This window comes from Solibacillus sp. iso_87 (assembly GCF_056173085.1).
Window position 1 is genome coordinate 247501 of the sequence record NZ_CM149656.1, and the last position, 57671, is coordinate 305171.

Below are 57671 nucleotides of genomic sequence, written 5' to 3' on the forward strand. Positions count from 1 at the left end.
GAGAATGCCGGTATGAGTAGCGAAACATGGGTGAGAATCCCATGCACCGTATGACTAAGGTTTCCTGAGGAAGGCTCGTCCGCTCAGGGTTAGTCGGGACCTAAGCCGAGGCCGATAGGCGTAGGCGATGGACAACAGGTTGATATTCCTGTACCACCTCCTCACCGTTTGAGAAATGGGGGGACGCAGTAGGATAGGGTAAGCACGCCGTTGGTTGCGCGTGTTCAAGCAGTAAGGCGTGTATGTAGGCAAATCCGCATACTTTAACGTTGAGCTGTGATGACGAGCTCGTATGAGCGAAGTTCCTGATTTCACACTGCCAAGAAAAGCCTCTATCGAGGTGAGAGGTGCCCGTACCGCAAACCGACACAGGTAGTCGAGGAGAGAATCCTAAGGTGTGCGAGAGAACTCTCGTTAAGGAACTCGGCAAAATGACCCCGTAACTTCGGGAGAAGGGGTGCTTCTTTGGGTGCATAGCCTAGAGAAGCCGCAGTGAATAGGCCCAGGCGACTGTTTAGCAAAAACACAGGTCTCTGCAAAACCGTAAGGTGACGTATAGGGGCTGACGCCTGCCCGGTGCTGGAAGGTTAAGAGGAGCGGTTAGCGCAAGCGAAGCTGTGAATTGAAGCCCCAGTAAACGGCGGCCGTAACTATAACGGTCCTAAGGTAGCGAAATTCCTTGTCGGGTAAGTTCCGACCCGCACGAAAGGCGTAACGATCTGGGCACTGTCTCAACGAGAGACTCGGTGAAATTATAGTACCTGTGAAGATGCAGGTTACCCGCGACAGGACGGAAAGACCCCGTGGAGCTTTACTGTAGCCTGATATTGAATTTTGGTACAACTTGTACAGGATAGGTAGGAGCCAGAGATCTCGGAGCGCCAGCTTCGAAGGAGGCGTCGGTGGGATACTACCCTGGTTGTATTGAACTTCTAACCCATGCCCCTTAGCGGGGTAGGAGACAGTGTCAGGCGGACAGTTTGACTGGGGCGGTCGCCTCCTAAAAGGTAACGGAGGCGCCCAAAGGTTCCCTCAGAATGGTTGGAAATCATTCGTAGAGTGTAAAGGCATAAGGGAGCTTGACTGCGAGACCTACAAGTCGAGCAGGGTCGAAAGACGGGCTTAGTGATCCGGTGGTTCCGCATGGAAGGGCCATCGCTCAACGGATAAAAGCTACCCCGGGGATAACAGGCTTATCTCCCCCAAGAGTCCACATCGACGGGGAGGTTTGGCACCTCGATGTCGGCTCATCGCATCCTGGGGCTGTAGTCGGTCCCAAGGGTTGGGCTGTTCGCCCATTAAAGCGGTACGCGAGCTGGGTTCAGAACGTCGTGAGACAGTTCGGTCCCTATCCGTCGTGGGCGTAGGAAATTTGAGAGGAGCTGTCCTTAGTACGAGAGGACCGGGATGGACATACCGCTGGTGTACCAGTTGTCTTGCCAAAGGCATCGCTGGGTAGCTATGTATGGACGGGATAAGTGCTGAAAGCATCTAAGCATGAAGCCCCCCTCAAGATGAGATTTCCCATTACGCAAGTAAGTAAGACCCCTGAAAGACGATCAGGTAGATAGGTTCGAGGTGGAAGTGCGGTGACGCATGCAGCTGACGAATACTAATCGGTCGAGGACTTAACCACATTTTATTGCGCAATTCAATGAAACGTTTATCCAGTTTTGAAAGAATGAAAATTCTTTTACATAGGCTTGTTTAAAGCCCAATATAGTGAAGTGATGATGGCAAAGAGGTCACACCCGTTCCCATACCGAACACGGAAGTTAAGCTCTTTAGCGCCGATGGTAGTTGGGGGCTTCCCCCTGTGAGAGTAGGACGTCGCTTCGCTAGAATATTGGAGGATTAGCTCAGCTGGGAGAGCACCTGCCTTACAAGCAGGGGGTCGGCGGTTCGAGCCCGTCATCCTCCACCATTTCTAAGTGCCGGTGTAGCTCAGTTGGTAGAGCAACTGACTTGTAATCAGTAGGTCGAGGGTTCGACTCCTTTCGCCGGCACCATTTAGAGAGCCATTAGCTCAGTTGGTAGAGCATCTGACTTTTAATCAGAGGGTCGAAGGTTCGAGTCCTTCATGGCTCACCAGTTTTATAAAATTATACATACTGTCAGATATAAAAGATCTTAAGCATTTTGCGGAAGTAGTTCAGTGGTAGAACACCACCTTGCCAAGGTGGGGGTCGCGAGTTCGAACCTCGTCTTCCGCTCCAAAATGCCGGGGTGGCGGAACTGGCAGACGCACAGGACTTAAAATCCTGCGGTGAGTGATCACCGTGCCGGTTCGATTCCGGCCCTCGGCACCATTTTATAATTCTAATCTCTAATAATGCGCGCCCGTAGCTCAATTGGATAGAGCGTCTGACTACGGATCAGAAGGTTGTGGGTTCGACTCCTGCCGGGCGCGCCATAATATATTTTTTACTGACATATTCGGAATGTAGCTCAGCTTGGTAGAGCACTTGGTTTGGGACCAAGGGGTCGTAGGTTCGAATCCTGTCATTCCGACCATTAGTTATGGGGCCTTAGCTCAGCTGGGAGAGCGCCTGCCTTGCACGCAGGAGGTCAGCGGTTCGATCCCGCTAGGCTCCACCATTTATATTTTATTCCCTTTGGAGGTATACCCAAGTCTGGCTGAAGGGATCGGTCTTGAAAACCGACAGGCGGGTAACACCGCGCGGGGGTTCGAATCCCTCTACCTCCTCCATTTTTAATATTTTTTCCTTAGATGTTGGTCCCGTGGTGTAGCGGTTAACATGCCTGCCTGTCACGCAGGAGATCGCCGGTTCGATCCCGGTCGGGACCGCCATTTTTTTATGGGTTTGTAGCTCAGTTGGTAGAGCATTAGATTGAAGCTCTAAGTGTCGGCGGTTCGATTCCGTCCAAACCCACCATATTATGGGCCTATAGCTCAGCTGGTTAGAGCGCACGCCTGATAAGCGTGAGGTCGATGGTTCGAGTCCATTTAGGCCCACCATAGTATTATTCCGAAGTAGCTCAGTTGGTAGAGCATCCGGCTGTTAACCGGCAGGTCGCAGGTTCGAGTCCTGCCTTCGGAGCCATTGGCCCGTTGGTCAAGTGGTTAAGACACCGCCCTTTCACGGCGGTAACACGGGTTCGAATCCCGTACGGGTCATATACACTTGAAAGAAAACACATTGCAAATTTTGCAATGTGTTTTTTGTTTTCTGTAAAAACTTAAGTTTCCACACTTATATAAAGTATATTTTCTTCTAAATCCAAGATAAGGAAAGCATCAGCTCAAAGTATTTGTGCTCCTACTAACAAGTAAAAGAGGACGATTGCCAAAATGTTTGTTATCTAATAGTCCTTCCAATTTACTGATGCAACTACAAATGACAGATCATATCACAGTTACAAATTTACTCACCAATAAAAAACATCCTACTGACAATCGCCTTCGGCATGGACGATTGATCAATGTAGGATGCTTTTTTTGATATAGTGTATTTTGTTTAATAATTCTATATAAAAAGGGATAGTTGGACACATGTTCAAAGTTCAATTGTTGTACTAATTTGTATTGTTCTATAAAAATAGGAGTAGCATTTTTATAGAACCCAAATTAACGGAATGCTGCTTTAAATTCTCCAGTCACTTCTTGGTAACCATTATTTGACTCATATGCTTGCTCGATTTCTAATTCAAAACGATCCATAATCGGAATATCGTTTACAGAGAATAAGTAGGAATCTTTAGAAGCAAAGTGCTCATACCAAGCCCAGTTTGGAACGACGAAGTAATCACCTTTCTTCCAATCGAAGCGTGTACCATTTATAACCGTATAGCCTTCACCTCTATGCACTTGATAAACAGTAGAGTGTGTGTGGCGTAAAGCTTTTGTGTGCATGCCAGCTGGTAAGTGCTGCATACGTGTACCTAACGTAGGGTTGGCTGCTTTACCTGTAGAAGGATTAATGTATTCAACAGCAAAGCCATGGTGCGGATCCGGATCAAATGACATTAAGCCTTTGATTCCTTCAACAGTACGATCCCATTTGTAGTTGGCAAGTGGTGCTACTGTATACTTGTCATCACCGACAGGGCGTACCATTCCTCCGCGATAACGCTTTTCCGTGAAGTTATCCGGAATATTCGGCTCTTGTAAACCTCCTTCATAAGGATCGAAGAAAGTACCGCCGATCCCGTATAAAGTCGGGATATCAAGCGCATCTGTCCACAACATCGGCTCATCGCCAACATGCTCATGACCGTGCCATAACCCTTTAGGTGTAATTAAGAAGTCGCCTTCCTCCATGAAAATACGCTCACCTTGTACAATTGTGTATGCGCCTTGTCCCTCAGAAATAAAGCGCAATGCTGATTGAGAGTGACGGTGAGAAGGGGCTTTTTCACCCGGCAGCAACATTTGGACCGCTACATAAATCGTTTGCGTAGTAGATGCCCAACCCCATGGCTGACGATATGTTAATCCTGGGTTTTGGAAATAGATTGCACGACGTTCTCCACCACGGTCCGGTGTAAAAATTTGTGCTGCTTCGCCCATTTTCTTTTTAATTAATTCATCACTCCAAAGGTAAGCTTGTGCTTGTGGCTTTGGTGTATGATTCATAATTTCCGGAATGGCTTCCCAAAGTGGACCTAAATGATATTGTTCAATATCTTTCGTAAAATCTTTTACTGTGTCACTTTTCATAAACTCTTTTACTTCTTCTGATACTCCTGCCATACTTCTTCACTCCTTTAATAGTAATTGTTTGCAAAAAGAAAACCGTTTACCGTACTGAAATGTTATACACCTACAGGAACGTTTGCAGCAGCCACTTTATTTTCCAATGCGCCGACTTTATCAATTTCGATACGGACAACATCGCCGTCTTTTAAGAAAGTCGGAGGGTTCATAGCAACACCAACCCCACCTGGAGTACCTGTTAAAATCACATCGCCTGGCTCAAGTGTCATTAAATTGGATAGGAAAGCAACCAGCTTCTGTACTGAGAATACTAAATTAGCCGTATTCGTTTGCTGACGTACTTCGCCATTCACTGTCAATACAACCGATAATCCTGATGGATCCGGCAATTCATCAGATGTTAATAAGTAAGGTCCCATTGGTGCAGAACCATCTACTGTTTTACCTTGCAACCATTGTAATGTACGACGTTGGATATCACGGTAAGTAACATCGTTCGTAATTGTATAGCCAGCTACATAATCCAATGCATCTTCTTCTGAAACATTACGAGCCTGTTTACCAATTACAAATGTAAACTCCGCTTCATAATCAAGCTGTTCAGAAATCGGATAGAATGGAATATCATCATCCGGACCTAAAAGTGTGTTGGCAAATTTAGCAAAAATAACGGGATGTGTTGGCAATTCACGGCCCATTTCCAAAATATGTTCACGGTAGTTGTGACCTACGCAAATGATCTTTCCTGGATTCAATACTGGAGCACCAACATGTACTTCACTACGCTCAAAAACTGCTTTCGTATTAGAAGCGTTTGGATTTTCTAAAATGAACTCGACAGCTTGTTGTGCCAATTCAATAGATTTTTTCCCGCCTTGATAAATACCATCTGTAGTTGCCGGCACGTAAGCATGGGCAATTTCCTTATAGCGGTATTCACCTTCTGCTTGCAATTTCGTTTCATAAGCGTGGTTTAAATCGATTACTTGTTCATCCACAATCGCACCGGCACGTGTAATACCGTTGATTGTATAGTTAACTAATTTCATAATGATCCTCCTTTTATCGAAATAGAATACTAAGTTCTCTATTTAAAGAAAATATAAAGTATTTTAGGTAGTAAAGTCAATATTTTTCAGAAAAATCTTTCAAATAAATTAATTAATACCTATTAATTATCAATTAGTTATCAGTAAATTTAGAAATTTTGTTGACAAATGTTTCTCTTTTACGTTACATTTTCATTATAGCAAACAAAGTTCTCTATTTATATAATTGGAGGTAATAAGATGACGAATATTAGTGATGTAATTGTAGTAGGTGGGGGAATTGGTGGTTTAGCGACAGCGCTTTCAATAGTACAACGCACAGATAAAACGGTAGCAGTATTAGAACAAGCACCTGCATTCGGAGAAATAGGAGCAGGTATCCAATTAGCACCTAATGCACTGCATGTATTGGATCAATTAGGTGTTAAAGAAGAGATATTGAATGTAGCGGTCGTGCCGAAGCGCTTAGTGCTTAAAGATATTTATACGGCAAAGGAATTAGCTGTACTTGATTTGACTGACGGTTTCCAGGAACGTTTCAAACAGCCGTACGTTGTATTGCACCGCTCGGACCTACACCGTGTTTTATATGAAGCATGTCTGAAAAATAACCGTATTTCATTTAAAAACGATGAGCAAATCCAAACAGTATCACAAACGCCTGGTCAAGTAACGATTACAAACCAACGTGGTGAGTCCTATACAGCAGAAGCAGCAATCGGGGCAGATGGTATTAAATCAAATGTACGTAAGCTATTTTCTCAAGATGAAATGATCTGTTCAGAGTATGTAGCATACCGTGGGACATTGCCGATTGAAGAAATTACTGCTGAAGGCGATATTGCAATGGATGATGTTATTATGTGGATTGGACAGAACTTACATTTAGTACAATATCCTGTTCGTCGTGGTGAGTTATATAATCAAGTCGTTGTGTTCAAAACATATGACTATAAACCGGAAGGCGATTGGGGTACTCCGGAAGAAATGCAACAACGCTTTGAAGGTGCACATCCGGATGTAGAGCGTGCGTTAAAATATATTTCGACTCAATTCCGTTGGCCGATGTTCCACCGTCTTCCAATTGAAAACTGGACAGATGAAAATGTAACACTATTAGGAGACGCTGCTCATCCAATGCTTCAATATTTAGCACAAGGCGGTGCACAGGCACTTGAAGATGCTTATGTATTAGGGGAAGCTTTGGAAAATGAAGCAACATACAATGAAGCATTTCTACGCTACCAGAAAGAGCGCCAACCTCGTTCAGCAATGGTACAAAATTCAGCACGTCGCTGGGGTGAAATTATTCATGCCGATACAGCTGACGATCTTGACCGTGCGCTTGTGTTATTGCGCAATCATTTATTCGGCAGTCACAAGGAAACAAACTATGATGTAGCAGGCTTTTTATATAACTACTTCAACACACGCAAAAGTGAAGTTAAGTGCTGAATAACGGAAAATTAAAAAGAGAAAGGGGATTAGTTCCCTTTCTCTTTAAAGCCATATACAGTCGACATTTCTTTACTCATTTCAATAATTTGCTGCAACATTTCAGATGAAGTGTCTGTAGGGACGTCTTCTTCAAAGCCAACAACCGTAATTGCGCCGACAAGCTCATTTTTGTAATTGAGTATCGGTAAACCGATTGAGGAAACATGACGGACAAGCGGCTCATGTGCAAACGAAAACCCGTTTTTGCGAATTCCTTTCAGCTCGCGTTGAAAAGCCGCAACATCAAAGTTGGCAAGTTCATTTTGCTGAGCTTCAATCCAGTTCGTAATTTCCAAGGAATTAGCATAGGCCGCAAAGATTTTTCCTGTAGAAGAATTAATCGGTAGTTTCGTACCGACTTGCGCACCGATACTTAAGCCAAAATTCGTATTCCAAATATTTGTGATAACGGGGGAATCATTTACCCAAAGCGACAGCAATGTCGTCATATTTGTGAGATTGCTAAGTTCTTTAAAATAGGGTGTAAGGCGTTCGATAAAATCGTCGTTTTGCATGGCAGCATTCCCGTATTCCAAAAATTTATAGCCGAGTGAATAGCTACCGGTCTTTTGATCACGATAAAGCAAATCTAATTGGATAAGTGTATTTAAATATTTATAGAGATTACTTTTAGAAATGCCGGTTTGTTCCTGAATATCGGAAAAACGAAGTGGGTGGTCGCTTTGTGCAACGACATCGATAATTTGAATACCTAATGCTAATGATCCGATTGTAGTACTGCTTGACATAGTATTCTATTCACCTTTCTTAAAAAGTCATTCAAAATAAGGAGATTATATCATGAAAACTAATGTTATGGAAAAGAAGTTTGAAAGTTTCGAGAAAAGCATCAATAGTATGGTTGATCTAATAAGTATAACAGAGACGGAAGTGCTGTATAAAAAACCATCCGAAGAAAAATGGTCGGTTATGCAAATCGCTGCACATATCATTGAAGCAATCGAGTTTTGGGTAGCCGACTTAGAGGCACTCCTAGTCGTACCAGGAGCAAAATGGGGACGTAACCATGAACATGTCCGTCGTTTAGCTGCGGTAGATGAAAATTATGTAGCGACTGTTTCAAAGGAAAAAGCGATTGAAAGGCTGAATTCGCTCATTCCTTTAGTTAACGAAAGCTTTGCAAAAGTGCAACAGGAGGATTTAGAGAAAACAGCCCCTAGCTACAATCTGAATTTTGATGGCAAGCCGTTATCATTTCTAATCAGTCATCTAGTTGTATTGCATGCTGAAAGTCATGTAGGGCAGATGCAACGTCATTTAGAATTGATACAGCCGCAAAAGGTAGAGTAAGAATCGGAAGTATCCACTTTTTGATGTGCGTATAGTAAGGTATTATAAAGATACAATAGAGAGGGCTGTCTGGAATGGATTTCGGGGCATGCCCTTTCTGCGTACAAAACAGTGGGAGCAGGTGGAAAAGTGGATGCGATGATAAAAACAGGTAATAAAACAGTCTACCCGATTATTTTCCCTTCTGACTATAGTGGATTGGCGAGTATTAACTGTTATGTCTACCAAAATGGAGAAGACTATACATTAATTGATGCAGGTATTAAAAATGAGGAATTTGAGCAGTTTTTCTATCAGCAATTGAAGGAATATAATATTGAAATTAACCAAATTACCCGTATTATTTTAACGCATTTTCATAATGATCATATCGGGGTAGTAAATAAAATTACGAGTGAATACCCGGTTCCAGTCTATGCCAGTGAAATCGCCATTCCCCGTTTGAAGTGTGAAGATGATTACTTACAGCAGAAGCTTACCTTTTACTATGGGTTGTATGAGCAATACGGTGTACCAGAATTTGCCCGTGAAAGAATGGCAAAAATGGAGAATACCCTTCACAATAAAGAACACGTAATGATCTATCCGCGGATTCTAAAACTGGAAGACGGGCAAGAAATCGGTGGGTTACGGGTAGTGTCCGCTCCCGGGCATTCACCGGACTCGATCTGTTTGTTTGATGAGGAGACGGGCTGGTTATTTGCAGGGGACTTTTTACTGGCCACTGGTATGACAAATGCTTTAATCGACCATGACGATTCAGGTAACATAACGAACCCGATTGGCCAATATATAGACTCGATTGAGAAAATGAAAGCTTACCATGTGCACATCGTATTTGCCGGGCATAAAGAAATTTTTGAAAACTTGAATGAAGTGATGGAGAAAAGCTTAAGTAAAATAGAATACAAGCTGCAAAAGATTGTATCCAAAGTTAGTGAAGGACATCATACGGCTAAACAATTAGGAGAAGCAATCTACGGTGCCCGTTTTGCGAAGTATTTTACATTTATAATTTCTGAAATTATCGGATTAACGCTCCTGGCAGAACAGCGCGGTTTGATTGTGCATGAGTTGCGGGACGGGGAGTGGTATTTTACGGTTACAAGTTTGATTGAAAAATAAATGAAAACAGCTGCCTGGGGAGGCAGCTGTTTTTGTTATAGATTATTATTTCCATCTCACATAAAGTGTTGTCGGAGTTGTTGGCTGATTCCATTTTGCGAAAGCTTTTGTATACTTGCTCGTTGTATACAGATTGTTCAGCGGTTTTGTATTTATACCAAATTGATAATAAGCAGACGCTTTACTAATATTAGCGGACTTGATGATTGTTGTTTTCTTTCCTTTTAATGTAATAGTTTTGAGCGGGTTCATAAGCAATGAACTGAACTCTAGTTACTGTACATTTGCAGGAACTGTCAGCTTTGTCAGCGTATTATTGAAAAAGGCGCCACTGCTGATTGTTGTTACTTTAGAAGGGATCGTAATCGAACTTAGAGCATTGTTCGCAAACGCAGCTTCTTTCAATACTTTTATATTTTTAGTTCCTGCCACCTTATTAGACAAGAACCTTTTTATTACTCTAAAGTGAGCGTTCCACTATATGTTGTTCCTTGATCACGGCCAGTTTCACAGTAAAATTCGGTTGTTTTAATTGTCTTATTAGTAAGCCTTTCGAACTCAATAACACACCGGTCACCGTCCGCTGTTTTAGTTAACCGTGCTTTTGTATCGGATGTAAATGTCGCTGTCCCTTCAATCGTGCCGGATGCCCAACCGTCATACGTATAATAGGTTAATTGGAAACCGGTTTTCTTACTATTAGAGATTGTTAATACACGACCCTTTGAATCAAGATCACCTTTCCCGTAAGTATGAAAATACGTATACTCGCCGTTCCAAGTTTTATTTGGCTTCTTGTCGGGTGCAGGGGACCAGTTTGCACCTGCGCGCAATGAGCGATCAAGCATATTGCGGGCTGAGGAAGCACGTTGATAAAGCGGACTATTACCAGCAAAGCTTTCTTCTGCAATGTCAGAACGATAAAAGAATTTTTTGTTTTGCATGTTATAAAAAAATAGAACGAGCTGTGCACGCGTTAAATTATTTGTTGTACCGAAAAAACGCTGTAAGTTGGTTTGCTCATACTTTGCATTTTGTCCGTTAGAAATATCATGATCCAACAAAAAACGGATTGCGTTACTTAAAGTCGTTTGTCCATCTGCCATATAGGCAATTGCCTGTGCAACAGTTCCACGTTTTACAGCAGCTCCTCGAATGCTGTTATGAAAGTACCCGTTTAAAGGTACTTTATAGGCGGTAAGCGTATTATAGTTTGTATCCGATGGGATTGCTTTCGGTGTAAACTTTTCGAGCTCTTCCGAGACAGGCTCCAAATCAAAATAGCCTACAAAAATTTGAGCAAATTGTTGTTCTGTGACTGGTTGGTTTGGACGGAATGTCCCGTTAGCATAGCCGTTTATAATATTGTAATCATATGCCCATTTAATCGCATCGTACGCATAATGGTCTGGTGGAACATCTTTAAACACTTGCTTTGCTGCCACTGAGTTAGCCGGAAAAATAAAAAAAGACATCCCTAAAATAATCGCTAAGTAGAAGCGTTTCATAAAAAAGCCTCCTTTATAATTGGATTAATTTTACTTTAACACGACTTTCTCTGATTTCCACTTACTTTATATTCTAAAATATGGGATGAAGGCCGATATAATAGATACGTATATAAAATGAGATTGGTAGTGATACATATGAATAGGTCAAAGTTAATGCTAGCTGCTGTAGTTGCAATCCCGGTAAATGTTGGCATGATGGGGGAAGTAGAGGCAGAGCAAACCAAAACGTTGGGGGATTCTCTCGTAACATCTGTAGATATTAACAAAGCGATAGAAGGTTTAAATGCAAACTCGACTAGATTAGAACTGGAACAAGTTAAGGAAGCTTATAACAATCTTTCACAAGAACAGCGCCAACAAATTAGCAACTATGGCAAGGTGGAAGTACTTTTGGACGATTTGGAGAAGAAAGAAGCGCAAATCGCCAGTCGTATCGCCGCTGAAAAAGTAACTGAAATGATTCAAACGTTCAACGACGAGTCAACGCCTGCTGAGATTAATGCAGCCCGAAAAGCTTACGATGCATTAAATAGCGAGGCGAAAAAGCTAGTTGATAAGCAAGTAGTTACAAACCTGGAATACTTTGAAAGCCGTTTAGCTGTGCAAAAGGCGCAAGCTGAAAAAGAAGCAAAAGTCGTGATGGATCGCATAAAACGTATCGATAAAACAAAATACACTGAAGCTCAAGTCAAGAGTATTCGACTGGCGTATAATGCATTGAGTGATTTTGCGAAGTCGTTTGTAACAAACCTCAACATACTAATTGATAGCGAGAATTATATTATTTATCAAAATACGGTTGTAAAGCAGGCAAAGCTTGATGCCAACGCTTTTGATATTTTCATGAATGATATTAGCCGCAGTTCGACGACACAGGAAATTGCGAGAGCCCGTTCGATTTACAACAACTTATCGGCGGAAGCGAAAAGACATGTAACATCGTTGGAAAAGCTTTTCCGTCTTGAAACAATGTGGAGAGACCCGCATTATATTGAGCTTGTTTACACGTATTACCCGGATTATATACATGATATAAAGCCAGGTGGAGTAGTTATCGAAAAGCCGACATACGACCCGCTATACATTCCGGATGATTCAGCAAGTACAGTGGCGACAACGATTCCAAAAACGGCGAACTGGTCACAATATGAAACAATGACTTACCAAAATGGACGTTACACAACACAAATTACCGCTTCTCAAGTGAAAAACATCGCAGATCGGAATATGCATTTAAAAGCAGGAGATATAGAAATCATTATTCCTACATCGGAAATACAGACTTCTGCAGCTACTGTTGGTGTATCGGTAAATGTAACGAATAATCAGCTGCATATCCAATTTACAGAAGGAAATCGTGAAAAAACATTTGAGAGTACTGTAGAAGTCCATGTTCCGGTAGCTAAATTAAAAGCGAATACTTCGCAAGTTATTCAACGTGTTCTATCAACCGGTACATCACCGGCATCATTTAAAGTGGATGGCTCAAAATTCATTATCCGCACAGTGACAGGTGGTACTTTTAAAGCATCGAACAGCCGGGTTATTTACACGGATATTCCGAACAATAATCAAGGACGTGCGATTCGAGAGCTGACAAAGCGCGGCATATTATTTAATACGAAAAGCCAACTAGTTCAAAGCTATAAACAAGTAAGCAAAATCGATGCAGCAGTAATGATTGCATCTGCACTTGATGTATCAAGTAACACTAAATCAAAATATTTGGATATAGCAAATACCCAGCAGTTAAAACTAGTTCAAGGTTTATTGGAAGCGGGGATTATGAGCGGGGCCACATCGAGCCGTTTCGCACCTAATGCCACGGTGACAAAGCAAGAAGCAGCTATCATTATCGCCAACATGTACCGCTATTTAAATCAGGATTTGGCGAAGGCGTATAATGAATTAGATTTCAACTATCCCGATATAGCAAACCTGACATTGGAAGCACGTCAAAGCATTGCGATTTTAGAGCTGTTTGGGGTTGTTGATGGGGAAGGTCAGTTTAACCCTGAGAAAACCTTATCGCGAGGCGAGTTTGCCGAACTAATTTACAATGCATTAATAGCAATCGATTACTTATAAAACTCTCAAACCTATGATTTTCTATCCGGAAATCATAGGTTTCTTTAAGAGAAAAGAGAAAAATCAATAAGCTGAAAACGGAAAAATCTGTAGGATCTTCTGACAATTCCTTTACAAATAAGCTATAATTAACAACTACAGCACACATGCACAAAAGGAGTTTTCGCATGGCCTATTTATCGATGATTTTCTTCAAAATTGTTGCACCGATTTTAATTTTGCTTTTTATAGGTGCCATTTTACAGCGCAAGTTTCAGTTTAACCTTAAAGCATTATCCCATCTCATTACATACTGTTTCATGCCGGCAGCGGTGTTTATCAATATTTATGAAACATCCATTGAAATGAGTGTGCTCGGACAAATTACGATTTTTATTATTTTGTTTATCGGTGCGCAAATGCTGTTAAGTCAGCTGCTCGCAAAGCTGTTAAAGCTTGATAAAAAAGAATCGGCTGTTTTTAAAAACAGTGTTGTCCTTATAAACTCCGGTAACTATGGGATTCCGGTTGCACAAATGATTTTCGCGACCCAGCCGATTGGGGTAGCAATACAAGTCATTCTTGTTATTTTTCAAAATATGACGACGTATACATATGGCTTGTATAATTTAATTTCATCAACAAAATCAGGAATAGCAATTGTCCGGGACTTTTTGAAAATGCCAATTGTTCATGCGCTTATTATTGGCGCGGTATTGAATTACTTTCACGTCCCGATTCCGGAAACGTTTAGTATTCCACTTGAACATATTGCAGACGGATTTGTGGCGGTTGCACTTATTACATTAGGGGCACAGCTTTCTACGATCGAAATGCGTTCGATGTTCAATAAAACTATTTTTGTCAGCTGCTTTACACGGTTGATAGTCGGTCCGGCAACAGCACTTCTTATTATTTTTGCATTGGGCCTGGACGGTGTAGTGGCACAGTCGCTATTTATCGCAAGTGCATTCCCGACATCGAGAAACAGTTCCAGCTTGGCGCTTGAGTATGATATCGAATCGGCTACAGCAGCCCAGACAGTACTGTTTTCTACGATTATCAGCTGTTTAACAGTGACGTTCGTTATTTATTTATCGACAATTTTATTTGCATAGAGAAGGGCTGCAGTAAAAGTAATTTAAACTTTTACTGCAGCCCTTTTTCCATAAAAAAACCGCAAGTATCCCCTCAGATACTTGCGGTTGTAAGCGATTATAGTTGGATATCAATAACGCTTTCGTAATCTAGTAAACACTAAATATGAAAAGCTAGTGAATTTTACAATTTGAGCAAGAAGCTAAATTCATAGATCTTAGTACATACTTACCGTATTAGCGTAGGGGTTTGAAAGGTCCATACCATCTAATGAAAGACCCATTGCCTTCGCTACACCTTCACCATATGCTGGATCAGCTAAGTAGCAGTGTAAAATGTGACGACGTTTGATGAATTCTTCAACACCGTTCATTTCAGCAGCAGTTGTTTCGAATAAACGTTGTTGCTGTTCTGGTGTTTGAAGACGGAATAACTTACCCGGTTGCTCGAAGTAGTTGTTGTCATCTTCACGGAAGTCGTAGATGTCAGCTGGACCATCAAGAGCTAATGCAGGATCTTTATATTGTGTTTGACCTTGTAATGCGCCATAGCTATTTGGATAGTAAGTAATAGCTGCTCCACGGTTTCCGTCAGCACGGCCTTGACCATCACGGTGATATACCATGAATGGACATTTTGGTGTGTTTACAGGAATTTGATGGTGGTTAACGCCTAAACGGTAACGAGTTGCATCTTGGTAAGCGAATAAACGAGCTTGTAACATACGGTCTGGTGAAAATGAAATACCAGGTACAACATTTGATGGAGCGAATGCAGCTTGCTCAACATCAGCGAAGTAGTTTTCCGGGTTACGGTTTAATTCGAATTCCCCAACTTCAATTAGTGGGTACTCAGACTTGTACCAAACTTTTGTTAAGTCGAATGGGTTGTCCTTAGAGTTGCGAGCTTGCTCTTCAGTCATCACTTGGATGTACATTTTCCATTTCGGGAAATCACCTTTTTCGATTGACTCGAATAGGTCACGTTGTGAAGATTCACGGTCCTTACCGATAATTTCAGCAGCTTCTGCACCTGTTAAGTTTTCAATACCTTGTTGAGAACGGAAGTGGAATTTCACGTATACGCGTTCGCCAGCTTCGTTGATCATTGAATAAGTATGAGAACCGAATCCGTGCATTTTGCGGTAGCCGTTTGGAATACCACGGTCAGACATTACGATTGTTACTTGGTGTAATGCTTCAGGTAATGAAGTCCAGAAATCCCAGTTTGAGTTACCGTTGTGCATGTTTGTTTTTGGATCACGCTTAACAACGTGGTTTAAATCCGGGAAGTGTAATGGATCACGGAAGAAGAATACAGGTGTGTTGTTACCAACCATATCCCAGTTACCTTCTTCAGTATAGAATTTTAATGCAAAACCGCGAATATCACGCTCTGCATCAGCCGCACCGCGCTCACCTGCTACAGTTGAGAAACGTGCGAACATTTCTGTTTTCTTACCAACTTCAGAGAAAATTTTTGCTTTTGAATATTTTGTGATGTCATGCGTTACAGTAAATGTACCGAATGCACCAGAACCTTTTGCGTGCATGCGACGTTCAGGAATTACTTCACGGTTAAAGTTCGCTAATTTCTCAATTAGGAATACGTCTTGTAATAAGATTGGGCCACGGCGACCAGCTGTTTGCGAATCATCGTTTGATACTACTGGAGCACCAGTAATTGTTGTTAAACGTTCGTTTGTCATGTATAGTTCCTCCTAAATTTTTTTGAAAAACTCTTCTTAAATAATATAACAAATCTAAATCATAATTTCTACTAGATTATAATAATTCTTTTTAAGGAATCTTTATATTAAAGAATTGGTTATTAATAATAAACATTAAAGAAGATTCGGACAATACAGTTTTCTAGTAAATTATACCGTTTATTAACAGAAAAAGGTAAATATTGCTCCGCATTTTTGGTTAATAAGGGCTTTATCTTTGCTAATCGGCAATTTTGGGGTGTTCTCCTATTGTTTCCTATATAATAGAGGCGACTACCATAAGAAAGGACATGGTTATGCAACTTACATTAACTTTTATCATTTTGGCAGTTACGATTATCTTATTTACGACGAATCGATTGCGGGCAGATCTTGTCGCAGTAATGGCATTATTATCATTTGTAATATTAAATATTTTAACACCTACAGAAGCGCTGGCAGGGTTCTCGAATTCTGTAGTCATTATGATAGCAGGGCTATTTGTTGTCGGAGCAGGTATTTTAAGAACGGGACTTGCTGGTATGGCAGGAAACCTTCTATTAAAATGGTCGGGGGATAATGAACTCCGTCTCTTTGTATTACTGCTTGTCATCGTCGCAATTGTCGGGGCGTTTATGAGCAATACAGGTACGGTCGCGTTAATGCTGCCGATAGTTGTGTCGATAGCAATCAGCATTAAAGTAAGCCCGTCCAAGTTTTTAATGCCGCTATCCTACATTGCGAGCATGTCGGGGTTGATGACGTTAATTGCATCTCCGACAAACTTGATCGCTTCCCAAACACTCGTTGATCATGGCTTCGAAAAGCTGGGATTTTTCACAATAACTCCAATCGGAATTATCGCGACGATTACCGTCATTATTTATTTAGTGTTAGTACGCAATGTGCTGTTGCCGAATGAAGAAAATCGTTCGCAGTCAAGTGCGGGGTATAAGCTTTCTCCAAAGAAAATTGCCAAGGAATATGATTTGCATGATAAGCTGTTCCGCGTTGTCGTTGGCGAGCATTCGACAATTTTAGAACAAAAGCTTGCTGATTTGAAGCTTCCGGCAACCTATCATATTTATATTATGAAAATAAAACGTGGTGCCGCGCAGGAAGGGATTAATTTACGGCCGATGACGTACCAGGAGTTGGCGGGTCCGACAAGTGTTATTCATGTCGGCGATGAGCTGTATGTTCAAGGTTTGGCCGATGATGTAGCACGGTTTGCCCATGATTTTGCGTTGACTGTTCAGCCGTTTGAAGATCATGCGAAAGAGCTTGTTACGAAAAAAATCGGTGTAGCGGAAGTATTATTAACACCGCAATCACGTCTTATTAAGGAAACTGTTAGTAAGATCGGATTCCGTGAAAAATACAATTTGAACATTTTAGGAATCAATCGTAAAGGCGATTACTTACTGAAAGACATGGCAGATCAGAAGCTGCGTTTCGGTGATGCGATTTTAGTGCAGGGAACATGGGATGAGATCGAGCTGTTGTCCCGCGAAACGCAAGATGTTGTCGTAGTAGGGCAGCCACGCGAGTTAGCAGGAGCAATTGCAGCAAACGGAAAGGCACCGATTGCCGGTATTATTATGCTGCTGATGATTGGGCTTATGGTGTTTGAAGTATTTGATGCCGTTATTGCTGTATTAATCGGGGCTGTTCTTATGATTATTACAGGCTGTCTGCGTAATATGGATGATGCTTACAGTAAAATGAACTTCGAGAGTATTGTGCTCGTAGCGGCAATGCTTCCGATGGCGACAGCGCTTGAGAAAACAGGGGGGATGACGATTCTGGCAGAAGGCATTATCAGTGTGCTCGGTGATTTCGGTCCATATGGTGTATTAATGGGGATTTATTTATTAACAGTTGTTTTCGGGCAATTTGTTAGTAATACGGCAACAGCGGTACTATTTTCACCGATTGCCATCACTGCAGCACTTGCTATGGATGCGAACCCATATACATTTATGATCGGGGTAGCAACTGCTGCGAGTATGGCGTTTGCGACACCGATTGCATCTCCGACAAACTCCCTTGTATTAACAGCTGGTGGCTATAAATTTATGGATTTCGTCAAAGTCGGTGTTCCGCTACAGGTCATTATGTTTATCATTATGATGATTGCGGTACCATTACTGTTTCCGTTTTAATCGGTATAGAAAAGTTAAATTTTTATAAGAGGTATTTGAATGGATTAGTCATTCAAATACCTCTTTACTTTGCTGCAACAGCATGTACAATTTTATTTTCCTGTACACCTAAATCAATGACACCATCTTCACTTTTAATTTCAAGGCGCATTACAGAGGCACGTGCACTTGTTGATATTCCGGTTATCGGTTACGGGCAGGCAACGATGCATATGGCGTCAATGCTTGGATCAAAAATCGGAATCGTTAATTTCCTGGCTCCGTTAGCTGATCAGCTGCGTTTCAATGCTCAGCAATACGGGCTGGCGCAAAAGCTTGGACCTATCGTACAGGCAAATATCGACTTTTACGATATTATGGAAGGCTATAAAAACCCTCAGCCGATTATCGATAAATTTATTGCAGCTGCTGAAATAGCAATAGCGCAAGGTGCGGATGTCATTATTCCGGGAGAAGGGCCAATGAATATATTGCTGGCAACCCATCATATTCACCATGTCGGCAATGTCCCGATTATCGATTCTTTTGGTACAGGAATTAAAATGTGCGAATCGCTTGTCGATCTGCAGAAGGTAAGCGGAATGACGATGACGCGTGTCGGCTACTACAACGAAAAACCGCCAACGGAGATTGTTGAAAAGTTAAGAGATTATTATAACTTGAAGCAAACAGCAGCCGATATGGATTTCGGGCTATCCGTTCGCGCTACGGCGTCTATATAAAATGCAAATACCTAGGCCATTTCAAAATGTGCCCAGGTATTTTTTGTTTTCCTAAACAGAATTCCCGGCTGTCTTCCTAACCTGCAAACGGTAGCGGTAAGGGGTTAACTGGTAGTATTCCCGAAATACTTTAGTAAAGTAATTGCCGTCCGTGAAGCCGACCATTTCCGAGATTGTTCCTATTCCCAAACTCGTTTCAATTAATAACTTTTCGGCTTGCTGTACGCGATACTGCTGCAAATATTTCCGGAAAGGAATGCCGCGCTTTTTCGAAAATACATTGCTCAAATAATTGGTGCTTATGTTTAGCTCATTCGCCGCATGCTGTAATGTCAGCTCAGCATTATTATAGTCACGTTCAATTATTTCGACAGCCAACTCCGTATAATCGGCAATTTGCTGTTGCTGCAAATTTTTTCTCGCATCGATCAAACGCTGTGTAAATAGAATAAACTCCTGTACAATGGCATATAAAATCGGATGCTCTAAAATAAAATGGAACAGTGCGCGGTATTGCTGTTCGACTTTTGCCTGCTGCTGCAGATGATACTTTATCATAAATCGGCGGATTTGCGCTAAAATACTCGTCAAATGAATACGCACATCATCCTGGTGATAATAAGTAGAACCTTTTGTCAGCGTATATAAAAAAGTTTTAATTGCTTTCAAATCACCGTTTTCAAGGTTCATGATCCAAAGCTGCTGTTCCTCTGGAGTTAAAAGCGGATCAAGCCTCGTCACATGAAGTGTTTGCGAGCTTCTAAAAATATGGGAATACCCTTTATAAAAGCGCTGTGCCAAAGTCTTTTTACATGCTTGATACATTGTCAGCAATGTAGTTTCTTTACCATCATAAACAGCAATATTCAGCGATTCTCCACTGAATTTCTCCCATTCCTGGCTCATGATTCGAAGCTGTCTGAATAGATTGGTAAAAACATCGATTTCAACAATGCAAATCACCCGGTTTTGCAGCGGCAGGGCAATAAGATTCTGAAAAATAGGCAGTTCAATGAGCCACTCATACAGCATAAAATTACGCTCATAATCTGCACACTCAATTAAAAAGAAGGACTTTCCATCTAAAGAGAAATTTCCTGGCTTATTTAAATACAAATCAGAATATAATTGCGTTTCGACTGGAATGGTACTGCTTGAGTTTGTTGCGGGCTTAGTCGAAGGGATTTTCAGCAAAGCAGACTTTAATTGCTCCAATGGTACGGGCTTCACAAAAAGATCGATTGCCTTTAAGCGGATTGCCTTCATAGCCTGCTGAAAAATAGGCTCCGCTGTAATTCCGATAACGGGAATCGCCTTTTTTTGTAAAAACTGCTCTATAGAAGGGGAAACAAGTTCCATTTCAATAAGAAGTACTTCCGGTCGTGTTTCTTCAAAAGCTTCAATTAACTTACTTCCATCTATTACGCCAATTACTTCAATTTCCCGCATAAAATAGTTTTTTAAATACCACTCAATTCCTGCAATTTCTTCAAAATCCCGCTCAACAATTAAGATTTTCAATCGAACACCACCTTTAACAATTGCTATTTCATATATAAATACTACAATTCATTCAAATTAATTTTACTTTATTCAAATATTACTATAATCGATGTTTTTATTCTATTTATTCGGAATTGAAAGAAAATTAAACTGTAAACAACAAAGGAGTGGTGGGATGACAAAGTACCAGGAGGAACAGGAACTGCCGGAAGTGGCACAGTTTGAAGTGAGCATTTTCATTAAAATGGTGTTTTGCAGTTTAATCGGGATTTTTAGTTTTTTTATCACATTTGAATGGAATGGAAAAACATCGATTTTAATCGACCATATCGTAAGTGCATTCACGACATTCACACCAACGTTAGTAAATGGGTATGTGTTGATTCTTTTAGTACTTGGAGCATTTTATCCATTTGTCACGAAAAATTGGAATACCTCAAAAGTAAACATGGTGTTATCAATTTTTAAATTGGGCGGACTGGTTGCCGGGGTAATGCTTATTTTTGGGTTTGGTCCGGCATGGTTGTTTAATCCGGATATCGGGCCATTTTTGTTAGAGAAACTTATTAAGCCGGTAGGACTGGTAATACCGATTGGATCGGTTTTCTTGGCACTGCTTGTTTGCTATGGCCTGCTTGAATTTATAGGGGTACTCATGCAGCCGGTAATGAAACCGATTTTCAAAACGCCTGGCCGTTCAGCAGTCGATGCGGTAGCCTCATTTGTCGGTAGCTATTCGGTCGGCTTAATATTGACGAACCGTGTTTATAAAGAGGGGAAATATACAGCGAGAGAATCAGCCATCATTGCTACAGGCTTTTCCACAGTGTCAGCTACTTTCATGGTAGTCGTTGCGAAAACGCTGGATTTAATGGAATACTGGAACTTATTTTTCTGGGTGACATTAGTTGTGACATTCGTCGTTACAGCAATTACAGCCCGAATTTATCCGTTAAATAAAATTAAAGATGAGTATTATGAAGGTTCAACTCCACAGCCTGAAAAGATTGTAAAAACTGACCGTTTAAACGTTGCTTGGACAGAAGCGGTTGAAGCAACAAAATCAAACCCGTCTTTACCTAGAAATTTATACATTCATTTAAAAGACGGATTTATTATGGCGATGGGGGTCATTCCTTCCATTTTATCTATTGGACTATTAGGAATGGTATTGGCAATTTATACACCGCTATTTGACTGGTTGGCATACATTTTTGCGCCATTTACGTATTTACTGCAAATTCCGGATCCGATGCTGACTGCTAAAGCGTTGTCATTATCAATTGCGGAAATGTTCTTACCGGCAATGATTGTAACAGAAGCAGTTCTTGTAACGAAATTTATCGTAGCTGTCGTTTCAATTTCAGCTATTTTATTCTTCTCAGCTGTCATTCCGGTTATTTTATCGACAGACATCCCGTTATCAATTCGCCAAATGATCATTATTTGGTTTGAGCGAGTTGTCTTAACACTCATTTTCGTTACACCAATAGCATTTATCTTATTCTAACTTCAAATTAAAGGAGAGATTTTTTATGGTATATAAAACAAACATCCGTGCCCCACGTGGTTCTGAGCTTTCATGTAAAGGGTGGACACAGGAAGCGGCAATGCGAATGCTGATGAACAATTTAGATCCGGAAGTAGCGGAAAATCCGGATGAGCTGGTCGTATATGGCGGTATAGGGAAAGCGGCACGTGATTGGGAAAGTTACGAAAAGCTCATTGCAACATTAAAAGAACTGGAAAATGACGAAACGATGATTGTACAATCCGGAAAACCGGTTGCAGTATTTAGAACACATGAAAATGCACCGCGCGTACTGATCGCCAACTCGAATCTAGTGCCTGGATGGGCGAATTGGGACCATTTCTATGAACTGGAAGAGCGCAATTTAATGATGTACGGGCAAATGACGGCAGGCTCGTGGATCTATATCGGGGCACAAGGTATTTTGCAAGGAACGTATTTGAGTTTTGTGGAAGCAGGGAAAAAGAAGTTTGGAACAGCCGACCTTCGTGGTAAGTGGATATTAACTGGTGGTATGGGCGGTATGAGTGGTGCCCAGCCATTAGCCGGAAAAATGGCGGGTGCGGTCATTTTAGTTGTGGAAGTGGACCGTGCACGAATCGAACGCAAAATAAATGAAGGCTACTGTGATTACCTTGTCGAAACAGTAGATGAGGCGATAGAGCTTGTAAATAAGTTAACAGCCGCAAAAGAACCTGCGTCAATCGGCTTAGTAGGAAACTGTGCAGACGTTAACCGCGAGCTGTTAAATCGCGGCATGATTCCGGATTTCGTTACAGACCAGACATCTGCGCACGACCCGATTAACGGCTATATTCCAAACGGGATGACGCTGGAGGAAGCACTTCAATTGCGCAAAACGGATGTGAAAACATATGAGCGCCGTGCGAAGGAAACGATGGCAGAGCATGTACGAACAATGCTTGAGTTCCAGCAGGCAGGTGCGGAAACATTCGACTACGGAAACAATATCCGCGCGTATGCAAAGGAAATGGGTGTGGATAATGCTTTTGACTTCCCTGGGTTTGTACCAGCCTATATCCGCCCGTTGTTCTGTGAAGGAAAAGGGCCATTCCGCTGGGCAGCACTGTCAGGTGACCCGGAGGATATTTACAAAACAGATGCTTTGGCAAAAGAAATGTTTGCTAAAGACACAGCATTAGTAAACTGGATTGACATGGCACAGAAAATGGTGAAATGGCAAGGCTTACCTGCCCGTATTTGCTGGCTAGGGTATGGCGACCGCCACCGCTTTGCACTACGCGTGAACGAGATGGTCGCGAATGGTGAATTGAAAGCGCCGATTGTATTCGGCCGTGATCATTTGGACTCCGGATCAGTAGCTTCACCAAACCGTGAAACAGAAGGTATGCAGGATGGATCAGATGCTGTATCAGACTGGCCATTATTAAATGCGCTCGTCAATACGGCAGGCGGTGCAAGCTGGGTAAGCATTCATCATGGCGGCGGTGTAGGAATGGGGTATTCCCAACATGCCGGTCAAGTACTAGTAGCTGACGGCACAAAGCTGGCAGCAGAAAAAATCAATCGCGTGCTTATTTCAGACCCGGGTATGGGGGTTGTACGCCATGCAGATGCAGGCTACGACATTGCAGTTCGCACAGCAAAAGAAAAAGGTATCAATATGCCGATGCTAAAAGGATGATGAACTTTGGCTATTTTAATAAACAATGCAAATGAAGTATTAACTATGGAAAGTGATGTGAAATTACCTCGCCGCCGTGAGCAGATGAGCGAGCTCGGCCTGAAAAAAGAGGTAAGTGTATTAATTGAAGGAGACCGCATTGCAATGATTGCGCCTCTTGATGAAATAAAACAGGAATATCCGCATCTAGTAAGCAATGCCGAGGTTATTGATGCACGAGGGAAGATTGTCATGCCGGGCCTTGTTGACTGCCATACACATTTAGTGCATGGGGGGACACGTGAACATGAGCTGAATATGCGTCTTGCCGGAAGGTCCTATATGGATATTATGAATGAAGGCGGCGGAATCCACTATACGACGACAAAAACACGTGAAGCGAGTTATGATGATCTATACAATAAAACCGTACAGCATTTAAACGAGTTTTTGCGTCACGGCGTCACGACAGTTGAAGCAAAATCGGGCTACGGTCTTGATCTTGAAAATGAACTCAAACAGCTTTATGTTGTGAAGAAACTGCAGGAAGAGCATGTGGTAGATGTTGTCTCGACTTTTATGGGCGCACATGCCGTTCCGAAAGAATATAAAGGCAATGAAGATGAATTCGTGAAAATTATTATAGAGCAGATGATTCCGAAAGTGGCGGAGCTGGGGCTTGCGGAGTTCAATGATGTTTTTTGCGAAAAAGGGGTGTTCACACCTGCGCAATCCCGTCTGGTTTTAGAAGCGGGGAAAGCTTACGGGCTGACACCGAAAATTCATGCAGATGAAATCGAGCCATATGAAGGAGCGGAACTCGCTGCAGAAGTCGGGGCAATTTCAGCAGAGCATTTACTCGTCGCTTCAGATGAAGGGATTGCTGCTATGGCAAAGGCAGGGACAATTGCAGTGCTCTTGCCGGGAACCGCCTTCTTTCTACGCGCACCGTATGCAAGAGGTCGCCTGATGGTCGATAGTGGCGTACCTGTAGCTATTTCAACGGACTTTAATCCGGGATCGTCCCCAACGATCAGCTTGCCGTTCATTCAAAATTTGGCATGCATGAATATGGGAATGACGATGGAAGAAGTGCTTTGTGCAACGACAATCAATGCTGCCCATGCGATAAAACGCGCCGATCAAGTCGGTACGCTCGAAAAAGGGAAACAGGCCGATGTACTGATTTTAGACGTCCCGAATTATAAGCAGCTTCAATATTTTTACGGGATGAATCATACAGACACTGTAATTAAAGCAGGAAATGTCGTTGTGAAAGGTGGCAGCTTACTGTGAGCAAGTTCCTAATAAGCCCGGCAACTTCTTGGAATCGGGTAAAATCTGAAGACATGAAGGTTAAAGACTGGATTGCACCAAGTTATGGAGAGCTTTCGGATTCCTTTGACGTGGTCATAACAGGGGTCCCGCTGTCACGCTCATCGATTAGTGCTTCAGCAGCCTCGGAATATCCGGATTTTTTCCGTAAAAGCTGGAATCTGTTTACTACGTATTCGATTGATGAAGATGTAGATGTGCGGGAATTACGGGTCGCTGATGTCGGCGATGTGAAAATGCACGGAACGAATATTTTGCAGTGTCATGACAATATTGAACAGGCGATGACGGATGTTTTGAATGAATGTCCTGAAAGCTTCTATGTACAAATTGGCGGCGATCATTCGATTACTGCACCGGTTGTTAAAGCATTTGCTAGTATATCCGGCAAGCGAATCGGTATTTTGCAGTTTGATACCCATCTGGATTTACGTGATACGGAATCAGATGGCCCGACAAATGGCACGCCGATCCGCCAGCTCCTTGATGCTGGGGTAGTACGAGGAGAAGATGTGTACAATATCGGGCTGCACGGTTTTTACAATGCCCCGAGCCTTATTCGTACTGCGGACCATTATGGTGTGAATCGTATTACATTAAAGGATTTCCGTCGTCGTGGCGCGGAGTCCGTAATAGCGAATGTGATGGAGGAGCTTTCCAAGAAAGTGGATCTTGTTTATGTGACAGTTGATATGGATGTTCTTGATATTGCATACGCACCGGGAGTTCCTGCTTCTACACCAGGTGGCATGCGGACAGATGAGTTGTTCGATTTGCTGTATGAAGTAGGAAAATACGAAATTGTAAAAGGTATGGATTTCGTCTGTGTCGACCCTCATCGTGATACACGTGAATTGCAGACGGTAAAAGCCGGAGTGTACGCATTTTTAACAATGCTGGTATCAAGATTTATTCATTTGAAATGAAAAGCTGACCGAATTTCTTTTTAAGGGAATTCGGTTTTTTTATGGAGTAAAATATAACAAAAGCGGATTAAGAATTAAATCTGGGGGTAAAGGAGGAAAGAGATTAATAACTACAGGAGGTTGTCAAATGGCTGCTAAAAAGGAACTAGCATTACATGAACAATTGGAAGTCCATGAAGTATTAATTTTTAAAACGACATGTGTTACAAAAGGGAAGTTGTTCTCACCTCTTGTTCAGGACAAGAAACTTAAGGAAATCCTTGATGAGGATCTGGAACTTTCCGTAAAGGCAATTAAAGATCTGAAAAAATTACTGAAAGATGCAAGCAACTAAGGAGGCAGAGACAATGGCAACGAAAAAATCAGAAGAAACAACTGAACAGCAACTGGACCTGGATTTGGATGTATCAATGATTGACGATATGGCGATTGCTACTGACCTGCTTATCACATCGAAAGCAGCAGTTCGAAACTTGGCGGTAGCCATTACCGAAACGGCAACACCGGCTGTTAAACGAATTCTACGCCGCGAACTGGATAACGCGATTGATACACACGACAAAATTGCACAATATATGATCAAGAATGAAATGTATCATGCCTATGATTTACAAGAGCAGATGGAGCATGATATTGAAAAAGCAGACATCGCATTGAATGTGGCGAAAAAATAAATAAATGGGCTGTTTGAAAAGGTTAACCGCTTTTCGAACGGTCCATTTTTTATTAAGGAGATTTGGTTTTCTAATAAGTTCAGAGATTTTCTAATATCCGCACTCGAGCTTCTAATAAATCTTACATTTTCTAATAAAGTACATGAATTTTCTAATATCAATCCCCGATTTCGAATATAGAGCCGAAAGTTTCGAATATCGTCCCCGAGTTTTCTAATATACTTCTATATCTTCTAATAAAAAGCCAACTGCCGTACAGGAAAAATTTATGAAACTTCTCCTGGCCCCCACTCGTAAAGAGTACCAATTACTTTCGTAAAGGGAGGTCTGGCATGAAACGTAAAATTCTGTTCGCACTCATTGGAGCACTGCTCTTACATATTCTATATTTCGCCGCACAGCTGTTAATCGGCTTAGTTCAAACTTTTTTCTATAAACCACAATTTGCACCGGATACGGATGTGCTGCAATCTGAAATGGCATTCGGATTTGTTAACCAAGGTTCCCCGATATTTCTTCTTGGCAGCTATATTGGGGTATCACTTCTTATATTCGCTGTGCTCAGTTTAAAAAAGAAAGGCGTGAACAGCATTGATCGAAATTAACGGAAAATATACAAACGCTAAAATTTATACGAACACACCACAGGAAGTGGCGATTCAGCAAATTGATGAACTCGTCAATCAGTCGTTTATGGAAGGAACAAAAGTAAGGATTATGCCCGACTATCATGCCGGAAAAGGTTGTGTAATCGGTACAACAATTCAGTTGAATGACCGTGTTGTACCGAACCTCGTAGGTGTTGATGTAGGGTGTGGGGTGCTCGTTTCGGAAATCGGTAAAGGCGCAATTGATTTTAATGAACTCGATACAATGATCCGACGTTTCGTACCGAGTGGTAATGAAATCCATGAAACTGCGCTAAAAGTGAAAGATGCAGAACGTTTTGCGAACGAAAACTTCATCGCATGCGGCTTGCAAAATGAATACACTGGACGCTCGCTAGGTACATTGGGCGGCGGTAATCATTTTATCGAGCTTGCAAAAGACGAGACGGGAGTCCATTATTTATTAATCCATACGGGCTCGCGCTACGTGGGGGCAAAGGTGGCAAACTGGCATCAGAAGCGGGCATTTGAATCATTGCAGCGCGAAGATTTAACTGAAAGAATTGCGGCACTGAAGGAAGCAGGAAAAAGCAAAGACATTCAAAAAATGATTAAAGCATATAAGAACGAAAATCCGGTTGTTCCAAAGGATTTGGCATATTTAGAAGGCGATCTGTTCCAGGAATATATTGCGGACATGAAACTGGCACAGCTTTTCGCGCATGAAAACCGTATCCATATTGCCAAGACAATCGCCGAGCATATGAAGTGGGAATTCGCGGAGCAGTTTGATTCCGTACACAATTATATTGATACGGATGCCATGATTTTGCGTAAAGGGGCAGTACGAGCGGCAAAGGATGAAAAGCTCGTCATTCCGATGAATATGCGGGACGGTTCTCTTATTTGTATCGGAAAAGGGAATGCAGATTGGAATGAATCCGCCCCACATGGAGCAGGCCGAATTTACTCGCGGACAGCGGCAATGAAAAACCTGTCGATGGATGATTTTAAACAGACGATGCTAGGAATTTGGACAACTTCGGTAAGTGAGGAAACGCTCGACGAAGCACCAATGGCCTATAAGCCGATGCAGGAAATTGTCGAGCAAATCGGAGAAACGGTGACAATCCAAAAGCACGTGACACCGGTTTATAATTTCAAAGCGAGTGATAAATGGAAGCGATAGTTCTAAAAAGGACAATGTAGCCACTTGGTGCCGTTAGTATTCGGCGTCAAGTGGCTTAGTCGTTTTCCGCAAAAATATTATAATCGGAGCATATTGATTATGTACTACAACCGCTTTTCGCAATTGTTGGAATTAAGGGAATATTCTTATGCTATAATCATCTAAAGTAATAATTGCCAAAAATAGAGGTAATAGCATATGGAAAGAAGCTCATTAAATTTTCGTTTTTTTAAGTATAATACCATTCTAGCTATAATGATTTTAGTTATAAGTTTATTTTTAACCTATATTATTATTGGAGAAATTGTAGAAGATGGAATGGGTGAGCGGGCACTAGGTATAGCGAAAGTCGCCTCGGAACACCCAGCTATTATAGAAGGACTGAAGCAACCTCAAACAACATCGGAAATTCAAGAAATTGCGCTACAGTTCCAACAAAATGCCAATGCTGAATATGTGGTTATTGGAGATGAAAATGAAATCAGGTATGCACACCCCGTAAAAGAACGAATCGGGGAAAAAATGGTTGGTGATGATAATGACAAAGCACTAATCGATGGAGAAGTTTACGTTTCAATTGCGGAAGGGACATTAGGTAAAGCATTACGCGGTAAGGCGCCTGTAAAAGACGAAAACGGAAAAGTCATCGGTGTCGTTTCAGTTGGCTTTTTATTTACCGATATCTTTTCAGCAAATATTATTTATTCCAAGTATTTGATTATAGTATTTTTTATTACCATTATTTTATCTATTATCCTGGCCACTTATTTCTCCAATAAAACAAAAGCACAATTATTGGATTACGAGCCTCAGGAAATTGTGAAAATATTGTCAGAGCGAAATGCTATATTAGAATCGATTCGAGAAGGAATTATTATGGTTGATCGAAACGGTAATATTACATTGATTAATCAATCTGCCAAGGCGATTTTAAGGAGTGGGGAATCTGAGATAGGCAGAAATATTAGTGAAGTTATTCCGAACACACATTTAATTAAGGTGATGGAATCCGGCCATGAACAATTAGATCGGATGATGACCATTAATGGTGTGAAAACGTTAGTAAACCGTGTTCCGATTATTAATAAGGGGGAAGTAACCGGTGCGGTGTCCAGTTTTAGACCGTTTGAAGAAATAGATTTAGTTGCAAATGAACTATCACAAGTAAAACAATATATCGAATCCCTTCGAGCGCAAACACATGAGTACAATAACTTTTTATATACGATTTCAGGGTTGATTCAACTGAAGGAATATGATGAAGCGCTATACTTAATTCACTCTGAGCGAATTGGGAACCATGCGCTAATATCCTTTTTAAATGAAAAAATACAAGATACGTTTATTTGTGGTTTAATCATAGGATTCTATAATAGAGCAAAAGAGTTAAAAGTTACATTATTACTAGATGAAGATAGTTTCTGTGGGAAACTAGGTCAACATCTTGAAAAGCATTTACTCATTTCAGTCCTGGGAAATTTAGTTACAAATGCCTTTGAAGCGGTAGAGCATTTAGATGAGGAAGAACGTATTGTACGAATTTATATTTACGAAGATGAAAAAGAGGTTATTTGTGAAATTGAAGATTCAGGGAAGGGTATCGATGAACAAGTAATCCACAGTATATTTGAAAAAAAGCAATCCACAAAAGGCGAAGAACATCGAGGTTATGGTTTGTATATTGTCGATGAAAACTTGAGAAAATTAAATGGTTCGATCGCAATTGAAAGAGGAGAATTAGGAGGGGCACTATTCATTTTTTCAATTCCAAAAGAGGGGTGAGTCATATGGGGAAAACAATTGAAGTATTAATCGTTGAAGACGATGTCCGTATTGCTCAAATACATGAAAAGTTCATTGAGCAAATTGAAGGTTTTAAGACGATAGGAATGTCACATACAGTTGAAGAGGCAAAAATCTGGCTAGATACAATAAAACCAGACTTGATTTTGCTTGATATATACTTTGCCGATAACTTGGGGACAGAACTAATAGAATATATTAGGCAAAAAGATATGGATACCGATATTATTTTAATTACGGCAGCAGCGGAGGTTGAAATTGTAAAGAAGGCATATGCGAGTGGTGTGATTGATTTTTTATTAAAGCCTTTAACTTTACAGCGTTTCACTGAATGCCTTCTCAACTATAAGGAGAAAAAAACAATTTTAAACTCCACCGACCGGTTGCAGGCCGAAGATATAAAAAAACTGTGGAATAACCTTACATATGCGGGTGAACTCGAAAAGGGAAACAACCCTAAAGGCATTGATTCAGTGACAAAGGAAAAAGTGGTAACCTATATTCAACACTGCGATGAAGGAATTACTGCCGAAAAGCTTGGCAATGAAATAGGGATAAGTAGAACAACAGCGAGGCGTTATCTGGAGCATCTAATGGATGAAAAGGTAATTTTTGTTGAGCATATTTATGGGTATGTAGGCAGACCGGAGCGCAGATACTTTATAAAAAAATAAACGATTAAGAGTATGTCATAAAAAGACATGCTCTTTTTTTATGCCGTGATGCCATGAACAATATGAACAATATAGCCAGTATGAAAATAAAAGACAATAGTTTCGTTATATATAAAAAAGACACAATATCCTTTTTAATAAAGATAACGCTTACATAACGCGTAAAACAGAAGGGGGACTATTTTATGACTATGAAAAAAAAGCTATTATCTTTATTTTCAGCAGCGGCGTTAACACTTACATTAGCAGCTTGTAATGATAGTGAGGGGACTTCATCAGGCGACAAAGATTATCCAACAAGTAACTTAACAATCGTGGCACCATCCGGGGCTGGCGGGGGATGGGATTTAACATCTCGTTCGATTGCAAAAGTTATGAATGAAACTAAATTAATCGAAAAACCAATAACAGTAGAAAACAAACCAGGTGGTGGCGGTGCCGTATTTATGGCAACTTACGCAACGAAAGAAGCAAAAAACGACTATATGTTAATGGTAAAATCACCACCGATTTTAATTAATAACTTAAAGGCAGAAGGTAATAGTCCTTACGGTTATAAAGATACGACACCTTTAGCGCAGCTGACGAAGGATTTTGGTGCTATTGTTGTCCGTGCTGACTCACCTTACGAATCGTTAACGGATTTATTAGATGCTGTTAAAGCAGATCCAACAGCACTTACAATGGCTGGCGGTTCAGCTCCAGGTTCAATGGATCATTTAGTTACAATTTTACCTGCATACGAGTACGGCATTGATCCTAAAGCAGTAAAATATGTTTCTTATGATGGTGGCGGGGAAGCGATGGCGGCATTATTAGGGAATAACGCCGATGCAATCGGAACAGATATTTCAACTGTGACACCTTATGTGAAGAGCGGAGACGTTCGAGTTTTAGCAGTTACAGCGCCAGAAAAATTAACACTTGAAGGCCTAGAGGAAATCCCGACATTATATGATCTAGGGATTGAGGCAGAGTTTACTATTTGGCGCGGTATTTTCGGACCTAAAGATATGTCTGATACAGCTAAGGATTATTGGGTTGAAAAATTAACAGAGTTAAATGATAAAGAGGAATGGAAAGCTGAATTAGAGCGTAACGGCTGGGAACAAGACTTCCGTGTAGGCGATGATTTCACGAAATTCCTTGAAGAACAAGAAGGAACGATTACTGAAATTTTAACAGCTTTAGGTATGCAAAAATAATTAAATGATGATGTGGGCATGTAATTGCCCATATCTGCTTTATAGGAGGTGTACAACGATGAATTTAAAATTTGACCGTGTTGCTAGTGTTGTATTTTTAATGCTAGGAATACTTATTATCGTCGAATCCCAAAAAATTTCTACAAGTGCGTACGGCTCTCAAATTGGCCCGAGTACATTTCCGTTTGGATTAGGAATCGCTTTAATTTTATTAAGTATTTTGCTGTTTATTGAAACGATTCGTCACCAGGCGATGTATAAAATTGCTGGGGAGAAAGAAGGAGAGAATTCTTCTAATTATAAGCGATTTCTAATTATTTTCATTTCAGCCGTTGCTTATGCATTTTTACTTGAAAAACTAGGTTATTTAGTTACGACCTTTGCATTTTTATTAATCTCATTCCAAACACTTGAACGAGGAAAGTGGGTTAGCTCGATTATAGTGGCAGCCGCGTTTTCAGCAATCATTTACTTCGGCTTCGTCAACGTATTAGGCGGATCATTGCCTAAATTCCCACTCTAAATAGAAAGGAGGAGCTGATATGTCAACGGTACAGTACTTATTAGACGGGTTTGCTATTGCTTTTCAGTGGCATAATATTTTATTTGCATTATTAGGTGTAATTATTGGAACGGCAGTAGGCGTATTACCGGGAATTGGTCCTATGAGCGGTGTCGCATTATTAATTCCTGTTACGGCTACGTTAACATCTGGTTTACCAATAGAAATGGCTGCAACTAGTTCAATCATCTTGCTGGCGGGAGTTTACTACGGTGCAATGTATGGTGGATCTACAACATCTATTTTATTAAATACACCAGGCGAATCTTCTTCGGTTGTTACGACGCTGGACGGGTATCAAATGGCACGACAGGGAAGGGCAGGAGCCGCATTATCCATTGCGGCGATCGGTTCGTTTATCGCAGGTATTATCGCGTTAATCGGGTTGGTTCTATTAGCCCGACCATTATCTAAAGTAGCAATAAATTTTGGTCCGGCAGAGTATTTTTCGCTAATGCTGTTAGGGTTGGCAGCAGTAAGTGGTTTAGCGGGTAAATCGATTACGAAGGCATTGATTATGACCGTTCTTGGCTTACTATTAGGAACAATTGGAATAGACGCTGTTTCAGGAATTGCCCGATTTACATATGACCAGCCGGTTTTATTTAGCGGTATTGAATTCTTAACAGTTGCTGTAGGTTTATTTGCATTAGGTGAGGTATTTAAAACGATATTCGAGAAGGATGGCAACGATGAACCAATCGCGAAGATCAACCGTATTTTACCTACAAAAAAGGATTTAAAAGACAGTGCGGCACCAATTGCACGCGGTTCATTCCTTGGCTTCTTTTTAGGGGTACTGCCAGGTGCTGGAGCGACACTTGCTTCCTTCTTTGCCTATATTACAGAAAAGAAGATTAGCAAAAATCCAGAATCATTTGGTAAAGGAAATATTGCCGGGGTTGCTTCTCCGGAATCTGCAAATAATGCATCGTCTGGTGGAGCGATGATTCCGCTATTAACATTAGGGATTCCGGGATCAGGGACGACAGCCATTTTAATGGGTGCGTTCATTATGTACAATATTCAGCCAGGTCCATTATTGTTTGAGGAACATCCGGATGTAGCGTGGGGCTTGATCGCCAGTATGTTCCTTGGAAACTTAATGCTGCTTGTATTAAACATGCCATTAGTTCGTGTTTTCGCTAAAATTATTCAAACACCGAAAAGATTTTTACTACCTATCATTATTGCTATTTCATTTTTTGGTGTATATGCAGTTCAATATACAACGTTTGATTTATTCCTGTTATTAGGATGCGGGATTGCAGGCTATTTCTTTGCGAAAAATGATTTCCCTGTTGCTCCATTAGTTTTAGCGCTTGTGTTAGGTCCGATGATTGAAAATAACATGCGACGTGCTTTAACAATTTCAAATGGAGAGTACAGTATTTTCATAGCAAAACCACTATCATTAATCTTCTTGATTGTTGCAGTTTTATGGATACTAATTCCGATTCTTATGAAATTACGTGGGAAAAATGTAATTATTAATGAAGAAGGATGAGTTAAGCTACTAAGTCGTGTTTAACAGAGAGTTGCCGTCCGAATTCGGGCGGCTATTTTATTTGCAATAAATAGAACATGTAGGGGGATTGGGTGAAATGAAAAGTGTGCGTCAATACAAAGCAGGAGCGGCGGATGTTTTAATTTTGGAAGATGTGGAGATACCTGCAATTCAACAGGGAGAAGTATTAATACAGGGGCTATATACGAGCGTAAATTATGCTGATATTAAAACTCGAATGGGTAATAAAGGTCAAAGTACATTTCCCATCACATTAGGCTTAGATATTGTAGGGCATGTCATCGAAAGTAAAAGTGCGGCATTTCAAAAAGGTGATTATGTTTTTGCATTCCCTAAAGGGGGCTCTTATCAGCAAGTAGTAGCGGCGAAAGAAACGTTAACCTTTAAAATTCCCGAAACGATCGATCCATTACAAGCTGCTGCTCTACCAACAGTGACCATTTTATCTGAAATTTTACTCAATCAGATTGGTGAAGTACAAAAGGAAGATACAATTGTCGTGCATAGCGCGGCTGGTGGTGTGGGGACAATGCTTGTTAAGTTGGCAAAACATTATGGTGTATCTAAAATCATTGGGACTGTCGGTGATCTAAGTAAGAAAGATTATGTTCAGAGTATAGGTGCTGCTGATGTGTTTACTTACGACAGCTTTGTGAAAGGTGTTAAGCAGCATACTAATGGTAGAGGGGCACAAGTGATTTTTGATTCGGTCGCTGGTGATGTTACAAAGGCAAGTCTTGAATGCTTAGCTAATTTCGGGGCATTAGTTCAGTTCGGAAATAGCAGTGGTAAAGCTGGCGTAATATCAACAAGCGATGTGCATAATAGTTGCCGAAACATAAAAGGTTTCAGCTTAGGTACAACTCGTAAGGAAGCTCCATCCCGATTAGCTCCCGTAGTTGAACGAATCATTCCATTGTTCGAAAGCGGGCAATTAAGCGTTCCAATTGCTCAAGTATTCAATTTAGAGGAAGTCCAGGAGGCACATCGTCTAATTGAAAGCAGAAAGCATCAAGGGAAGGTTTTAATTCGCCTTTTATAAAGTGAGCTTTATTAATTATCGATACGAACTTTATGAACAATTTTAGTCATGTATGAAATATATATGTTTTAACCTGTTGTTGATTTATTGAGTTTCCCTTTCTAAGAGGCCAAAATAAAGTCTGGAAGGGGATGAAATAGATGGCAACAACGACTACAGTATTGCATGAACGAATAGATTTCCTTACTTTATATAAAAAAGAAACAAACAAGACAGAAGAGTGGCTGAAAGAGCGGTTGGAAGAGGCTCAGCATCCGGACTTTCCCTTAACGGCAGATGAGCTTACGTACGGGGCGCGGGTTGCATGGCGCAACAGCAATAAATGCATCGGACGCTTGTTTTGGAATAGCTTAAACGTATTTGATGAGCGCCATTTACTAAATGAAGTTGAAATTTATGAAGCGCTAATAAACCATATTGATTTTGCGACAAACAACGGAAAAATCAGACCGGCAATTACACTGTTTGATCCGGACCGTGTACGTATTTGGAACCATCAGCTAATCCGCTATGCAGGCTATGAAACAGATGATGGGATTGTTGGAGATTCCGATTCACTCGAGTTTACGAAAATATGCGAAAGCAACGGCTGGCAAGGTGCACGTACAAACTACGATGTCTTACCGCTTGTCATTCAAGTGGATGACCGGGAGCCAAAGTTTTTTGAAATTCCAAAAGAGCATGTGCTGGAAGTGGCGATTAGCCATCCGGATTATGATTTTTTGAAACTAAATATGAAATGGTATGCAGTCCCGATTATTTCGAGTATGCGTTTTAATATTGCCGGCACCGATTTTCAGGCAGCGCCGTTTAACGGGTGGTATATGGGAACGGAAATCGGGGCGCGCAACTTGGCGGATACGTACCGCTATAATTTCCTGCCGAAAGTGGCAGAAACAATGGGGCTGGACACTTCGGTGAATGCGTCGCTTTGGAAGGACCGTGCACTTGTTGAACTGAATGTTGCGGTTCTTCATTCATATAAAAAAGCGGGTGTAAGTATTGTCGATCATCATACCGCTGCCCAGCAGTTTCAACTGTTTCAAAAGCAAGAACATGCAAGCAACCGCGATGTAACGGGGAACTGGGTATGGCTTGTGCCGCCTTTATCTCCCGCAACTACCGATCTGTATCATGAACCGATCGCCAACACGATAAAAAAACCAAACTACCTTTATCCAGCATTAACGGGTAGTAAGACTCCTGCCTCTAGGCAGAAGGCCAACTCCTGCCTCTAGGCAGAAGGCCAACTACCCGTAAAAGCCCGATTGGTTCAACTAACAATCAGTGGGGGATGAAGAAACCCCCACTGATTGAAGTTTCACTCTATCAGCAACAGCCATATTAAAAATAGGTGTGCAGGAAGCGAAAGCCTCTGCACACCTATTTCTTTACCTTTTATTTAAGATAATTTGAATCAATTCATCGCGATCAATTAAATAAACGTCATTGATGTCGGCAAGTTTTTCAGCTTGGCGTGTAAAATGACTGTTTGTGACAACCCATGCTTCTGTTGCCTCATACATCTTCACTGCACCGATAATTTCCTGCACCGCTTTTACACCAACCGTACCGGAATAACGTTTTGCCTGGACTGCAATAATATCTTTTCCGTCCTTTAAAATAAGGTCGGCACCGTAGTCACCGCTCGTTGCGGTATAGCTCACTTTAAAACCGCGTCGTTTAAATAACTCGCCTAAAAACCTCTCGAAATCCTCACCGGTCATTTTATCGACTTCGCGAATGCCGGATTTCCGTAACTTTCTCGTCTTCAGCGATTTCAGCCAAATTTTAAACGCGATATATAGTACGAAATAAGTGACAATTCCAATACCAATGCCTTCAGCTGTTCGCGTTACATAAAAACCAAATGCACCAGCTGATGCGATGAAAAATAGCGGTATGACAGGCAGGCGTTTTTTATTTCGTCTTCTCTTTTTACGCAACAGTTCTATACTCCTTTTATTTACTACCGTTATTATATCATAAAAGGGTACATACGTTTGGTTATATCGTACGATTGTTGGCGCTCATAAATGAAGCGAAAAATAACAGAACAGAAATTAGAATAAACAGCACAATCGGGATTGACCAGCTGTCCGTCAAGTCATGAACATAGCCGAACAGAACCGGTCCGATTGCAGCAACGAAATAACCGATGGACTGTGCGAAGCCGGAAAGTTCAGCCGCATCATATGCTGTCTTTGTACGCAATGAAAACAGCATCAGCACTAAACCAAACGAAGCCCCGCCTGCAAAGCCTAATAAAATCATCCATACGACTGCAAGGCTTGTCCATTCCATCAAGACTCCAGTAAAACCGACTAAGTAACATATCGTAAAGAAAACGACGACCGGACGTTGTGAAGCGATTTTCCCTGCGATAATCGGGATAATAAATGTCATCGGAATTTGCGAAAACTGCATAACGGATACCATCCATCCGGAAGCTGTAGCATCCAGGCCTTGACTGATGAAAATCTCCGGTATCCAAGCAGACGAACAGTAAAATATAAACGATTGAAAGCCCATTGCTCCAGCGACTGCCCAGGCAAGCGGTGATTTCCACATTTGCGTTTTCTTTGTCTGTGAAGAGGGCATATGTAATTCGACTTTTTCCTGGCGCAAAATCGGCAGCCAAATTAGTAATGTAAGAATACCTAAAATAATCGTAATACCAGCTGCGATTTGCCAGCCTGCGCTTGCAGCAATAGGATAACTGAAGCCCGCAGCAAGTCCGGAAGAAATGTTCATCGATACGGAATAAATCCCTGTTAATAAGCCGATATGTAAAGGGAATTTCCATTTAAAAAAACTAGGGATAAGGACATTACCAAATGCAATTGCGACGCCGATTAATATTGTTCCTAAAACGAGTAAAGACGTTGCCCCGAGTGAACGCAGTAAAATCCCTGCACATAGCAAAATGACGGAATAAAATAATGTCCATTCCATCCCAAACTTACGGGCAATACGTGGTGCAAATGGTGAAACGACCGCAAAGGCAATTAAAGGGATAGTCGTTAAGAAGCCTGCAAGAAAGTTTGATATTCCAAGGTCGTCACGAATAAATGAAATAATTGGACCGATTAACGTAATCGGAGTACGTAATGTTGTCGCAAATAAAAATACGGCAACCATAAAATAAATGAGTGTTCGGTTGGATAGTATTTTTTTGCTATTTTGATTTAATTGTTCTGTGTCCATTTTAATTCTCCTTTTGACTAGTAATATATGTTTAATTAGTTTGAATACTCTTAAAAAACAGAATAAAGGTGAAGCCATTGCTATCAAAAAAATGTTATGTTAGACTCTTAATCAATTAAATAAAACATTACCTCATGTAGATGTATGAGGTAGAGGTCGCAATCATTAAGACTAGTATAGCTGAGATTAAGAAGAATTGGTGAAGCTTTATGAAAGGAATGGTTGCCGAAGTATTATTTTTCTTCTTGAAAATAATGCTGGGGCTGTTTTCGATAAGGAACAGAACTGTCACATGTGTGAGCATGTGTTGAGCTATCTTTCAAGTTTGATGAGGTGTAAATATAACCATCACAAAAACTTGTGGTGGTTTTTCTTTTACACGGTCATTAAACAAAACAAAAAGGGAGTTTTATATTCATGAGTGAGATTAAAATAGATCAGCTCGATAATAAAAACGAGCTGAAAAGAGGATTGAAAAGTCGCCATGTAACGATGATTTCGCTTGGTGGAACAATCGGTACAGGTTTATTTTTAGCATCAGGTGGTGCGATTGCACAGGCAGGTCCTGGTGGTGCATTGCTGGCATATGCACTGATCGGCGTTATGGTGTATTTCTTAATGACATCATTAGGGGAAATGGCTGCCTATATGCCAACATCCGGTTCGTTTAGTACGTATGCAACAAAATTTGTGGATCCGGCTTTAGGCTTTGCGCTTGGCTGGAACTATTGGTACAACTGGGCAATTACGATTGCAGCAGAAATTGCGGCTGTTTCGTTAATTATGAAATACTGGTTCCCGGACAGTTCTTCAATTTTATGGACAATTTTATTTATCGTAGTCGTTTTATCATTTAACTTAGCATCTGTAAAAGCTTTCGGTGAAGCGGAATACTGGTTTGCGATGATTAAAGTCGCAACAGTAATCGTCTTCATCATTGTCAGCTTCTTAATGATTTTTGGAATTTTAGGAGGGAACGATCCGGTCGGCTTTACAAACTTCTTTAAAGACGACGCACCGTTTAATGGCGGTTTCCTGGCATTGTTCGGTATTTTCCTTGCAGCAGGTTTCTCATTCCAAGGTACGGAAATGCTTGGGGTAACGGCAGGGGAAACAGATGACCCGGGCAAAAACATTCCAAAAGCTGTACGTTCCGTATTCTGGCGTATTTTACTGTTTTACATTTTCGCAATCGGTGCAATCGGGTTGCTTATACCGTATACAGATTCACGTCTCTTATCAGAAGATATTGCGACAAGCCCGTTTACTTTAGTATTTGAAAACCTAGGTGTGGCATTTGCGGCATCTGTTATGAACGCGATCATTTTAACGGCGATGTTATCTGCAGGGAACTCAGGGTTATATGCAGCAAGTCGTATGCTTTATCAGTTAGCGGTAGACGGAAAAGCACCGAAACTGTTCATGAAAGTAACAAAGCGCGGTATTCCAACGTATGCACTCTTAGCTACATTGGCAGTCGGTTCATTAGCATTCCTTGCATCGTTTTTCGGTGACGGTGTTGTCTACATTTGGTTATTAAATGCTTCCGGTATGTCTGGCTTCATCGCTTGGCTTGGTATTGCAATCAGTCATTACCGATTCCGTCGTGCATATGTTGCACAAGGACATTCATTGAGCGATTTACCATATGTATCAAAATTCTTCCCGTTCGGTCCGTTATTTGCATTTGCCCTATGTATGATTGTCGTGCTAGGTCAAAACTATATGGCCTTCATGGGTGGGACAATTGACTGGTACGGTGTTGTCGTTTCATATATCGGCTTACCATTGTTTGCCGCTTTATGGTTTGGCTACAAATTTAAACACAAAACGAAAATCGTTCCTTTAAAGGACTGCGATTTATCGAATAATTAATTTCTGAAACGCAATGTGAGCTTCCAGGCTTTCATTGCGTTTTTTTGTTTATGAGGATTATTTGTGCAGAAGTGAGGAATAAGTTAGAGTGATTGAGGATTATGCTAGACTGTTTGAGGATAATCTGTACAAAAGTGAGGAATAATTTCCTCGAGTATGATGGCTGCAAGAGTGGTATTATAGAAGAAACAAAATTGAGTAACACTGAAGAATAAGGAAGTGAAAACATGCCTATTTCAAAAGGTTTCTATAAAAAAGTATATCCGTGGTTAATAGGGGAAGATAGCAAAGATGTGTTGTATCGACCGTTTCTTACAAAGGGGAATCCGTATAAATCCCGTATTTTCCTAGTAAGTTCACATGCGGTGCCGTTATTTAAAGTTGAAGACCGAAGTGAACAGATTTTTGCGGAGTCATTAGTGAACAGAGAGCTTTTCCAAGAGCTCTATTTAAGTGAAATGAAAGGGGCACCTCGGGAATTTAAAGGTTCGTTGCAGTTTGAAAATTGGCTGGAAAAGCAGCATCAGGAACCGATTATTTATACATCGTTAAATACGTATCAGCTGGAATCAACGGATGAAGCAAAAGTAGCTAAAAAAGAAGATTCAGCTAATTTTGAGCGAGGAAATCTCATTTTTAAAGAAGTGGTAGAGGAGTTTCAGCCGGAAATTATTATTTTGCAAGGGACTGCCGCATACGAGCAATTTAAAGCACGGTATGCTAATCGGTTAGCCATTTTTAATGAAGATGTGACAAAGATACAATTACTGGAACAGACCGGCCCATTCGCGGAGATAGTTTATGAAGGTGGCAAAAAAGCGTCTATTTTCGTTACCCGCAGCATGAGCTACTTTGGTGCAGACGGTTCGAAGTTCGAACAATTTAAAGTGAATCTAGCTAAAGTATTAGAAAATAATGCCTAAAACCGAACATTATACTAAACAAAATTTACTTTTTAACCAAATTTCCGAAAAATAAGAATAATTTTATTATTTAAATGTTATTGCAAACTATCATTTCCATGATTATAATTGGAACATTCATATTGTTAAATTAAATATTCACCACTCATATAATAGCAAGGATAAGGCTTGCAAGTTTCTACCGGTTTACCGTAAATAAACCGACTATGAGTGAAGCATGCTTAATGAATGTATTTGTCCAATTATTATATATTTGCACAATACATTTGTTATTACTTTTGAACTTACTCGGAAGTCTTGCTCCACTCATCGTAGGGAGCTTGCCTTTCGAGTTTTTTGTTTTCTTCATTCAGCAGCAGCTGAATGAAAATAAGCCTCTGACAGATGTCACAGATTTTAAAGGAAACTTTTGAGTAAACTCAAAAAAATCCTGACGCAATTACGCCAAGGCGTAATTAATTAAATTGGAAAGGAGCTTTTATCATGAAGCTTTTGAAGGAAAAAATAGAAAAAGAGGGCCAAGTGCTTTCGGATACAGTGTTAAAGGTAGATTCATTTTTAAATCATCAGATTGATCCGTTATTAATGAAAGAAATCGGCGACGAATTTGCAAAGCGATACTCGGACCAAATCATTACGAAAGTATTGACGATCGAATCATCCGGTATTGCACCATCAACATTTTTAGGATTAACACTAGGTGCTCCTGTTGTCTTTGCACGTAAACGCAAATCACTTACATTAACGGACAACCTGTACACATCAAAAGTACATTCGTTCACGAAAAACGAGACGAACGAGATTTCAGTATCGAATAAGTTTATTACTGCGGATGACAATGTCGTAATCATTGATGATTTTTTAGCGAATGGCGAAGCTTTGAAAGGCCTGATCGATATTGCAAACCAGGCAGGTGCAACAATTGTCGGTGCCGGTATTGTAATTGAAAAAGGCTTCCAAGAAGGCGGAAAGATTTTACGCGAGCAAGGACTGCGCATCGAATCATTAGCAAATATAAAATCATTGGCTAACGGCACAGTGGAATTTTACGATTAATTTAGCAGCTCACATTTTTAAAAGGTAATAAGTTCAGACGATGTAAATTGACTCAGCAAGAGTACACATATATTGGAGGAAAACTTTTTATGAATAACACGAAAGCAACAATGCTTGGAATTCAGCATTTGTTGGCAATGTATGCAGGAGCCATTTTAGTACCGTTAATTATCGGTGGGGCATTAGGATTCAGTTCAGCGCAAATGACGTATTTAGTAGCGATCGATATTTTCATGTGTGGGGTAGCAACACTGTTCCAAGTATGGAAGGGGAAAGTAATCGGGATTGGGTTACCGGTTGTATTAGGCTGTACATTTACAGCGGTAAGTCCGATTATCGCAATCGGTTCTGACGGCGGCTTAGGTGATGTTTACGGCGCGATTATCGCATCGGGTCTTATCATCGTATTAATCGGTGGTCTTTTCGGGAAATTGATTAAGTTCTTCCCGCCTGTTGTAACTGGTTCAGTTGTAACGATTATCGGGATCAGCTTAATTCCAGTAGCCATCAACAATATGGCTGGCGGACAAGGGGCAGCAGACTTTGCATCAGGTTCAAATGTGGCGTTAGCGTTTATTACATTATTAATTATTTTAGTAATTTACCGCTTCACAGTTGGCTTCGTTCGTGCCATTGCAATTTTACTAGGTATGGTGTCAGGTACAGTAATCGGTATTTTCATGGGCAAAGTGGATTTTGCGCCAGTTGCCGAAGCATCTTGGCTGCACATTATGCAACCATTCTACTTAGCAACACCGACATTCAATGCTTCTGCTATTTTGACGATGACATTAGTGGCAATGGTATCGCTAGTTGAATCAACAGGTGTGTACTATGCATTAAGTGATATTACAAAAAAAGATTTAACTTCAAAAGATTTATCTAAAGGGTACCGTGCAGAAGGACTAGCATCGATTATCGGTGGTATTTTCAACGCATTTCCGTACACAACATTCTCACAAAACGTTGGTCTGATCCAAATGTCAGGTGTACGCGACCGCAAAGTAATCTTCATTACAGGCGGTATGCTGGTAGCACTTGGATTCCTGCCAAAGTTAGCAGCATTAACAACAATCATCCCAACACCAGTACTTGGTGCAGCGATGCTTGCAATGTTCGGTATGGTTATTACACAAGGTGTTAGAATGCTGGCACCGGAAATCGCAAAATCAATGGAAAACGCAATGGTCGCAGCACTAGGCGTCGGTCTAGGAATCGGCGTTGCCACAGTACCAGGCATTTTCGAAAACCTTCCTTCATGGATGTCGATTTTAACATCAAACGGGATTGTTGCAGGGTCTGTAACGGCGATTTTCTTGAATGTGTTGTTTAATATGGTCGGGACGAAGCGTGTTGATCCGATGCATGTGATGGATTAGGAAGAGCTGAGAAATAATTTGAATAAAAATAAATAATCCCACAGAAAAGTTAAGCAGTTAGCTTTTCTGTGGGATTTTTAATGTTGATTTTAATCAGGAATGTGTAAATTCAAGTTCACCAATACATTTTTATGAATTATAGTAAATTGTCAGAATTGTAGGTGCAACCGATGTGGGAAATCAGATTTCTTTTATTGCTAACTCTTTTATAAAACTACTACTATCTTCAATTCGAATTGGAATATAAGATGGTAAGGTTGGGAGTGGGACAATTGGCTTGCCATTATTAATCGAAGTTCCACCACTACCTATAATATTGTCAACAATTACAGATCCCTTAATGCTACCACCTTCTAGTAAATTAAGTTTAGCTTTTGGTGCTACAATGTATTGCCCTTCGGTAGGAACGCCACCACTAATTGTAATGTTACGACCACCAGAATATATATTACCATAAAAACCAGCCCCTCCAGTTAGAGTAATGTCTGCTGTTTTACTAAAATAAGAGCCATAAAGTTTTGTTTCATTACTAAATGTAGGTCCTGTAGTACCTTCGTAAAAAATATTAAGTTGTTTAAGATTTGCATTAGATTGATTATTAAAGGAGCCCTTAATATTAATAGAATTCTTCACATAAATATTTAACTTACCAGTGCCTTGGATTTTAATATGTCCTTGTTTGATATTAAAGTCATTTACATATAAACTAACAGTGTTACTTCCAATATTTAGAGTAAGTGTATTATTATCATCTACTTCAAATTTCTTGAATCGCGTATCCTTCTGTAAACTATAGACATAATTATTAGTTATATAATTAGTTGCCAAAAAATTACCATCATTAATTACATTTGTTTTATTCCATTGATCCTTTGCAACTTCTAGGTTATCAGGTAGTTTTAGTTGTGATAGTCTTAGAGCTTCATTAGTTGGATATGCTGGTAATAGCGAATCGATATCTAATGAAATCGGGGTCTTTAGTTTTCCAGAAAAATCCCCCATCCAAGACGGATATACAAATTTACTAGGATCGGAAACACTAACATTACCGTTTACCCTAGCACCGCCATCTAAACTAATTGTTCCATTTAAGGAGGCAGCGCTACCGTTAACAGTACTACTTCCAGATAAGTTGATATTTCCTTTTGTAATAGTATTATAATCAGAAAGTAGGGTTGAGCCTGTGCCTCCAGAACCTCCAGATTCCTCCGAACCTTCAGTATAGTTTGGTGATTTCACCTCAAGTTTTTGTTTCAGTTCTCGGCTATGTTTACTGTTTTCGAATTTTCCAACTGCCGATATCGTAAATGTACATTCTGTCGACTCACATGAAAAATCAACTACTGTATCTGATATAGGTTGCTCTGAAAACTGTTGCTCAAGTAAGTAGGAGTTCGTATAGCGATTATTAGTACTATTACATTTTGTTTGTGTAGCATCTCCAATGATGTCATTATACTTTTTGCAGTAGTTATTTTTAATTAGGGAGAAATAGTAATTATTAATGCTACCATGCTCTTTAATGATTTTTTTTTGTTTATTTTCATCAGGATCATTAATATCCAATTGGAGTTTGTCGTAAATTTGCTCGATTGTTTGAAGAATTTTGGATTTTTCTAAATTGATACCAGTTTCTGCTATATAGTATAGTGATTGGTCGGAGCGTTCAGAAACAGTTATTTTATTTGCGTTGCTAGTAATTGTAATTAAACTTATACCTAAAATAGAGACTAAAGACAAAACTAAAATAGTTAGAAAAAGAGCATAGCCTTGTTCGTTCGAATTCCTCATATTAATCTCCCTTCCTAAAGGCGATATCAGTTTTATAGTTTTCACTGTGTAAAAAAAACTCAATTCGTACACTGTAATTTGAATTATCGGAAATATTGAAAATAACGATGTCATTGGCAATTTGTGAACTGTTTCTCATTAAACTCTTATCGGTTGGATTAAATGTGTAGGTTGCAATTGGGTTTTCAGTATCATCCTTAAAAATATATTCATTCGATTTGTAATCAATACTAGACGTACTTCTTAAATCTTTTGTAATTAGTTTTAAAATGTAAGAAGAATCAGTAATTTGCTTCGATTCAGCAGATTGTTGACTATTTATATTAATGCTAGAAATCACGATATTTGCAGCGAGAATACCAATAATACTTAAGATAGCTAGCACTGCCATTATCTCAATTAAAGTTAATCCTTTTGAGTTGTTAAATACTTTGTTTTTCACCATTTATCAGCCCTTTAATTTGATTTCCATGTGTACGCATTTTCTATAATTGTTTTTATAATCTCTTGTCCATCTCTTAGTTCGAATACTGTAATTTTAATAGTTGTTAAATGGGGGTAATTGCAAAGTATAGAAACATCTAAATTTACTAAATAATTATCTACTGATTTTGAGTAGGTATATTTTTCCCTGTAACTAAAATCAGTTTTTGAGGGACTGTTACAACTTCCTGTAACTTGTTGTTGGAATATGTAACCATTGTTGAAGTTGGAACTTGCTGAAATTGTATTACGTGCAACCGTTTTAGAGGATAAATAAATTTTTTCCATTTCAACTTGAGCAATATAAGTAGATGAGCTAATATTTTCAGATTGTATATTAGTTTTCTTGGTTTGAAGAAATAGCCCGAAAAAAGAAATCAAAATAATCGTAATTAATACAATAGAAGCTACGACTTCCACTAAAGATACCCCACGCTCTTCTTTCAGTAATCTCACAAGATAACCCCCTTCTTCTCTTAGGTTTAAATTAAATAGAATGACACTAAACAAATCATTTATATTACAAGATATGATAGGATATTTAAATTTAAGTTTTTTAAAATTATTTTTATAGGTAAATAGAAATAACTGAAAATAAAAAATAAAATTTATGTAAAAATACATAGTCATAAAGTAATCTATCGTGTATTATAATAGTAACATAAGTAGACATTTGGTAAAAGGGATAAAAATTAGTGCATAAAAGGAAGTGTATGAGATAATATATTGAATTTATTATAATATTTTCCATAAACTGTTTATGTCAAATAAATATATAAATTAAGTTTTTTTGTTCATATATACTATAGAATAATCTTTTAGTTATAAAGTCCTTTTATACTTAATGAATTAGAGTGATTAGGCGGGGGAAGCATATGAAAGTTATCTTTAGGTCAATAATACCAGTAATTTTGCTGGTAGTCCTTTTATCATTCTGGATTCCGAACTTTATAGTAAGTTCAGTAGCTTCCGCTGATAATAAATCAGTCGGTTCTACAATAGGCGGGGTAGAAACAGGTGATTTAAAAGGCGAGGAGTTAAAAGCATTGCTGACGAATGCCGTTAACGACTGGTATACACAAAACCTGACTGTCACTGGCGGAGGTACCTCCGTCGAAGTGAGCACTTCCACATTCCAGTTTGATATTGAGAGTACAGTCGCAAATTATGAAAATCAGGTACATAAGTCATGGTTCGCCTTCTGGGAAGATACGCCGACAGTACATCTTCCATTAATAGTTTTTCCTAGTGAGATTGTGAAAAATGAGATTAGTAATATTTCGTCATGGGATACAAATTTGTCGTATAACAATGTAGAACTGAATGCCGCGTATTTAAAAACAGGTCCTGTTGAAGCGGTAGTCATAGATGTGTCGGTACTGGAAATAGATCGAATATCGTTGTCGGTCGAGCCGATGCCGGAAGGGGCAATGGGCATTAATGAACTGGTTCTTGCACTTCATGAAACGATAATAGAACCACAGATGGCTTTTTCAATGATTGAAGAACTTGGCGATACGATGAACTTGGCGAACCGTGAGGCTATTAATTTTGTTGCATCAAATCTATATAATGCAGCACTGAATATTAATGCGGAAGTTTTGGAACGTCATTCGCAAAATGAAGTCCCTTCCTATTTAAAACCTGGCTTGGAAGCAAAGGTGGATGCACTTGCAAACGAGGATCTCAAATTCGCAAATAGTTCATCAAATCCAGTCGTTTTAAAACTGATTATGGAAGAAGGGAATTTGAAGACCGAGGTATATACACCTGCAAAGGAAACGGAAGTAGATGTGACAGTTTCGCAGGAAGAGGAGATCCAGCCCCGTACAATCACACGTTATTCCGCTGACCTGGCAATTGGCCAGACGGAACAAATACAGGAAGGTGCGAAAGGATTACGCGTCTCGGTCTATCGTACAGCTTTTGATGAGCAAAAGCTTGTAAGCCGCGATTATTATCCGCCTGTTGACCGGATAATTGTGAAGTCATCCAAACAACCGGAAGTGAAGACACCATCAGAAAACTTGAACAACGATCCTGCCTATCAAGTTGATTTAGATGGAGATGGTTTTCCGGATGCTGATACAACGAATGGAAATGGACATAACAACGGATCGACTACACCAGTTAGCGGGCCGCAAAATACCGACTCAAATGTAACAAATAATACTCAAGGGTCCGAAACGAATAATTCCGAAAAAGGGGATCCTGAAGAAGAGAATCTTCCTCCTGGCAGCTATTACGATAAAGGCGGAAATTTAATTACTCCAAAATAAAGGAGGACGTAAAATATGAAGGCGAAATCGAGAAAACGCTTAGGCGACTTGCTTTTAGAGTCAGGTGTTATTACCGAAGCACAGCTTACTTATGCACTGGCAAATAAAAGACGGGATGAAAAGCTCGGGGATTTTTTCATAAAAGAAAACATACTGACGGAACAACAGTTAATTGAAGTACTGGAGTTCCAACTAGGTATTCCACATATGACGCTAAGCAACTATGTCATAGCACCGGAGCTGCTACAGCTTGTACCGAGAGAACTGGCAAAACGTGCGAATATTATGCCCGTACGTCGGGACAAAAACAAGCTACTTATTGCGATGGCAGACCCGATGGATTACTTTGCGATTGAAGAAGTCCGCATGGCAACGGGTTGCCAAATCGAGACAAGTATTGTCGCGAAGGACGACCTGTACCGGACGATAACAAAATACTATGACCTGCAAGCTTCAATGGATGCAGCTTTAACTGAAATAGAAGTGAATACACCGGAAGTGCAGCAGGAAATTACCGATGAGGATTCGGCTATTGTCCGGCTCGTAAACCAGATCATCAATAATGGGGTCGCCCAGCGTGCATCCGATATTCACTTTGATCCGCATGAAACAGAGTACAGAATTCGTTATCGTGTCGATGGAGTGCTTCGTACAGAACGTTCTCTGCCAAAGCATATGCAAAATATGATGACGGCCCGTGTAAAAATTATGGGTGGACTGAATATTACGGAAAACCGGATTCCACAGGATGGCCGGTTTAAGGTAAATATCGAATTCAAAAGTGTCGATATTCGTCTTTCTACATTACCGACTGTGTATGGCGAGAAAATCGTTATGCGGATATTGGATATAAGCAATGCGGCAACAGACATATCACATTTAGGGTTTACGGAAAAAAATGAAGCAGTTTTCAGGAAGATGATCGAGAAACCGAATGGCATTGTGCTAATTACAGGTCCGACAGGTTCAGGGAAATCTTCTACGTTATATGCCGCGCTTTCGAATTTAAATAATGAAGGTGTCAACATTATTACAGTTGAGGATCCGGTCGAATATCAGTTAAATGGTGTCAACCAGATTCAGGTAAAAGAAGAAGTAGGATTAACGTTCGCCGCGGGATTACGTTCAATTTTACGTCAAGACCCGGACATTATCATGATCGGGGAAATTCGTGATCTGGAAACCGCACAAATTTCGATCCGTGCATCATTAACAGGGCATCTTGTATTAAGCACATTACATACAAACAGTGCAATTGAATCGATTTCAAGACTGCAGGACATGGGAATTGAACCGTTTCTTATTTCCTCTTCACTAGTCGGGATAATGGCACAACGTCTAGTCCGTCAAATTTGTAGGGACTGTACGACAGAGATAGAGCCTACAATTAGGGAAAAGCAGATTTTTGCGAATAATGGATTAGAAGTTAACAAGATTCGAAAAGGTCGCGGATGTGCGGCATGTGGAAATACCGGCTATCGCGGACGACTTGCTATTCATGAGTTACTTCCTGTTGACCGTGGATTGAAAGATCTCATTCTAAACGGTGCAAGCAGCTATGAAATTGGCGATTATATGCAAAATTCAGGGTACAACACATTATTGCAGGACGGTTTATTGAAGGTGCTTGCCGGTGTCACGACAACAGAAGAAGTACTACGTGTAGCGACGATTGACTAGGGAGGAATGGGCATGACATTGAACATACAGGATTTACTGCAGCATGCGTATGATGAAAATGCTTCCGATTTGCATGTCACTACCGGCATCCCTCCTGTTTACCGAGTAAATGGTCAGTTGAAGCAATATGGCGATGTAATTATAACGGCGGAAATGATTGAGCAAATGGTAAAAGATATTTTACCGGCATACAAAGCAGCCGAGTTTGAAGAAAAGGGCGAAACCGATTTCAACTATTCATTGAAAGACTTTTGCCGTTTTCGTGTAAATACGTATCATCAACGAAATGTCGGAGCAATTGCTGCTCGTCTCATTTCGAGTGAAATCCCGACAATTGAATCATTGAATATGCCGAAAGTGCTGTACGATTTAGCTGAAAAACCACAAGGACTCATTTTAGTAACTGGTCCAACTGGTTCAGGTAAGTCAACAACACTCGCAGCAATGATTGACTATATTAATGAAACAAAATCAAAGCATATTATTACGCTGGAAGACCCGATTGAATATTTACATTCACATAAAAAATCGGTAGTGAATCAACGTGAAATTGGAGTGGATACCGGTTCATTTGCAAATGGTCTGCGTGCATCGCTCCGTCAAGATCCCGATATTATTCTAGTTGGGGAAATGCGAGATTTAGAGACAATTTCAACAGCGATTACGGCAGCAGAAACAGGGCATTTAGTATTTGGCACACTTCATACGTCAAGTGCACCGACAACAATCGACCGTATAATCGATGTGTTCCCGCCTCATCAGCAAGGGCAAATTCGGATTCAATTAGCCAACGTATTGCAAGGAATTGTTTCACAGCGCTTATTCATTCGGAAAGATAAAACGGGCAGGGTTGCCGCAACAGAAATTCTGGTAAGTATTCCAGCTGTAACAAATTTGATACGAAATGAAAAAATTCATCAAATTCCAAGTATTATGCAAACTAACCGAGCGTTAGGGATGCATACGTTGGAGACATCCATACAAGCGCTTGTTTCTTCCGGAAAAGTTTCGTTGGAGGAAGTACGGCCATATTTGAATGTGGGTGATTACAGTTGACCGTATTTAAATATGTAGGACGAACAAAAATGGGGGCAACGCAAAAAGGGACGATTGATGCAGCGAATAAAGCAGCCGCCATTTCAAAGCTTCGCGAAAAGGGTATCAATCCTCGAGAATTAGAAGAGTCGAAAAGTCTATTGCATATGGAAGTCAGCTTGGGCAGCAAAAAAGTTAAAACACAGGATTTTGTTATTTACTGCCGTCAGTTTGCGACATTGATCCGTGCGGGTGTTTCACTCGTAGAAGCGACGGATATTTTAGCAAAGCAGGCGACAAGCAAGCCGTTGAAAAAGGCGCTTGAAGCAGTAGAAGAAGATATTCGTTCGGGTATTCCATTTTCGGATGCAGTCAGGAAACATCCGAAAGCGTTTCCTGAACTGTTCGTCAATATGATGCGTTCGGGGGAGGCAACAGGGAATATCGACGACACGCTGGAGCGTCTGGCGAATTCGTACGAAAAATCTTTCAGGTTAATCAAAAAAGTGCAGTCGACGCTGACATACCCTGCGATGCTTTTAATAATGATTGTAGTTGTCGTGTTTTTCATGCTGATTTTCATTGTACCGACATTTGTTGAATCGTTTGAATCGATGGATGCCGAACTCCCGACTTTAACGGTTTGGACAGTAGCTTTAGGAAATTGGCTGAAACAATACTGGTGGCTCCCGATTGGAGTCTTAGCTATTGGGGTTACTGTATTTCAGTATTTATATAGGAATAATGAACAGTTCAATTACACCGTCCATTATTTGATGCTGAAGATGCCGATATTTGGACCGCTTTTACAAAAAACAGCGATAGCAAGGTTGACGCGTAATCTTTCATCTTTATTTAGCAGTGCAGTGCCTATATTACAGGCATTGGCAATTTCACAAAAAGTATCCGGGAACCCGGTTGTAGGGAAAGTGGTCCTGGATGCACGGGCAAGTTTGGAAAGAGGCAGCTCGCTGACAGAGCCGCTTGAGAAAAGCTGGATTTTCCCGCCTATGGTAACGAGTATGACAAGAATTGGTGAATCTACCGGGTCCCTTGATTATATGCTTGAGAAGATTGCAGATTTTTATGAAGAGGAAGTTGAGCGAACAGTCGATACACTGAAATCGCTGATTGAGCCATTGATGATTGTTATTTTGGCGGGTGCAGTTGGACTTATCGTAGCGGCAATTTTCATGCCGATGTTCAGTCTGTACGAAAATATGTAAAAAGAAAAAAGACGTTTTGCAAGGAGGCATCGAAGGAGTACAAAGCGTCAGTGCAAAAACAAACTTGATATTAAAAATAAGAGGAGGATTTTATATGTTTAACACAATAAAAAAACGTATTAAAAATGAGAAAGGTTTATCTTTAGTTGAGCTTTTAGCAGTAATCGTTATTTTGGGTATTGTAGCGGCGATTGCTGTTCCAGCTATTGGTAATATTATTGAAAATAGTCGTTCAAAAGCAATAATATCAGATGCGGTAAATGTAATGAACGCTGCAAATCTTTATTTTACAGAAAATTCAACTGCTGAAAACGGAACTGTTACTATTGCACAGTTGAAATCTGGTGGTTTTCTAGAATCAGAAGGTAAGTTAACTTCAGCTACAGTAACTAAAAAGGCAGGGGGAAATACAATTACTTTCTCAGCACCAGTAAAAGGAACAGCTACGACTTATACTGATATCACTTTAACAAGATTGAATAGCGCAACAGTAAGTAGTGGAACTATTACAATACCAGCAGCACCAACAACTTAATAATCATCCCCCAAAGAACACCCAACCCAACAACACTTGGGTGTTCCATTGAGTGATGATTGTGCCATTTAAACAGGCGCTTCTCAAAACAGGCATTACATTAATGGTTAAAGGGGAGGATCCCTCTATGTTCAATATGAAAAGAAAATCGCATGTATCCATCGTCATCAGTGACTATGTAATGCGTGCGCTCGTTTTAAAAGGCGCAACAGTGGATCAACCCGTTATTTATGAAATGCCCTTACCGAAAACTGCGGTTCAGGAAGGGGTTATTCTCGATGAGATGGCGATGTATGATTTAATTAAATCAAGTGTTCAAAATTGGGGCGGAAGAAAGCAAAATGTACGCTTCCTTGTGCCGGATACATCGATTCTATTAAAGACCTTCGAACATCCTGCTGATATTAGTGGTAAAAAACTAAAGGAATTTGTGCAAATGGAAGTTGGCCAATCGATTCATCTGCCGTTCCAGGAACCGCTTATTGATGTACATGATCCGATTGAAGGGGACGGGAAAGCTGTTCTGTTTGCCGCACCGCCAGATGAAGTGGACAAGATGATCGGTCTGATGTTGGACAACCATTTGAATCCGCAAGTGGCCGATATTCGTGCTTTATGTAATTTAAGGTTGCTTGAACATATCGAGTTTATCGATACAAATCGTACATATTTGGTGACAGACTGGTCAATCAATGAATTGTCGATTTGCATTTATTCAAACGGTGAAATAGAGTTTCTGCGATTCCAGACGATTGATACGAATCCGGATAACTGGCAGCAAAATATTATCGAAAATGACGAAGTCGAATTTAACTATACAGCTGATTTGGATGATTTCCGTGCAGCAACTACTGATCAGGTACTGGAAATCGACCGTATGATGAACTTCTTTAAATTCTCGCTCCATAAAGGAGAAAGAGAAGTTGATGAAATCGTTGTTATGGGAGATCATCCGTTACTGCATTCAATTGAAGCACTGCTGAATGAAAATCTGCCGACACCGGTAAGCATTGTCGATGATAAGGTAATCGACGAGCATTTTCCAAACTGCAAAGCAAAACATGCTACTTTGCTGGGACTTGCTTTAAAGGAGGTTAATGAATGATTCCGGATATTAACCTTCTGCCCAAAATTGAAAAGGGTGCGACGAGTTTAAAGTTAGCCTTTATTTTGGTTGGAATTTTATCAATATTGACACTAGGCTTACTGGCATTCACTTATTTCAGTGCGAAAAGCGAAATTGCAAGTGCTGTGCCAGAACGTGATTCCTTATTGCTGACAAGAGACTCATTAAACGCCGAATTAGCTTCATCGCAAACAGGGAGTCAAGGTTCATTGGAAGAATCGGTTGCTTTTGTTGAACGTGTTTCATATCCGGTCTCTCCGATTATAATTGAGACAAGAAATTTATTGCCGACGGATACATATTTGCGTTCCTATGCATTTTCTGAGACAGGTGTAGAAGTAGCGGTCGATTTCGAAACATTGAATGCTATTTCATCATATGTAAGTCAGCTGGAAAAAAGTCCATATTTTGATGATGTTCAAGTGGGAACAATCCAAAACTTTGAACTTAATCCAACTGATGAAGAAATTTATGATACACAGCAATTCACGGAAGTACCGCGATATAGCGTAGAAATTTCCCTTGTAATTGATCAATTGCACGTAGCTGCTGGAGGTGAAGAGTAATGAATTCCATCTCAAGCAGTAAAAACGGAACACTCCTCATCGTAATTGCATTGGCGATGGCTTTGCTGTTTGCTATGTATTACTATGTCGTCAATCCGAAGCAGGATGAGGAACAGATGATTCGTTCTGAGATTAATAGCCTTCATACAGAAATCGCCGCAATAGAGGAAACAATTGCAGCAAATCAGTCACAGCAATCTCAAACGAATGAAAATGAATTTGCACTACGTAAAAAAGTGCCGGATAACCGGGAGATTGATGAGCTTATTTTATCGATTGAGGAAATGCAGTATGTAACAGATTCACGAATTCAAAGCATCGATTTTAATAACTATGATGCACTTGTTTCTAGTTCGGAACTAAAAGACCCGCTTTCAACACCGGAAACGGAAGAAGGGACTGTATCTGATTTAACACAGAGTGCTATTGATCAAACAGAGGGTACGGAGGCTTCAGAAGAACTACCTGTTTCCACAATCGCAGTAGAAACATTACCGCCTTCACTGAAGTTAGTTACATTTAACATCAATGTTGCTGCGCCAAATGACGTAAACCTGCTGCAGTTCATTGAAGAAATCGAAAAGAAAGAACGTGTAATGCGAATCGATATAATTGATTTCGCGCTTCCAGGTGAAGAAGACAAATTTACGGAAGAAGCATCGGAAATCGTAACAGCCGATATTCAAGTCACAACTTTCTACTATGAGTAACATATAGCAGGTACAAGTAAGGAGCGTTATAAAATGGAAATTATGTATACAATATTTGCGGGGATTTTCGGATTGGTTTTCGGTTCGTTTTACAATGTAGTCGGATTACGGGTACCGAAAAAAGAGTCGATTGTGACACCGCCATCTCACTGTGTCCATTGCAATCGACGTTTAAGCGCTTTTGAACTCATACCTGTTTTTTCGTACATATTTTTACGAGGAAAATGCCGGACATGCGGTGTGAAAGTATCGCCGATTTACGCGTTTACTGAACTTGTAACGGGACTGCTTTTTGCGTTTGCTGTATGGCAGCTCGGCATCACATGGGAATTGGCAGTAGCTTTACTGTTTATTTCTCTATTGGTCATTATAAATGTTTCGGATATTGCGTACATGCTTATTCCGGATAAGATATTATTGTTTTTCCTGCCGCTACTAATCATTGGCAGAATTCTTTCGCCGCTTGATCCGTGGTGGGATAGTATTGCCGGCGCTGCAATCGGATTTTCAATTCTACTGTTAATCGCGGTCATTTCCAAAGGTGGAATGGGCGGCGGAGACATTAAACTGTTTTTACTAATCGGTTTAGTGTTGGGAACATTCAATACGTTATTAACCTTATTTTTAGCTTCGGTAATCGGAATGATTGTCGGCATCGTCATTTTGAAAATCCGTGGGAAAGGGCGCAAAACCCCTGTACCGTTCGGACCATCAATTGCTATTGCCGCGATCATCGTATACTTTTACGGTGACCAACTCATTGATATGTATTTAAACTTACTATAACGATAAAAAGGGGTGTCCTGAATTCATTTTCGGGGCATCCCTTTAAATATAACTTAATAATCTAATATGATTTTCTCAAATGGGTGATTAGTCAGAAGCTCATGTGTTGCAAGTTCCACTACTTTTTCCACAGTATCTCCTAAAACTAATATGCGGTAGTTGCCAAAATCATTATAATAGGCTTCTGCTTCAACATATTTAGTAGTTTCGCTCTGTATATTCCTGAGAATATATACGACGATTTCATAACCATCCTTTACAAATTGAATTTTTTTCAATAAAAACAACCTCCTCAACATTAGTTTATTACCGGCTGAAAGTAATTGACTAAACTTGTTGGAAGGTTGTGTAGGATCGTTAAAAATTATTCAGCATTTGGATAAATCATCGTTTTTGGATCAACATAACGCTCAAATTCCTCTTCTGTTAAAAGACCTGAAGCGATGGCCGCTTCTTTTAATGTTGTGCCTTCTTTATGGGCCGTTTTCGCAATTTTCGCCGCATTTTCATAACCGATATACGGGTTTAACGCAGTAACAAGCATTAACGAATTTTTCAGGTTAGCGTCCAATACTTCCATGTTCGGCTCGATACCGACTGCGCAATTGAAGTTGAATGATTTCATCGAATCGGCAAGCAGGCGTGCTGATTGCAGGAAGTTATAGATGATTACCGGCTTGAAAACGTTCAGTTCGAAATTACCTTGTGAAGCTGCGAAGGCGATTGTTGCGTCATTGCCGACAACTTGTGTCACGACCATTGTCATTGCTTCACTTTGTGTCGGGTTTACTTTACCTGGCATGATTGATGAACCTGGTTCGTTCTCAGGAATTGTAATCTCACCGATACCCGAGCGCGGACCACTTGCAAGCCAGCGTACATCATTGGCGATTTTCATTAAATCGGCAGCCAATGCCTTTAATGCACCGTGTGCTGTCACAACTTCATCATGGCTTGTTAGTGCATGGAATTTGTTTTCCGCAGATGTGAATTCAATACCTGTTAGTTTGCTGATTTCTGCAGCTGTGCGGGCACCGAATTCCGGGTGGGCGTTAATGCCTGTACCAACGGCAGTACCGCCAATCGCAAGCTCCTTCATGAACTGCGTGTTCACCATTATCATTTTTTCACATTTTAACAGCATATGGTGCCAGCCGCCGATTTCCTGACCAAGTGTAAGCGGTGTTGCATCCTGTAAATGGGTACGACCAATTTTAATAATATCGTTAAACGCTAACGCTTTTTCCTTTAAAGTCGCCTGTAACAGCTTTAAGCGAGGCATTAAATAGTTCTCTACGATTTCAACTGCAGCAATATGTAGCGCAGTAGGGAATGTGTCATTGGAGCTTTGTGATTTGTTGACGTCATCGTTTGGATGAACCTTTTCATCCGATCCGACTGCCATCAGCTTTTCATTCGCTAAGTGGGCAATTGTCTCGTTCACGTTCATGTTTGTCTGTGTACCGCTACCTGTTTGCCAAACGACAAGAGGGAAGTGTTCATCCCATTTGCCTGCAAGAATTTCGTCGGCTGCTTCCACAATCGCATTTTTTTTCGCATCGGAAAGCTTGCCCAACTTATTATTGGCGATGGCCGCTGCTTTTTTCAAAATAGTCATGGCACGAATAATTTCGATTGGCATTCTTTCTGTGCCAATTTGGAAGTTTTCCTTGCTTCGCTGTGTTTGTGCACCCCAAATTTTATCTGCTGGTACACGAATTTCACCTAAAGTGTCTTTTTCAATGCGGAATTCCAACTAAATCATCTCCTTTAATATATGTATACCCAATTTTTCATGAAAAAATGGCAAATCGTGTGAGGGGATTTGCCATTCTTCCAGGAGAAAAGATAAATCTTT

The 57671-nt window shown here is 40.5% G+C and carries 49 protein-coding genes, 14 tRNA genes, 2 rRNA genes and 2 riboswitches (1 of these 67 running past the window's edge); of the genes, 51 read left to right on the forward strand and 14 right to left on the reverse strand.

Annotated features, from left to right (window positions below):
* The 16 genes from AC0VXV_RS01230 to AC0VXV_RS01305 form a co-directional block, all read left to right on the forward strand.
* Nucleotides 1–1636, forward strand: a 23S ribosomal RNA gene (locus AC0VXV_RS01230) (it extends 1293 nt beyond the left edge of the window).
* A gap of 87 nt (nucleotides 1637–1723) precedes the next feature.
* A 5S ribosomal RNA gene (gene rrf, locus AC0VXV_RS01235) occupies nucleotides 1724–1839 on the forward strand.
* Nucleotides 1840–1848: 9 nt separating this feature from the next.
* A tRNA-Val gene (locus AC0VXV_RS01240) sits at nucleotides 1849–1924 on the forward strand.
* Between the two features lie 9 nt (nucleotides 1925–1933).
* Nucleotides 1934–2009 (forward strand) — tRNA-Thr (locus tag AC0VXV_RS01245).
* Nucleotides 2010–2015: 6 nt separating this feature from the next.
* Nucleotides 2016–2091, forward strand: a tRNA-Lys gene (locus AC0VXV_RS01250).
* Nucleotides 2092–2141: 50 nt separating this feature from the next.
* Nucleotides 2142–2216, forward strand: a tRNA-Gly gene (locus tag AC0VXV_RS01255).
* A 4-nt stretch (nucleotides 2217–2220) separates the two neighbouring features.
* Nucleotides 2221–2309, forward strand: a tRNA-Leu gene (locus tag AC0VXV_RS01260).
* A 27-nt stretch (nucleotides 2310–2336) separates the two neighbouring features.
* Nucleotides 2337–2413 (forward strand) — tRNA-Arg (locus tag AC0VXV_RS01265).
* 24 nt (nucleotides 2414–2437) lie between these two features.
* Nucleotides 2438–2514: transfer RNA gene (locus AC0VXV_RS01270), tRNA-Pro, on the forward strand.
* Between the two features lie 8 nt (nucleotides 2515–2522).
* Nucleotides 2523–2598: transfer RNA gene (locus AC0VXV_RS01275), tRNA-Ala, on the forward strand.
* 19 nt (nucleotides 2599–2617) lie between these two features.
* A tRNA-Ser gene (locus AC0VXV_RS01280) sits at nucleotides 2618–2710 on the forward strand.
* A 26-nt stretch (nucleotides 2711–2736) separates the two neighbouring features.
* Nucleotides 2737–2812, forward strand: a tRNA-Asp gene (locus tag AC0VXV_RS01285).
* Between the two features lie 9 nt (nucleotides 2813–2821).
* Nucleotides 2822–2897 (forward strand) — tRNA-Phe (locus AC0VXV_RS01290).
* Between the two features lie 6 nt (nucleotides 2898–2903).
* A tRNA-Ile gene (locus AC0VXV_RS01295) sits at nucleotides 2904–2980 on the forward strand.
* A gap of 9 nt (nucleotides 2981–2989) precedes the next feature.
* Nucleotides 2990–3065 (forward strand) — tRNA-Asn (locus tag AC0VXV_RS01300).
* 2 nt (nucleotides 3066–3067) lie between these two features.
* Nucleotides 3068–3139 (forward strand) — tRNA-Glu (locus AC0VXV_RS01305).
* Nucleotides 3140–3589: 450 nt separating this feature from the next.
* Here AC0VXV_RS01305 and AC0VXV_RS01310 read toward each other — a convergent pair.
* A complete protein-coding gene (locus AC0VXV_RS01310) occupies nucleotides 3590–4714 on the reverse strand; it encodes a cupin domain-containing protein (RefSeq protein WP_475530001.1) in 1125 nt (374 codons plus the stop codon).
* Nucleotides 4715–4776: 62 nt separating this feature from the next.
* Nucleotides 4777–5727 carry a fumarylacetoacetate hydrolase family protein gene (locus tag AC0VXV_RS01315; RefSeq protein WP_475530002.1) on the reverse strand — a complete coding sequence of 317 codons (951 nt, stop codon included), beginning with the start codon at nucleotides 5725–5727 and terminating at the stop codon, nucleotides 4777–4779.
* Between the two features lie 240 nt (nucleotides 5728–5967).
* Here AC0VXV_RS01315 and AC0VXV_RS01320 point away from each other — a divergent pair, with 240 nt between their 5' ends.
* Nucleotides 5968–7182: an FAD-dependent monooxygenase gene (locus tag AC0VXV_RS01320; RefSeq protein WP_475530003.1), complete on the forward strand. Its 1215-nt coding sequence runs from the start codon at nucleotides 5968–5970 to the stop codon at nucleotides 7180–7182.
* A gap of 29 nt (nucleotides 7183–7211) precedes the next feature.
* On the opposite strand, the gene AC0VXV_RS01325 is transcribed toward AC0VXV_RS01320, so the two are convergent.
* The gene (locus tag AC0VXV_RS01325) at nucleotides 7212–7973 is read right to left on the reverse strand and encodes an IclR family transcriptional regulator (RefSeq protein WP_475530004.1); all 762 of its coding nucleotides are present in this window, start codon (nucleotides 7971–7973) and stop codon (nucleotides 7212–7214) included.
* Between the two features lie 52 nt (nucleotides 7974–8025).
* Here AC0VXV_RS01325 and AC0VXV_RS01330 point away from each other — a divergent pair, with 52 nt between their 5' ends.
* Together AC0VXV_RS01330 and AC0VXV_RS01335 are read left to right on the forward strand one after the other, a co-directional pair.
* Nucleotides 8026–8535, forward strand: coding sequence for a DinB family protein (locus AC0VXV_RS01330; protein ID WP_475530005.1), 510 nt, complete (start codon nucleotides 8026–8028; stop codon nucleotides 8533–8535).
* Nucleotides 8536–8673: 138 nt separating this feature from the next.
* The gene (locus tag AC0VXV_RS01335; protein ID WP_475531379.1) at nucleotides 8674–9660 is read left to right on the forward strand and encodes an MBL fold metallo-hydrolase; all 987 of its coding nucleotides are present in this window, start codon (nucleotides 8674–8676) and stop codon (nucleotides 9658–9660) included.
* 273 nt (nucleotides 9661–9933) lie between these two features.
* On the opposite strand, the gene AC0VXV_RS01340 is transcribed toward AC0VXV_RS01335, so the two are convergent.
* Together AC0VXV_RS01340 and AC0VXV_RS01345 are read right to left on the reverse strand one after the other, a co-directional pair.
* A complete protein-coding gene (locus tag AC0VXV_RS01340; RefSeq protein WP_475530006.1) occupies nucleotides 9934–10104 on the reverse strand; it encodes a leucine-rich repeat protein in 171 nt (56 codons plus the stop codon).
* A gap of 11 nt (nucleotides 10105–10115) precedes the next feature.
* A complete protein-coding gene (locus AC0VXV_RS01345; protein ID WP_475530007.1) occupies nucleotides 10116–11168 on the reverse strand; it encodes an S-layer homology domain-containing protein in 1053 nt (350 codons plus the stop codon).
* 138 nt (nucleotides 11169–11306) lie between these two features.
* Between AC0VXV_RS01345 and AC0VXV_RS01350 the strand changes: the two genes are divergently transcribed.
* Together AC0VXV_RS01350 and AC0VXV_RS01355 are read left to right on the forward strand one after the other, a co-directional pair.
* Entirely contained in the window at nucleotides 11307–13259 is a 1953-nt protein-coding gene (locus tag AC0VXV_RS01350; RefSeq protein WP_475530008.1) for an S-layer homology domain-containing protein, read from the forward strand.
* A 167-nt stretch (nucleotides 13260–13426) separates the two neighbouring features.
* Nucleotides 13427–14356, forward strand: coding sequence for an AEC family transporter (locus tag AC0VXV_RS01355; RefSeq protein ID WP_475530009.1), 930 nt, complete (start codon nucleotides 13427–13429; stop codon nucleotides 14354–14356).
* A 197-nt stretch (nucleotides 14357–14553) separates the two neighbouring features.
* Here the strand turns inward: AC0VXV_RS01355 and AC0VXV_RS01360 are convergent, their stop codons facing one another.
* A complete protein-coding gene (locus AC0VXV_RS01360; protein ID WP_251690468.1) occupies nucleotides 14554–16044 on the reverse strand; it encodes a catalase in 1491 nt (496 codons plus the stop codon).
* A gap of 311 nt (nucleotides 16045–16355) precedes the next feature.
* On the opposite strand from AC0VXV_RS01360, the gene AC0VXV_RS01365 reads away from it, so the two are divergent.
* A complete protein-coding gene (locus tag AC0VXV_RS01365) occupies nucleotides 16356–18209 on the forward strand; it encodes an SLC13 family permease (RefSeq protein ID WP_475530010.1) in 1854 nt (617 codons plus the stop codon).
* Nucleotides 18210–18244: 35 nt separating this feature from the next.
* Entirely contained in the window at nucleotides 18245–18931 is a 687-nt protein-coding gene (locus tag AC0VXV_RS01370; protein ID WP_475530011.1) for an aspartate/glutamate racemase family protein, read from the forward strand.
* Nucleotides 18932–18982: 51 nt separating this feature from the next.
* Here the strand turns inward: AC0VXV_RS01370 and AC0VXV_RS01375 are convergent, their stop codons facing one another.
* A complete protein-coding gene (locus tag AC0VXV_RS01375) occupies nucleotides 18983–20452 on the reverse strand; it encodes a helix-turn-helix domain-containing protein (RefSeq protein WP_475530012.1) in 1470 nt (489 codons plus the stop codon).
* 157 nt (nucleotides 20453–20609) lie between these two features.
* Between AC0VXV_RS01375 and AC0VXV_RS01380 the strand changes: the two genes are divergently transcribed.
* The 15 genes from AC0VXV_RS01380 (at nucleotide 20610) to AC0VXV_RS01450 (ending at nucleotide 36394) form a co-directional block, all read left to right on the forward strand.
* Complete coding sequence (locus tag AC0VXV_RS01380; RefSeq protein WP_475530013.1) at nucleotides 20610–21944, forward strand: YjiH family protein; 1335 nt, start codon at nucleotides 20610–20612, stop codon at nucleotides 21942–21944.
* A gap of 25 nt (nucleotides 21945–21969) precedes the next feature.
* Nucleotides 21970–23631 (forward strand): urocanate hydratase, encoded by a 1662-nt coding sequence (gene hutU / locus AC0VXV_RS01385; protein ID WP_475530014.1) that lies wholly within the window; start codon nucleotides 21970–21972, stop codon nucleotides 23629–23631.
* Nucleotides 23632–23676: 45 nt separating this feature from the next.
* Nucleotides 23677–24906, forward strand: a complete 1230-nt coding sequence (gene hutI, locus AC0VXV_RS01390; RefSeq protein WP_475531380.1) for an imidazolonepropionase — start codon at nucleotides 23677–23679, stop codon at nucleotides 24904–24906.
* Complete coding sequence (locus tag AC0VXV_RS01395; protein ID WP_475530015.1) at nucleotides 24903–25871, forward strand: agmatinase family protein; 969 nt, start codon at nucleotides 24903–24905, stop codon at nucleotides 25869–25871. Before hutI ends, AC0VXV_RS01395 begins: the two co-directional genes overlap by 4 nt.
* A 127-nt stretch (nucleotides 25872–25998) precedes the next feature.
* Complete coding sequence (locus AC0VXV_RS01400; protein WP_079523927.1) at nucleotides 25999–26205, forward strand: YvdQ family spore coat protein; 207 nt, start codon at nucleotides 25999–26001, stop codon at nucleotides 26203–26205.
* Nucleotides 26206–26218: 13 nt separating this feature from the next.
* Entirely contained in the window at nucleotides 26219–26545 is a 327-nt protein-coding gene (locus tag AC0VXV_RS01405; protein ID WP_475530016.1) for a spore coat protein, read from the forward strand.
* Between the two features lie 332 nt (nucleotides 26546–26877).
* Nucleotides 26878–27150, forward strand: coding sequence for a hypothetical protein (locus AC0VXV_RS01410; protein ID WP_475530017.1), 273 nt, complete (start codon nucleotides 26878–26880; stop codon nucleotides 27148–27150).
* Entirely contained in the window at nucleotides 27137–28342 is a 1206-nt protein-coding gene (locus AC0VXV_RS01415; RefSeq protein WP_475530018.1) for an RtcB family protein, read from the forward strand. The genes AC0VXV_RS01410 and AC0VXV_RS01415 overlap by 14 nt, the downstream gene beginning before the upstream one ends.
* 198 nt (nucleotides 28343–28540) lie before the next feature.
* Nucleotides 28541–30124 (forward strand): ATP-binding protein, encoded by a 1584-nt coding sequence (locus AC0VXV_RS01420; protein WP_475530019.1) that lies wholly within the window; start codon nucleotides 28541–28543, stop codon nucleotides 30122–30124.
* 5 nt (nucleotides 30125–30129) lie between these two features.
* Nucleotides 30130–30819, forward strand: a complete 690-nt coding sequence (locus AC0VXV_RS01425) for a response regulator (protein WP_475530020.1) — start codon at nucleotides 30130–30132, stop codon at nucleotides 30817–30819.
* Nucleotides 30820–31004: 185 nt separating this feature from the next.
* Nucleotides 31005–32024 carry a Bug family tripartite tricarboxylate transporter substrate binding protein gene (locus tag AC0VXV_RS01430; protein ID WP_475530021.1) on the forward strand — a complete coding sequence of 340 codons (1020 nt, stop codon included), beginning with the start codon at nucleotides 31005–31007 and terminating at the stop codon, nucleotides 32022–32024.
* 58 nt (nucleotides 32025–32082) lie between these two features.
* Nucleotides 32083–32547 carry a tripartite tricarboxylate transporter TctB family protein gene (locus AC0VXV_RS01435; protein ID WP_475530022.1) on the forward strand — a complete coding sequence of 155 codons (465 nt, stop codon included), beginning with the start codon at nucleotides 32083–32085 and terminating at the stop codon, nucleotides 32545–32547.
* A 19-nt stretch (nucleotides 32548–32566) separates the two neighbouring features.
* Nucleotides 32567–34093, forward strand: coding sequence for a tripartite tricarboxylate transporter permease (locus tag AC0VXV_RS01440; protein WP_475530023.1), 1527 nt, complete (start codon nucleotides 32567–32569; stop codon nucleotides 34091–34093).
* 97 nt (nucleotides 34094–34190) lie between these two features.
* Nucleotides 34191–35156, forward strand: coding sequence for a quinone oxidoreductase family protein (locus AC0VXV_RS01445; protein ID WP_475530024.1), 966 nt, complete (start codon nucleotides 34191–34193; stop codon nucleotides 35154–35156).
* Nucleotides 35157–35296: 140 nt separating this feature from the next.
* The gene (locus tag AC0VXV_RS01450) at nucleotides 35297–36394 is read left to right on the forward strand and encodes a nitric oxide synthase oxygenase (protein WP_475530025.1); all 1098 of its coding nucleotides are present in this window, start codon (nucleotides 35297–35299) and stop codon (nucleotides 36392–36394) included.
* A 153-nt stretch (nucleotides 36395–36547) separates the two neighbouring features.
* Here AC0VXV_RS01450 and AC0VXV_RS01455 read toward each other — a convergent pair whose 3' ends face one another.
* Nucleotides 36548–37102: a restriction endonuclease gene (locus tag AC0VXV_RS01455; protein WP_475530026.1), complete on the reverse strand. Its 555-nt coding sequence runs from the start codon at nucleotides 37100–37102 to the stop codon at nucleotides 36548–36550.
* A gap of 61 nt (nucleotides 37103–37163) precedes the next feature.
* A complete protein-coding gene (locus tag AC0VXV_RS01460) occupies nucleotides 37164–38363 on the reverse strand; it encodes a CynX/NimT family MFS transporter (protein WP_475530027.1) in 1200 nt (399 codons plus the stop codon).
* A gap of 142 nt (nucleotides 38364–38505) precedes the next feature.
* Nucleotides 38506–38686: riboswitch (Lysine riboswitch) on the forward strand.
* A gap of 94 nt (nucleotides 38687–38780) precedes the next feature.
* Here AC0VXV_RS01460 and AC0VXV_RS01465 point away from each other — a divergent pair.
* From AC0VXV_RS01465 to AC0VXV_RS01480, 4 genes are all read left to right on the forward strand, one after another.
* On the forward strand, nucleotides 38781–40238 hold the full coding sequence (locus AC0VXV_RS01465; protein ID WP_475530028.1) for an amino acid permease: 1458 nt from the start codon (nucleotides 38781–38783) through the stop codon (nucleotides 40236–40238).
* Nucleotides 40239–40465: 227 nt separating this feature from the next.
* A complete protein-coding gene (locus AC0VXV_RS01470; protein ID WP_475530029.1) occupies nucleotides 40466–41161 on the forward strand; it encodes an RNA 2'-phosphotransferase in 696 nt (231 codons plus the stop codon).
* Between the two features lie 125 nt (nucleotides 41162–41286).
* A riboswitch (purine riboswitch) is annotated at nucleotides 41287–41388 on the forward strand.
* A 256-nt stretch (nucleotides 41389–41644) separates the two neighbouring features.
* Nucleotides 41645–42217, forward strand: coding sequence for a xanthine phosphoribosyltransferase (locus tag AC0VXV_RS01475; RefSeq protein WP_475530030.1), 573 nt, complete (start codon nucleotides 41645–41647; stop codon nucleotides 42215–42217).
* An 89-nt stretch (nucleotides 42218–42306) separates the two neighbouring features.
* The gene (locus tag AC0VXV_RS01480) at nucleotides 42307–43596 is read left to right on the forward strand and encodes a nucleobase:cation symporter-2 family protein (protein WP_475530031.1); all 1290 of its coding nucleotides are present in this window, start codon (nucleotides 42307–42309) and stop codon (nucleotides 43594–43596) included.
* 180 nt (nucleotides 43597–43776) lie between these two features.
* Here the strand turns inward: AC0VXV_RS01480 and AC0VXV_RS01485 are convergent, their stop codons facing one another.
* From AC0VXV_RS01485 to AC0VXV_RS01495, 3 genes are read right to left on the reverse strand one after another with little or no spacing between them, the layout of a single operon-like run.
* The gene (locus tag AC0VXV_RS01485; RefSeq protein WP_475530032.1) at nucleotides 43777–45387 is read right to left on the reverse strand and encodes a PilX N-terminal domain-containing pilus assembly protein; all 1611 of its coding nucleotides are present in this window, start codon (nucleotides 45385–45387) and stop codon (nucleotides 43777–43779) included.
* A 1-nt stretch (nucleotide 45388) separates the two neighbouring features.
* The gene (locus AC0VXV_RS01490; RefSeq protein WP_475530033.1) at nucleotides 45389–45832 is read right to left on the reverse strand and encodes a prepilin-type N-terminal cleavage/methylation domain-containing protein; all 444 of its coding nucleotides are present in this window, start codon (nucleotides 45830–45832) and stop codon (nucleotides 45389–45391) included.
* 11 nt (nucleotides 45833–45843) lie between these two features.
* Complete coding sequence (locus AC0VXV_RS01495; RefSeq protein ID WP_475530034.1) at nucleotides 45844–46326, reverse strand: type IV pilus modification PilV family protein; 483 nt, start codon at nucleotides 46324–46326, stop codon at nucleotides 45844–45846.
* 419 nt (nucleotides 46327–46745) lie between these two features.
* Here AC0VXV_RS01495 and AC0VXV_RS01500 point away from each other — a divergent pair, with 419 nt between their 5' ends.
* The 9 genes from AC0VXV_RS01500 to AC0VXV_RS01540 all read left to right on the forward strand — a co-directional run bounded on the left by AC0VXV_RS01500 (nucleotide 46746) and on the right by AC0VXV_RS01540 (nucleotide 55813).
* Complete coding sequence (locus AC0VXV_RS01500; protein ID WP_475530035.1) at nucleotides 46746–48149, forward strand: VanW family protein; 1404 nt, start codon at nucleotides 46746–46748, stop codon at nucleotides 48147–48149.
* A gap of 15 nt (nucleotides 48150–48164) precedes the next feature.
* Nucleotides 48165–49829: a GspE/PulE family protein gene (locus AC0VXV_RS01505; RefSeq protein ID WP_475530036.1), complete on the forward strand. Its 1665-nt coding sequence runs from the start codon at nucleotides 48165–48167 to the stop codon at nucleotides 49827–49829.
* A gap of 12 nt (nucleotides 49830–49841) precedes the next feature.
* On the forward strand, nucleotides 49842–50885 hold the full coding sequence (locus tag AC0VXV_RS01510; RefSeq protein ID WP_475530037.1) for a type IV pilus twitching motility protein PilT: 1044 nt from the start codon (nucleotides 49842–49844) through the stop codon (nucleotides 50883–50885).
* Nucleotides 50882–52090, forward strand: a complete 1209-nt coding sequence (locus AC0VXV_RS01515; protein ID WP_475530038.1) for a type II secretion system F family protein — start codon at nucleotides 50882–50884, stop codon at nucleotides 52088–52090. The genes AC0VXV_RS01510 and AC0VXV_RS01515 overlap by 4 nt, the downstream gene beginning before the upstream one ends.
* 94 nt (nucleotides 52091–52184) lie before the next feature.
* Nucleotides 52185–52625, forward strand: a complete 441-nt coding sequence (locus tag AC0VXV_RS01520; RefSeq protein WP_475530039.1) for a competence type IV pilus major pilin ComGC — start codon at nucleotides 52185–52187, stop codon at nucleotides 52623–52625.
* A 127-nt stretch (nucleotides 52626–52752) separates the two neighbouring features.
* A complete protein-coding gene (gene pilM, locus AC0VXV_RS01525; RefSeq protein WP_475530040.1) occupies nucleotides 52753–53730 on the forward strand; it encodes a type IV pilus biogenesis protein PilM in 978 nt (325 codons plus the stop codon).
* Entirely contained in the window at nucleotides 53727–54317 is a 591-nt protein-coding gene (locus AC0VXV_RS01530) for a PilN domain-containing protein (protein WP_475530041.1), read from the forward strand. The genes pilM and AC0VXV_RS01530 overlap by 4 nt, the downstream gene beginning before the upstream one ends.
* Nucleotides 54317–55027 (forward strand): potassium transporter, encoded by a 711-nt coding sequence (locus AC0VXV_RS01535; RefSeq protein ID WP_475530042.1) that lies wholly within the window; start codon nucleotides 54317–54319, stop codon nucleotides 55025–55027. The genes AC0VXV_RS01530 and AC0VXV_RS01535 overlap by 1 nt, the downstream gene beginning before the upstream one ends.
* A gap of 33 nt (nucleotides 55028–55060) precedes the next feature.
* On the forward strand, nucleotides 55061–55813 hold the full coding sequence (locus AC0VXV_RS01540) for a prepilin peptidase (RefSeq protein WP_475530043.1): 753 nt from the start codon (nucleotides 55061–55063) through the stop codon (nucleotides 55811–55813).
* Between the two features lie 53 nt (nucleotides 55814–55866).
* Here AC0VXV_RS01540 and AC0VXV_RS01545 read toward each other — a convergent pair whose 3' ends face one another.
* Together AC0VXV_RS01545 and fumC are read right to left on the reverse strand one after the other, a co-directional pair.
* A complete protein-coding gene (locus AC0VXV_RS01545) occupies nucleotides 55867–56091 on the reverse strand; it encodes a hypothetical protein (RefSeq protein WP_475530044.1) in 225 nt (74 codons plus the stop codon).
* Nucleotides 56092–56177: 86 nt separating this feature from the next.
* Nucleotides 56178–57569 (reverse strand): class II fumarate hydratase, encoded by a 1392-nt coding sequence (gene fumC, locus AC0VXV_RS01550; RefSeq protein WP_475530045.1) that lies wholly within the window; start codon nucleotides 57567–57569, stop codon nucleotides 56178–56180.
* Nucleotides 57570–57671 lie beyond the last annotated feature (102 nt).

Coding starts and splice junctions, on each gene's coding strand:
- AC0VXV_RS01360 (WP_251690468.1), bottom strand. CDS start 16,044: ATGACAAACGAACGTTTAACAACAATTACTGGTGCTCCAGTAGTATCA.
- AC0VXV_RS01520 (WP_475530039.1), top strand. CDS start 52,185: ATGTTTAACACAATAAAAAAACGTATTAAAAATGAGAAAGGTTTATCT.
- AC0VXV_RS01530 (WP_475530041.1), top strand. CDS start 53,727: ATGATTCCGGATATTAACCTTCTGCCCAAAATTGAAAAGGGTGCGACG.
- AC0VXV_RS01465 (WP_475530028.1), top strand. CDS start 38,781: ATGAGTGAGATTAAAATAGATCAGCTCGATAATAAAAACGAGCTGAAA.
- AC0VXV_RS01420 (WP_475530019.1), top strand. CDS start 28,541: ATGGAAAGAAGCTCATTAAATTTTCGTTTTTTTAAGTATAATACCATT.
- AC0VXV_RS01510 (WP_475530037.1), top strand. CDS start 49,842: ATGACATTGAACATACAGGATTTACTGCAGCATGCGTATGATGAAAAT.
- AC0VXV_RS01330 (WP_475530005.1), top strand. CDS start 8,026: ATGAAAACTAATGTTATGGAAAAGAAGTTTGAAAGTTTCGAGAAAAGC.
- AC0VXV_RS01500 (WP_475530035.1), top strand. CDS start 46,746: ATGAAAGTTATCTTTAGGTCAATAATACCAGTAATTTTGCTGGTAGTC.
- AC0VXV_RS01410 (WP_475530017.1), top strand. CDS start 26,878: ATGAAACGTAAAATTCTGTTCGCACTCATTGGAGCACTGCTCTTACAT.
- hutU (WP_475530014.1), top strand. CDS start 21,970: ATGGTATATAAAACAAACATCCGTGCCCCACGTGGTTCTGAGCTTTCA.
- pilM (WP_475530040.1), top strand. CDS start 52,753: ATGTTCAATATGAAAAGAAAATCGCATGTATCCATCGTCATCAGTGAC.
- AC0VXV_RS01325 (WP_475530004.1), bottom strand. CDS start 7,973: ATGTCAAGCAGTACTACAATCGGATCATTAGCATTAGGTATTCAAATT.
- AC0VXV_RS01315 (WP_475530002.1), bottom strand. CDS start 5,727: ATGAAATTAGTTAACTATACAATCAACGGTATTACACGTGCCGGTGCG.
- AC0VXV_RS01485 (WP_475530032.1), bottom strand. CDS start 45,387: ATGAGGAATTCGAACGAACAAGGCTATGCTCTTTTTCTAACTATTTTA.
- AC0VXV_RS01425 (WP_475530020.1), top strand. CDS start 30,130: ATGGGGAAAACAATTGAAGTATTAATCGTTGAAGACGATGTCCGTATT.
- AC0VXV_RS01475 (WP_475530030.1), top strand. CDS start 41,645: ATGAAGCTTTTGAAGGAAAAAATAGAAAAAGAGGGCCAAGTGCTTTCG.
- AC0VXV_RS01335 (WP_475531379.1), top strand. CDS start 8,674: ATGATAAAAACAGGTAATAAAACAGTCTACCCGATTATTTTCCCTTCT.
- AC0VXV_RS01310 (WP_475530001.1), bottom strand. CDS start 4,714: ATGGCAGGAGTATCAGAAGAAGTAAAAGAGTTTATGAAAAGTGACACA.
- AC0VXV_RS01540 (WP_475530043.1), top strand. CDS start 55,061: ATGGAAATTATGTATACAATATTTGCGGGGATTTTCGGATTGGTTTTC.
- AC0VXV_RS01470 (WP_475530029.1), top strand. CDS start 40,466: ATGCCTATTTCAAAAGGTTTCTATAAAAAAGTATATCCGTGGTTAATA.
- AC0VXV_RS01380 (WP_475530013.1), top strand. CDS start 20,610: ATGACAAAGTACCAGGAGGAACAGGAACTGCCGGAAGTGGCACAGTTT.
- AC0VXV_RS01345 (WP_475530007.1), bottom strand. CDS start 11,168: ATGAAACGCTTCTACTTAGCGATTATTTTAGGGATGTCTTTTTTTATT.
- hutI (WP_475531380.1), top strand. CDS start 23,677: ATGGAAAGTGATGTGAAATTACCTCGCCGCCGTGAGCAGATGAGCGAG.
- AC0VXV_RS01480 (WP_475530031.1), top strand. CDS start 42,307: ATGAATAACACGAAAGCAACAATGCTTGGAATTCAGCATTTGTTGGCA.
- AC0VXV_RS01440 (WP_475530023.1), top strand. CDS start 32,567: ATGTCAACGGTACAGTACTTATTAGACGGGTTTGCTATTGCTTTTCAG.
- AC0VXV_RS01355 (WP_475530009.1), top strand. CDS start 13,427: ATGGCCTATTTATCGATGATTTTCTTCAAAATTGTTGCACCGATTTTA.
- AC0VXV_RS01320 (WP_475530003.1), top strand. CDS start 5,968: ATGACGAATATTAGTGATGTAATTGTAGTAGGTGGGGGAATTGGTGGT.
- AC0VXV_RS01490 (WP_475530033.1), bottom strand. CDS start 45,832: ATGGTGAAAAACAAAGTATTTAACAACTCAAAAGGATTAACTTTAATT.
- AC0VXV_RS01365 (WP_475530010.1), top strand. CDS start 16,356: ATGGTTATGCAACTTACATTAACTTTTATCATTTTGGCAGTTACGATT.
- AC0VXV_RS01430 (WP_475530021.1), top strand. CDS start 31,005: ATGACTATGAAAAAAAAGCTATTATCTTTATTTTCAGCAGCGGCGTTA.
- AC0VXV_RS01505 (WP_475530036.1), top strand. CDS start 48,165: ATGAAGGCGAAATCGAGAAAACGCTTAGGCGACTTGCTTTTAGAGTCA.
- AC0VXV_RS01400 (WP_079523927.1), top strand. CDS start 25,999: ATGGCTGCTAAAAAGGAACTAGCATTACATGAACAATTGGAAGTCCAT.
- AC0VXV_RS01460 (WP_475530027.1), bottom strand. CDS start 38,363: ATGGACACAGAACAATTAAATCAAAATAGCAAAAAAATACTATCCAAC.
- AC0VXV_RS01405 (WP_475530016.1), top strand. CDS start 26,219: ATGGCAACGAAAAAATCAGAAGAAACAACTGAACAGCAACTGGACCTG.
- AC0VXV_RS01350 (WP_475530008.1), top strand. CDS start 11,307: ATGAATAGGTCAAAGTTAATGCTAGCTGCTGTAGTTGCAATCCCGGTA.
- AC0VXV_RS01535 (WP_475530042.1), top strand. CDS start 54,317: ATGAATTCCATCTCAAGCAGTAAAAACGGAACACTCCTCATCGTAATT.
- AC0VXV_RS01435 (WP_475530022.1), top strand. CDS start 32,083: ATGAATTTAAAATTTGACCGTGTTGCTAGTGTTGTATTTTTAATGCTA.
- AC0VXV_RS01445 (WP_475530024.1), top strand. CDS start 34,191: ATGAAAAGTGTGCGTCAATACAAAGCAGGAGCGGCGGATGTTTTAATT.
- AC0VXV_RS01450 (WP_475530025.1), top strand. CDS start 35,297: ATGGCAACAACGACTACAGTATTGCATGAACGAATAGATTTCCTTACT.